The following is a 54,816-nucleotide window of genomic DNA, read 5'->3' as shown; positions in this document are numbered from 1 at the left end:
GCAGCCCCCAGCGCCGTCGATCCCCTCCACGCCGACCCCGCTGGGTACGACCGTTACGAGGCCGCCCCCATCGGGTCGGAGGAGATCGAGGCCCTGGAACGCTCCGTCGAGGTCTTCCGCGCCTGGGATGCCTCCCGCGGCGGCGGCCTGCAGCGCAAGGCGGTCGTGGGCCAGCTCAACGAGGTGGGCGGCATGCTCGCCTACCACCACCCCGACCACCTCCAGCGGCGCCTGTGGGGCGTCGCCGCGAACCTGGCCGTCCTGGCCGGCTGGATGTCCCATGACGTCGGGCTGGAACCCACCGCCCAGAAGTACTTCGTCATCGCCGCCCACGCTGCCCGTGAGGGCGGCGACCGGCCACGCGCCGGCGAGGCGCTCTCCCGCGCCGCCCGTCAGATGGTCCATCTGGGCCGGCCCGACGAGGCGCTCGATCTGATGAAGCTCGCCAAGTCCGGCGCCGGGGAGCGGCTGCTCCCGCGCACGCAGGCCATGTTCCAGACCATCGAGGCGTGGGCGCAGGCGTCGATGGGGCGCGGCCAGGCGATGCGCCGCACCCTCGGCGAGGCCGAGGACCTCTTCGTCTCCGACAAGGGCGGCGAGAAGCCGAGTTGGATGCAGAACTTCGACGAGGCCGACCTCCACGGCATGCAGGCGCTCGCCTATCGCACGCTCGCCGAGCACGATCCGGCCGCCGCGGTCCCGGCCCAGCGTCACGCCAAGCTCGCCCTGGAGCTCCGACGGCACGGCCACGACCGCTCCAAGCTCTTCGACCACATCTCGCTCGCCTCGGCCTGTTTCATCGCCGACGACCCGGAGCAGGCCGACCGCTACGCGCGACTCGCCCTCGTGTCCATGGGCGACACCTCCTCGCACCGGACCTGGGACCGCCTGCGCCAGATGTACCGGCTCACCGGCCAGTACGCGGGCTACAGCAAGATCGAGGATCTGCGGGAGGAGATCGAGACGGCGCTCCCGAAGGCGCCGGCGAACCGTCCCAGGACCGGAGAGGCGTGACGGGCGCCGGAACCGGGCCCCGGTGCCGTCCGGGTGCGCCGGGTGGGCGTCAACCGAGAGCCACGGGCGGCGGGAAGGGAGCGGACGGAGCGGACCGCATGGCTCGACGGGTCCGCCCCTGATGTCACGGCCCGCGAGCCGTGCCGGTCGCGTCGGGCGTGTCGCGAACGACCGGACTCGCCTCCCACGGCGTGTCGCTGCCATGGGCGCGGTGCGGTGTGGACCGGCGTGTGCCGCACCGAGCGTGGCGCGGTTACGGGTACGGCCGTGTGGGGTCCCGGGTGGGGACACCCCGTCGGCCGTGTCGATCGCGTGCGCGCCGCGACCGCGTGCGGGCCGTCCCGTCCGCGTGCCGCCCTGAGCCCGGGCCGGCCGTGACGGAGCCACCGTCGCAGCCGGAACGGTTTACGCGCCGACCCGGACCACCATCACGCAGGCGTCGTCCTCGCGCGGGCCCTCGCCGAACTCCTCCAGCACCGAACGGACCCCGTCCTGGGCGTCGCGGGCGGCGCACAGGCGCGGCGCGAGGGCGAGCAGCCGCTCCGTACCGCTGTCGTCCATGCAGTCGTCGGTCCTGGTCAGTCCGTCGGTGTGCAGCAGCAGCAGGTCGCCGGGGAGCAGGCGGGTCTCGGCCTCCTCGTACGCCGCGCCGGTCGTGGCGCCGAGCAGCACCCCCTCCGGACGGGACAGGGCGCGCCCCGTCCCGTCGCGGAACAGCAGCGGTGCGGGGTGGCCGGCCTGCGCCCAGCTGAGCGTCTGCGCCGCCGGGTCGTAGCGGCAGCACATGGCACTGCCCAGGGCAGGCTGGACGGAGGTCTCCAGGAGCTGGTTGAGGTGCCCCATCAGCGCGCCCGGCCTGATGCCGGCCACGGCCATGCCGCGCAGCGCGCCCAGCAGCATCGCCATGGACGACGTGGCCGACACGCCGTGCCCGGTCAGGTCGCCCACCGTCAGCAGCGCGTCCCCGTCCGGGAGCGCCAGCGCGTCGTACCAGTCGCCGCCGATGAGACCGGTCGTGGCGGCCGGCAGATAGTGCCCGGCCACGTCGAGCGGGGCGGGGCCGTCGTGCGCGAAGCGGAGGGAGCCGCGCCACGGCGGCAGTACGGCCTCCTGGAGTTCGACCGCGACGCGCCGCTCGGTGTGCTCGATGTGCTGGTGGCGCCGGAGGGTGTCCCGGCTCTCCCGGACCGCGCGCTCGCTGCGGCGCAACTCGCTGACGTCGCGCAGCACGGCCCACATGGACGCCGTGCAACCGTCGGGGTCGAGGACCGGCTCGCCCGTCATGTGGACGGTGCGGACCCGGCCGTCGGTGCGGACGATCCGGAACTCGCCGTCGATCGGCTTTCCGTCGATCAGGCAGTCCGTCACCATCGCCTGGAGAAGGGGCTGGTCCTCGGCGAAGACCATCGAGGGCAGCTCGTCGAGTGACATCGGGCCGCTCTCCTCGGGACGGCCGAAGATCTGGAACAGCTCGTCGGACCAGTGCACGTCGTCGGTGAGCAGGTCCCACTCGGCGCTGCCGACCCGGGAGAGCAGGGAACCGGTCAGCCGGGGCGCCGGCACGGTCTCGGCGGCGGACTCGGCGTAGGCGGCCGCCGAGTCGGGCTCGTACGGGGCGGGCAGTCCTTGCTTCAACTGGCCCAGGTGCTCGTCGAGATCGTCCAGCTGGTGCACGGCCAGATCGCACAGCGCGCGCTGCCACCGGTTGTGCGGGTCGTCCTCGTCCACGACGGCGTCCCGGCGCACCGCGTCCACGTCGCCGCGCAGCCGACGCGTCTGCGAGATCAGCGCGTCCACCGTGCAGGGCTCGGGAGGCTGGGCGGGACGGTCCGCGAAGAGATGGGACGGCATGTCGTACTCCGATGCAGGCGACGTGGCGCGGCCAAGTCTGGAAGGTGAAGCCCGGGTTCGACTTTGGCACAGCCCGGGACACCCTGTAAGGGATTTGGCAACACTCGATACGGTGGTGCTTATGGCATATGCCTAAGGCCCACCAGGGGACCAGTCGACATTCGGCCACACCGCCACGGGTTACGGTGCTGCTGTGGTGAGCGACTCGGAGAACACAATGGGTACAGCGCTGCTGCTGGCTGCGGCACCGGCCGGGCGGGGGCGGGCGATCGACGCGGCGTCCGTGCTGCCCGCGCTCGCGGCGGTCCAGGCCGGGGTGCTCGCGGGCACGGACATGGCGACGGTCGTCGAACTGGCGGACCCGCTCGACCCGCAGACCGTCCTCACCCGCCTGCGCTCGGCCGCGGCGAGCCCCGGCCCGCTCGCCCTCTACCTCGCCGGCCAGCTCCAACTCGACCGGCGCCAGCAACTGCCCCACCTGGCGCTCGCCCGGAGCACGCCGACGACCCTGCGCTACACCGGACTTCCCTGGCACTGGCTCGCCGCCGAGCTCGCGGCACGCCGCCCGGGCACGACCACGGTCGTCGCCGACCTCGCCGCGGACCCGGCCCTGTGGCAGCGCCTCGCCGCCGACCGCAACGTCCTGAGCCTCGGGCAGGCCGTCCCCCTCTACGCCCGCATCACCCCCTTCCCCCGCCGCGGCGACCTTTTCGCCCCCGACTACCTCCGGCACTTCGCGACCCTGTGGCGCACGGGCGCCCGCCCTCCGCTGCCCACGCTCCACGCGGAGGCGGCGGCAGCCGCGGCGGCGGCGAGCGAGACGGAGTCGCTTCTCCTCACCCCGTCGATCCCGGCGGACGCCGCGGCCACCCCGGGGCCCCTGCCCCAGCCCTTCGGTGCGGTGGCGCCCGTGGACTCCCCGCCGACCCGCCGCCTCGGCCGGGCGGGTCTCGCGCATCGGGCGGCGAGCCTGGGCGCCCAGCGCGCCGGTGCGGCCGGGGGCACGGCGTCGGTGACAGCGACGCCCGTACGCCCGGCGGGGGCCGTCGAGGCTCCGACCGGCGCGGAAGCGATGCCGCGTTCGGTGGCTGCCGCCGCTTCGGCGGTCATGGACCCTCACGACGACTGGAAACCGTCCGCCGTGCCGGCCCCGGTGGCCGAATCGGCCCGCGTGTCGCCGTCGCCAGTGCAGGACACGCCAACGGGTGACGTGTTTACGGACATTGCCGCGCTGGGTGCTGCTCCGGCCGATGGGACGTCGACCGAGGGGCGGCAAGGGACGGCGGACGTACCGGAGTCACCTCCGACGTCGGCCGGCCGGGAGACCGGGGACGAAGGGGCCCGTCGGCCCACCGAGGAGCCGCCCGCCTCGGCCGCGCCGGTCGGCGAGGGTTCCGTCGCCGAGTCCGAGCCCGTGCCCGTGCCCGTGCCCGTGCCCGAGTCCGTGCCCGCCGGGGCGCCGGCAGAGCCCGAGCCCGTGCCCGCCGCGGCGCCGGCAGAGTCCGAGTCCGTGCCCGCCGCGGCGCCGGCAGAGCCCGAGCCCGATTCCGAGTCCCGCCCCGAACCGGGGCCCGGGCCGGCCGCCGAGGCGGGACCGGAGCCGGCGCCCGAGCCGCGAGGCGCATCGACTCCCGAGGGGGCTCCCGAGAGAATCGCCGCACCGGCCCCCTCGGCCCGGCCCGAGCAGCACGTCGACCCGCAGCCGACCGCCGAGCCGCGCCTGCAGTCGGAGCCGGCCTCCGAGCCGCAGCCGCAGCCACAACCGACCGCCGTGCCGCAGCCGCAGCCGCAGTCGGAGCCACGGGCACAGCCGGAGCCGCACGCACCGTCGGATCCGCACGAAGGACCGGCGGCGTCCCCGGAACGGGCGGCGGGCATGCCGCAGTACGGCCCCGCGGCCGACGACGAGCCGAAGCCCACGCCCGCCCGGGTCCCCGGCCCCGCCCTCGTCACGCCCTCCCCGGCGGTCCGGGTGCCCCCGCGGCCCGCGTACGCCCCGGGGAGCGCGGCGGTGCCGGAGGGGCCGCGGCGGCCGGTGCCCGGCGCAGGGTCTGACGGGCCGCCGCGGCCCGGGAGCGAGGCGGATCCGCATCCGGCGATCCTCGCGGCGGCCATGGCCGGGCGGCACGGAGAGGCGGCGGCGATGGCAGCGGCCTGGGAGAGCGACGCCCTGCGGCGGTACGGGCCGCGGTCGGGGGAGGCGCTGCACTGGGTGGAGGTGCGGGCGGATCTGGCGCGCCTCGCGGGGGAGCCCGCGCGGAGCTGCGAGCTGTGGATCGCCGCCGCGCAGGCCCGGCTCGGGTTGCGGCAGGGGCCCGACGAGCCGGACGTCGAGGGCGCGGTGGACCGGGCGCACCACCAGTGGGAGCAGATCCGGGATCCGGCCCGCGCCCGCGCGCTCGGTCCGGCGCTCGTGGAACTGCGCCGTGCCGTGCCGGGCCGGCGCGCCGGGGCGCTGGCCGCGCTCCAGAAGCGGCTGGCGCAATGAACTCCCCGGCTACCGCGGGGTCGTGGCCCTGCGGGCCGCCTGGGGCGCGGTCCGTACCGTGATGGTTGATCAGATGGCGGACGCCCGCGCCGAACCGGCCTCGCAGGTCCTGTGGTGCGAGCTGTCGTCCCCCGCCGGTCTCGCGAGCCCGCACGCACGACCCCGCCGACGAGGACGCTCCCGTGTCTGCGTCGCCACCTCCCGCGGCTCCACGGACCCGCCACCGCCCGAGTCGCCCACCCACCGGCGGATCCCTCGGAGGGGACGAGGCGAGGGCCCTCCTCGACAAGGCCTGAGCCCCTCGGCCAGGACCCCACGCCCGTCCGCCACCACTCCACCGGAGCGCACGCCATGACCGCTCGGCAGCCCCTCACCTACGCCGCGTTCGTCGAACTCGCCTCCGCCGATCCGGCTGTCGTGGGGCTCGTCCTCAAGGGCTCCCAGGCCCACGAGGGCATGGCCACCACGCACTCGGACCACGACCTCTACGTCGTCCTCGCCGACGGCGTGGCAACGCCGCTCACCCGCCACGCCGGGCACCGCACCTCGGAGCTCGACCTGGTCATCCTGACCCTGGAGGAGTTCCGGGCCGTCGGAATGCCGGGCTTCGAACGTTACGCCCTGGCCCGCGCCCGGATCGTGCTCGACCGGCTCGACGGGGAGATCGCCCGGATCCTGGCGGCCAAGGCGCGGCTCGACGCGGGCGAAGCGTTCCGGGACGCCGGCGAGTGGCTTGACGCCTACGCCAACTCCCTCTACCGCTCGGTCAAGAACGCTCGGGACGGCCATGCGCTCGCTGCCCGACTCGATGCGGTCGACAGTGTGCGGTTCCTGTTGGAGCTGCTCTTCGCGCTCGACCGCCGCCCCCGTCCCTACAACAAGTACCTCGAGTGGGAGCTCGGCCGGCACCCCCTGCCCGGGTGGGACACCCGCGCGCTGTGCGACGCGCTCGACCGCATCTCCCGTACGGGCGACCCCTCCGCGCAGCGGGCGCTCTTCGCCCGGGTCGAGGGGCAGGCCCGCCGGGCCGGGCACGGCGCGGTGCTGGACGCGTGGGGAGCGGACCTGGAACTCATGCGCCCGGAGGCAGGCGGCGACGAGGGTCGGGACCGGGCACCCTGATCCGACCGGCAGGGAGGCGCCACGGGTCGCGCCTGCGGTTCGGCACGGCGATCCGCAGGTCGGTCCGTGGTGCGGGTCGCAGGTCGGTGCGGGCCGGGGCCACCCCGCCGTCCGGCGTCCGTCGTACGGCCCGGGGCCTGTCATCATCGACGTATGGCTCCTTCCCCGGCACCGGCCACTCCGGCCGAGCCCCTCGTCACCGAGCGGCTCGTGCTGCGGGCCGTGCGTGAACGGGACCTTCCCGCAGTGACGCGGCTGTGGACCGATCCCGAGGTGCGGCGGCATCTGGGCGGGCCTGTGGTCGAGTCCGTGATCCGCATCCGGCAGCGACGCATCGTCGGCGCGCCCGGCTTCCACGCGGTGGAGCGGGTCTCCGACGGAGTCGTTCTCGGCCTGGTGACCGTGGAGCGGGCGGGCCGGCACGGAGAGACCGAGGTGTCGTACCAGTTCCTCCCCGAGCACTGGGGGCACGGCTATGCCCGCGAGGCCGTCCTCGCGGTCGTCGAACGGGCCTTGGAGGACGTGCCGGCGGTCGTCGCCGTCACCCAGGAGGCCAACACGCGCTCCCGGCGCCTTCTGGAGGCCGTGGGCATGACCCACGCGGAGTCCTTCGTCGAGTGGGACGCCCATCAGGTGCTCTACCGGCGCGGGCGGAGCTGACACCCGGGGCGATCACGGCGCTTCCGGGGCGGCGGCGGACGACAGGGCCGCCACCGCCCGCTCCAGCCGCGCCGCCCGCGTCTTCGGCGTCCGGGCCTGCCACAGACTGAGGATGATCAGGTACCGGTCGGTCTTCCCGAGGGCCTCGAACGCGCCCGCCGCCCCCGGGGCGGCCGCCAGGGCCGCCGCCAGGTCGTCCGGGACGGTCGCGTCCTTCTGGGAGGGGTACGCGGCCGCCCAGCGTCCGTCCGCCTGCGCCGCCCGCACCTCCGCGAGGCCCGGCTCGCGCATCCGGCCGGCGGCGAGGAGCGCGTCGACCTGCCGCACGTTCACCTGCGACCAGAGGCTGCGCGGGCGGCGCGGGGTGATCTTCTGGACGTAGCTCCGCTCGTCGCGTGCCTTGCGCTTGCCGGTGATCCAGCCGAAGGCGAGCGTGGCGTCGAGGATGTCCTCGGCCGTGGGCGAGCTCAGGTCCGATCCGCTCCTGCCCAGGAGCAGCCAGATGCCCGGCGTGTCCGCGTGGTGCCGCTCCAGCCAGGTCTCCAGCTCCGGTCCGTCGACGAACGCGATCACCGCGAGCCCCTCGACCGATTCGCTCGTCTCCATTGGACGCTCCCTCCCTGGCCGGCTGAGATCCCTCCCTGGCCGGCCGAGATCGCGACCAGGATAGAGCTACCGCCGGGCACCGGGCGGGACGAACCGGCATTGTCGCGCGCCGCGTTCGGGCGGGGAGCAGCCGCAGAACCCGAACGCGGCGCCCGCGGCGCCACTGAGCGCGGGCTCCACGCAGGTCGGCATGCGTCGACACCGTCGAGGCGGCGCCACCGCCCGCTATGAGGCTCCAGCCGCCCGCCGATCCCGCGCGCCGAGTCCCGCGCGGCGCCCCGCGGTGTCCCCCCGAGGCGAGGAAGCCTCGCAACCTGAGGGCACGGACGGCCCGGAGACCTCGGCCCCTTCGGGGCGGGGAGCGGACGGGTCAGAACCGCGCGTGCGTGGTGATGTCCGACGCGAACTGCTCGATCATCTCCGAGGTCACGGTCGGCCTGCACTGGCCGATCGCGTCCAGGTAGTCCGCCGTGGTCGCGCCGGGCGCCGGCGCGCCGACGACGCCCTGGCCGCCGACCGTCCCCAGATCCCGCTCGAAGGAGTTCTGCGCCGCGATCCGCGCCGCGTGCTCGATGTCGGCCGGGGTGAGGAGATCGCTCGCGGCGACCAGCGCGTCCACGTCGACGTCCGGGCGGGCGCCGGTGTAGCGCGCCCAGATGGCCGACCGCGCCGCCTTGTCCGGCGTACCGATCGGGATGAGGTAGTCGAAGCGGCCGGGGCGCAGGAAGGCCGGGTCGAGGGAGCGGATGGAGTTCGTGGCACAGACCAGCAGTCGTTCGTCGCGCTCCCTGAACCCCGGGATGAGCTTGAGCAGTTCGTTCGTCACCCCGTGCATCCCGCCCGGTTGCACGGGTTCGGTGCGTACGGGGGCGATCTCCTCGACCTCGTCGATGAAGACCAGCACCTGGTCGAGTTCGGCGATACGGGCGAAGGCGGTGCGCAGAGCCGCCGCCAGATTGCCCTCGTCGGCGAGGCGGGAGGGCAGGATCTCCACGAACGGCCAGCCGAGCCGCGAGGCGATGGCCCGGGCGAAGGTGGTCTTGCCGGTGCCGGGCGGCCCGAAGAGCCCGATGGCGCGCGGCGGGCGCACGCCGTGGCGCGCGGCCCGCTCGGGTTCGGCGAGCGGCAGCACGACCCGCCGTTCGATCAGGTCCTTCTCGCGTTCCATGCCGGCCACCCTGGCCCACAGGTCGGTGGGCAGAACGCGGCCACCGAGGTCGTCGAGGAGGCTCGCGGCCGGGCCGTGGAGCGGTTCGACCTTCTCGAAGTAGGCGACGGCCGGCTGGCGGGTGTATCCGGCGTTGAGCAGTCCCTCGCCGAGGAGTTCCTCCTCGGGCAGCACGTAGGCGATCCGTGCCACCCGGGCGGCGACCAGGCGTCGTTCCAGCTCGACCAGCAGGGCGCTGGCCAGGCCTCGGCCGCGCCACGCCGAGGAGATGGCGATGCGCATCACCCAGGCCCGTTCGCCCGCGACGCAGGCGAGCGCGGCGCCGATCGGGACGCCCTGGTGGACGGCGACGACGGCCGGCTGGCGGGTGGTGAGGGCGCCGATGCATTCGGCGAGCGAGAACACGGACTCCTGGCCGAGTTCGGCCGTCGTGTCGATCAGATGGACGACCGCGGCGAGATCGCTCTCGCGGTAGTCGTGGATGAGCCAGTTCACGGGTGGTACCGCCCCTCGTACGTACTGTCGCGCCTGGTGTCGGCGAGGCTAGGCGCGGCGGTCGGGGCGGGTCCTCCGCCACCGTGCACAAGGCAAGGGCGTCGATTGCGCCGGAGCGGCTCTATGCGGACGGTCCGGAAAGGGCGAAGCCCCCGGAAGGAGGACCTTCCGGGGGCTTCGGGGAAAGCTGCGCCGAGCGGCTTGGGTAGGGCGGCTCGGTCGGGGCGGGTGCCTTTAGTAGGCGCCGGCCAGCTTCGGGTTCGTGCCGTGCTCGTTCGGGGCCTGGTCGCCCTCGGTGCAGTAGAAGACCAGGAGCACGATGGCGCCCACGAGCGGGATCAGGCCGATGAGCAGCCACCAGCCGGAGCGGCCCGTGTCGTGCAGACGGCGCACCGCGATCGCGAGGCTCGGGACGAGCACCGCGAGCAGGTAGATGAGGCTGAGGAGCTGAATGCCCAGGGCGCCGTCGATGACGGACGCGATGATCGACGCGAGGAGGTTGAACAGCTGGAACATCCAGAATTCCTTGCGGCGCGCCCGGCCGCTGAACACCGCGTACTTCTTGAAGGCTTCGAGGTACCAGTTCACTTTGTCCCCCCAAGGACTGGGTTGAGAGCGGGAGCCTGTCCCTGTGGAGCTAGGCTTACGCAGAACTTATGTGGCCGAAACGGCGTGGGTCAATTCGTTACCTGGCAGTGGCCGTTCACAGACACCGGCGGGACAGAAGTGAACGGCGTCGTCCCCTCTTGTGCGAGGGGGCGACGCCGTCCGAGAGTGGTTCCGCTGTCACGTCCTTCTCTTGCTCATGAGCAGTCCGCCCGCCGTGAGGGCGAAGAGGCAGACACAGGCACCCGTGATGACGTTGCTGAGGATCGCGCCGGTGCCGGCGTCCCGGGAGACCACCCACGGAGAGACGATCAGCCACACACCCATCAGCAGCACCACGAGGTTCAGGTCCTGGGACCGTTCCGGAGCCATCGACATGCACAGCCCCAGGCCGGCGAGCGCGAGGCCGACGATGAGGTTGCTGATCGCGAGCTCCGGCTTCGCGGCGGCGAAGTGGACCGTCCATGCGGACACGGCGGCGTAGATTCCGGCGATGATCACCAGTTCCTCTACGGCCGCGACACCTCGGGTCTGGAGCATGCGGGCATAACGCTCACGCATTTCTCCCGCGTCCGGGTGTCCCGAGATATCGCCGGGACGGTGAGAGACGTCGGCCATACGACTCGCCTCCTTCTGGCGTCTTGCTGCGTCTGACCGCGCTTGCGGCATCGTGCCGCGGTTTCATTGTGCTCTTATCTGGCCTTTATGTGTAGATGTGTCCGATAAGGGATGTGTACAGAAAAACAGCCCGCGATATGCCCGGAATCGCCAACTCCGCGAAGCGTTCGGCAAAACGTCAGGGAAAGGGAAACCGCGGCCCCGCATCGATATGCGCGGGGCCGCGGAGGGACGGGACCGTCAGGGCGCCGCGGCCGGGCGCGGCGCCCGCGTGTAAGGCCTGGTGATGATCTCCATGTTGTGGCCCGAAGGATCGTCGAAGTAGGCGCCGCGGCCGCCGAACAGGCGGTTGATCCGGCCCGGGTCGGAGTGCTGCGGGTCCGCGAAGTACGGAACGCGCATCCGCTCCAGGCGGTCGATCATCGCGTCGAACTCCTCGTCGGGCACGAGGAACGCGTAGTGGGTGGGGGTGAACGCGGTGTCCTCCGCGTCGTAGTAGTCCAGGGTGACGCCGTTGCCGGTGTCGACGGGCAGGAACGGTCCGAAGGGCGCACCGACCTCCAGGCCGAGCACCTCGGCCAGGAACTCGGCGGAGACCCGCTTGTCACGGGCGAGGACGACGGTGTGATTGAGCTCGACGGCCACAGGGGGTCCTTTCGCAGGGCAGGCGCTGATGTCTTCTCCTCCCGTACGCGAGGTACGGGACGGAGGACCGCGGCGGACCCCGCGCCCACCGGCCGGGGGCGCTCACGCCACGGCCGGGCGCCTCTCTCGATCACGGCCCATGGCCGACCCGGCAGTCATACGGTCACGCTAACCCGTGCCGATCTTCGTGTGCAACGGTGTTGAACGGCCAGGTGCGTCTGGGGCTTGCGGCGTAGCCTGGTAGTGGACTCGGGTTCGCACGTTCCCACCGCCGGGAGGCGGACGATGACCGGAATCGTTTCCAGGAGCTTCGACTCCGCGGACGAGGTCCGTCCCTTCGAGGAGGGCAAGGGCCGACTCGATCTCATCACCACGGGCAGCGGCGCCGTGGGCCGCGCCGTGTTCGAACCGGGCTGGAAGTGGTCGCAGCACGTGAAGCCGCTCGCCGGCACCGACTCGTGCATGGCGCACCATGTCGGCTACGTCGTCAGCGGCCGGATGAAGGTGGTCATGGACGACGGCGAGTCCGCGGACCTGACCCCCGGTCAGTTCTACGAGGTCCAGCCGGGACACGACGCCTGGGTGGAGGGCGACGAAGCCTGCGTGGCGCTGGACTGGGTCGGATTCGTCGACTACGCGAAGTAGCCGGCACATCGTCGGCACGCGAAGGAGCCGAGCCGCCCCGGCTCCCCGGGGGGTACGGCGCTGCCTGCTCGGGAGGCCTGTCCACCGGCCTGAATCGTCACGCGTGGGGCGCGCCCTGCGGCACGATGCGGCACCGGTCCGGTGCGGCAGGGCGCCGAGGTCGAGCGGGGTGGTTCCGCAACGTGGTCAACGGCGAGCGGAGCCGCAGCCCCCGGACCCCGGCCGGCTCCACGGACCGTGCCGACTTCGACGTGGATGACGTCGACGTCTGCGAGGGCTTCGCCGTCTGGCGGGACGAGTGCACCCGTGCCCGCACGATCGTGGACGCCGCACCCTCACCCGACGTCACGAGGACCGTCGGCGAGGAGACGTACGCGCTGCGCCACGTGCTTGCCCACCTGATCGAGGAATACGCGCGCCACAACGAGCATGCCGACCTGCTCCGCGAGCGGATCGACGGCAGCACCGGGGAGTGAGCGGACACCGGCGCGCGCCGACGGGCGACAGGGCGCGCGCCGCCGGGTGACAGTCGGCGCCCAGGCACCGGACGCAGGCGCGAGGCGCTGTTATCGTCGCCGCATGCCGCAGCTGATCACCCCCACCGAGCGACTTCGCACCTCCTGGCTGGAGGCCCACGCCGAGTGGCCCCCCGGCAGCGGTCAGGACGGAGTCGGCCTGTGGCTCGCCCCCCAGAACGCCTTCGCCGTCCCCGAGGTCTTCGCCTCCTGGGTCGGGCGCCTGCGTGAACAGTCCGACCGGACCCGGCCCGTGCCCGAGGGCCGGGTCCACGCCACGCACTGGTGGATCGTCGAGGACGACACGTATCTCGGCGCCATCGACCTGCGCCACGAGCTCAACGACTTCCTGCTGCGCGCGGGCGGCAACATCGGCTACAGCGTCCGCCCCTCCGCCCGCCGCCGTGGCCTCGCCACTTGGGCGCTCGGCGCCGTCCTGCCGGAGGCCCGCGCACTCGGACTCGACCGCGTCCTGCTGACCTGCGACGACACCAACACCGCCTCGGCGCGCACCATCGAGCGCAACGGGGGAGTCCTGGAGGACATCCGCCAGACCGAGATCGGACTCAAGCGGCGCTACTGGATCGCGCTGTAGGCGTCCGTCACGGTGTCGGCAGCGCACCCGCCGCGCTCGTAGGCGTTGCGGAGCGCGGCGGCGGCGTGGTCGCGGACGACCTCCTCGTAACCGAACCGGACGTGCGCGAGCCGTACGACGTCCTCCACGGTCACGATCGCCGGCTCGCCGTGGCCCGCCGCGTCCCGCGCCGAGGCGATCGCCAGCTCGGCGGAACGGGTCAGCGCGCGCAGATACGCCTGCCAGGCGAGGGCCCGCGCCCGCCGGGGGGCCGGCGGACGCACCGCGCGCCCTTTCCAGAGCACGCCGGCCGCCATGAGCACGGCGCCGGTCACGACCACCAGGACACCGAGGGTCGCGTCGGGAGTCAGCTTCACACCGCCTCCCTTCCCCGCCGGTGACGTGGCGAACCGGCATCGGCGCATCCACGCCCGACGGCGTCCCGTCCCCCACCACCCCGACCCGCCCCCTGCGGTGCCTCCGCGCCCGGGTGACTCTGGTGGAGGCGGGCGGGTCGGGAGGGTGAGGTGACATGGTTGGGTTACACGTGTCACTCTGCTCCGAGCACCGCACGCCGCCGCACCGGCCAGGCCAGGAAGGCACGCCCATGCCCCCGGAGAACCCCCTCGTCAGCACCACCCGCGGCCCGGTCCGCGGGGAACGGCGGACCGACGGAAGCTGCCGCTTCCTCGGCATCCCGTACGCCGAGCCGCCGGTCGGTCCCCTCCGGTTCGCCTCCCCCGCACCGCCGGAGCCGTGGACCGAGCCCCTGGACGCCACCGCGTACGGACCCACGGCCCAGCGCCGCCCGTTCGCCGACGTCACCACGATCCCCGAGCCCTGCGTACCGGGCGAGGGGGTGCTGAACCTGAACGTCTTCACCCCGGAGCCGGACCCGGAGGCCGGCCTGCCGGTCCTCGTCTGGATCCACGGCGGCGGCTATGTCGCCGGATCCGCCGCCAGCCCCTGGTACGACGGTGCCGCGTTCAACCGCGACGGCGTGGTGCTGGTCTCGCTGGGCTACCGGCTCGGCATCGAGGGCTTCCTCCACCTCGACGACGCACCCGACAACCGGGGCGTCCGGGACTGGGTCGCCGCACTGGAGTGGGTCAGGGACAACATCGCCCGCTTCGGCGGCGACCCCGCCAAGGTCACCGTCGCCGGCCAGTCGGCGGGTGGCGGCGCCGTCCAGACCCTGCTGGCCGTACCGTCCGCGCGCGGGCTGTTCCGAGGCGCCCTGTCCGTCTCGGGCGCCGTGACGCGGCCCGACGGGCCCGAGGTCGCCCGCGCCGTCTCGCGCCTCTTCACGGCCCGCACCGGCCTGCCCGCCACCGCCGCCGCCCTCCGGGACCTCAGCGACGACGAACTCCTCGACCTGCAGGACCGCCTCGGGCGGCCGGGCCCGGACCGCGAGGGGCTGCCGCCGATGCTGTCCCTCGCGCCCTTCGCCGACGGAGACCTGGTCCCCGAGCCGGTGCTGGACGCGCTCACGACGGGTGGGGCGGGCGCCGGGGTCCCGCTGATGCTGGGCTTCACCGCCCAGGAGTCCAACATGATCCCCTCTCCCGCCGCCGCTCCGGACGGCCCGCCGCTGCCGGTCCTGCTCGGCGGACTCGGACTGGCCGGTGACCGCGCCGCCGCCTTCACGGAGACGTACGCGGACACCGACCCCTCGGGCCTCTTCGGGCAGGCGCTCACCGACCTGACCTTCCGCGCCCCGTCGCTGGCCGTCGCCGATGCCCGGGCCGAGCGCGGACAGCCCACGTGGCTCTACCAGTTCGAGTGGGCCTCGGCCGTCAACGGCCAGGCCCACCACTGCCTCGACCTGCCCTTCGCCTTCGACCTGCTGGACGCCGAAGGCGTCGAGGCCGCCGCCGGGGACACCCCGCCCCAGGCCCTGGCCGACGCGGTGCACCGCGCCTGGGTGGCCTTCGTCACCGACCAGGATCCGGGCGCGGAATGGCCCGCGTACACCTCCGCGACGCGGACGACCATGATCTGGGACGAGACGCCGCACACCGCGCAGGACCCGCTGGCCGCGGTCCGCACCGTCTGGCTCGGCTGAGCCACGGGCCCGCACGCCCCTCGGCACCCGGTCACGGCCCCTGGCGGACCGGCGCCGCCGACGCGGGCTCGGGCGGATGCCGGCGCGGGCTCGGGCGGATGTCGGCGCCGACGTGCGCGGATGCAGACCCGGCCCCGGCGGATGCGGGCCCGGTCCCGGCGGATGCAGACCCGGTCCCTGCGGATGCCGGCCGCGGCCCCGTGGGCGTGCGGTGCGGCCCCGTTCCGCCTGGCGGCGGCTCCGTCGGCGTGTGGTGGGGCCCCGGGCTCAGGCGGCCGGCACGCTGCGGTAATGGGTCGTCAGGCGCCCGTCGTCCGAGAGGAGGTGGAAGGCGAGCGCCGGTGCCATCTCGTCGCGGTAGACGTAGTCGCCCGCGTCCCCGCTTCGCTCCCACGGCAGCTTCGACGTCGACACCACGCCCGGCGCCACGAGGAGCGGACGGCCCGCGAAGGTCGTGGCGGCGGCGGTGTGGGCGTGCCCGCAGAGGAGGGCGGCAACCGACGGGTGACGGCGGACCAGGGCCGCGAGCCTGTCCTCGCCGAACTGGCGGATGCCGTCTACGAAGGGGATTCCCAGGGACGCCGGCGGGTGGTGGAAGCCGACGAGCACCGGAGTGCCCTCCGCCGTCCGCGCCAGTTCCGCCTCCAGCCAGTCGAGCGTCTCGTCCTCCAGGAAGCCCTCGTCCTTCCCCGGAACCGAGGAGTCGCACAGCGCGACGACGAACCCGTCCCCGCGCAGCACCTGGTTCACCGGGGCCTCCGGGGAGGGCGGCGTCGCGTCGAGCAGCACGCGCCGGAAGGCGTCCCTGCGGTCGTGGTTGCCCGGACAGGCGAGGACCGGGTGGCGGGAGCCGAGGACGTTCTCCTTGACCCAGGTGTACTCCGACTCCTCGCCGTTGTCGGCGACGTCACCGGTGACGATCACCGCGTCGAGGTCGTAAGCGAGGGAGTCCAGGTAGTCCACGGCGGCCCGGGCCCGCCGCCTACTGCGTGGTGCGGGGCCGATGTGGAGGTCACTGAGGTGCGCGATCACTTTCACGGTCTGGCTCCCCTTCGCGGTCTGCGCCGGGTCCGGCTGCTTCGCTTCTCCGAGCGGAACGTACCGCGTGTCCCGAGGCGGTGGCGCGGGCCAACTGCCGTGGATTGGACCTTTTCTGACGTTCCGGCCCGGATAGCATCCGGACCGCCTCAGTCCGTTCGAAGGGAGCAGTCATGCTCAAGCGGTTCACCGAGCTCTCCACCCCGCTGATCGCCGACGCCTGCGTGAGGCTCGGGGAACCGTTGCGGGCCGCGCCTGCCGGCATCCTGCCGGTGCTCCCCGGGCGGCGCCTCGCCGGGCGGGTGCTCCCGGTGCGCCACTACGGAAGCGTCGACGTGTTCCTGGAGGCGTTCACCACCCACGCCGGGGCGGGTGACGTGCTCGTCATCGACAACGGGGGGCGCCGGGACGAGGCCTGCGTCGGCGACCTGGCGGTTCTCGAGGCCGGGGCAGCGGGCCTCGCGGGCGTCGTGATCTGGGGGCTCCACCGCGACACGCCCGAGCTGGTCGAGATCGGGCTGCCGGTCTTCTCGTACGGGGCCCTTGCGCCCGGTCCCGTACGCCTGGATCCGCGCGGGCCCGAGGCGTTGCGCACGGCACGGTTCGGCGAGCACCTCGTCTCTGCCGTCGACGCGGTGTTCGCCGACGACGACGGTGTGCTGTTCGTGGCCGCCGACCGTGTGGACGCCGTCCTCGAGACCGCCGAGGGGATCTCCCGCACCGAGCGGGACCAGGCCCGGCGGATCAGGGCGGGGGAGACCCTGCGCGACCAGACGCGCTTCGAGGAGTACCTGGAGCTGCGGGGGCGGGACCCGGAGTACACCTTCCGGCGGCATCTGCGCCGGATCGGCGGCGCCATCGAGGAGTAGGCCGGGCCGGCGGCCGCTCACCCGTGGGACGGGGGTCCACCGGTGGGACACGGCGTCACTGGGGCAGGGGTCCGCCGGTGGGACGCGGGTCCATCCGTCGCCTCGGTGAAGCAGGCACGCGCGGCAGCGGCCGGGTGGCCGGGTGGCCCGGCGCGGCGGGCCCGGCGCCCGTCACGGCCCTTGGGGGCCGGGGCGCAGGCGCCGGGAGGAGCGCACGCCCGGGAGGGACGGGCGCCGGCATGGACGGACGCCGAGGCCGGGGCGTAGCCGCCCGGAGAGGAGAGACGGCGCCGGGAGGATCCGGCCGGGCGGGTCAGCCGCCGGCCCGGAAGCCGATCGACCCGTCGGGCAGCACCGCCTCGACCTCCGCGCCGTGCTCGACGGTGCGGCTCACCGTGCAGTACTTCTCGTGCGTCAGCCGTACCCCGCGGGCGAACACGTCGGCCGCTCGCGGATTGCTGTCGGGCAGCTCGAACTCGTAACTGACCCTGATCCGCCCGATCCGGCCGTCGTCCTCCGGGCCCGCGACGCTCTCGACGACGATCCGCAGGTCGTCATGGTCGACGGCGCGTGCCGTGCGGTCGATCACCAGGCCGCCGCAGCCGCCCATCGCCGCGAGCAGCAGCTCGACGGGCGTGAAGGACGGCTGCGCGTCCGCGTCGTCGGCGGCGGCGATCCGCACCTCCGCGCCGCGGTCGTTGCGGGCGGTCCAGGTGCGGTAACCGGTGCGGACGGTCTCGATCCGGTAGTCGGCCATGACGGCACTGCTCCTCAAGGGGACGGCGTGCGCACGCGAGCGCGTACGCACCCTCATCCCATCACTCCCGTGCGGCGGGCGTGCGCACGGGCACGCTCTCCCGGACGACGTCGGCCCACGCCTCCGTCACGTCTCCCCACAGCGTCCGCAGCAGCGGTTCCGCCGCCCGTACGGACTCGACGGCGGCCTCCGGGTCGCCGCCCTCGGCCCGGATCCGGGCGCCGTCCGCCGCCGCCCAGTCCGCGATCGTGCCCGTCAGGGCCTCGGGATGGAACTGAACGCCCCAGGCCCGCGCGCCCACGCGGAAGGCCTGGTGCGCACAGTGGTCACCCGTCAGCAGCGGCACCGCGCCGGGCGGCAGCAGTGCGATGTCGTCCCAGTGCCACTGTGCCGCCGGGGCCCCGTCGGGCACCGCGCCGAGCACCCGGTCGCCGTCGGCCGCGGGCAGCCGGCGCAGCGGTACGGCGCCGAGCTCCGGCGCCCGGACGCGCGGCGCGACCTCGCCGCCGAGCGCGTGGGCCATGAGCTGGGCGCCGAGGCAGATGCCGAGGAGCGGGAGCCGGGCGTCGACGGCCTCGCGGATCAGCGCCCTGACCCGGGGCAGCCACGGCGCGGCGGTGTCGTCCTCGCAGTTGGGCGAGCCGCCGAGGACGATCAGGCCGGCCCAGCCCTCCAGCGACGCGGGCAGCGGCTCGCCCTGCCACGGGTGGCACACCCGAGGGTCGACGCCGGCCTTGCGGAGGCGTTCGGCGACGAGTCCGGGCCCTGCGTCGGCCTCGTGCTGGATCACCAGGACGGGGAGTGCGGAGTGCGTGGTCACGGGCGTAGGGCCTCCCGGTCTGCGGGGAACAGGGTCGTGGGGCGGTGGCCGCCTTCCCGAGGGTGACCGAAGAATCGTTTCAGCGGAACCCGTCGGAGGGTCCGGCCCGGCCGGCCGGCTTGGTGATCCCCCGGAGAGAGACTCACTCGGACGCACCGAGAGCACTCGGTGCACTGAGTACCCCGGCCGCGGGAGACTGAGTACGGCGTCCGATACCCGTGCCCCCGGCCCGCTGATGAACTGTCGTCATGAGCGACGACACCACGCGCCCCCGCCCCCTCCGGCTCGTCACGACGACCGCCACCGCCACCGGTTCGGCGCTCGCCGTGGCGCTGCTGCCGGTCGTGGTCGGCGCGCTGCTCGCCCGCTCGGTGGGCGGAGACCCGACGGCGTCCGTCAACGCGCTGATCGCCGGTGGCGGCCAGCGGGCCAGGCTCTCCCGCACCCAGCTTCGCGACTGCGGCGGCCGCGCCGTCGCCCGGGCCCGCGGGGCCTGGGGTCAGTCCGCGCTGCGTGCTGTCAGAAAGCCCTGCGCGGTCGCCTCCGACGGACCGGGCTCGCGCACCAGGCGCGCGGTCACCACGAAGCCGGCCTCGGTCAGCAGCGTGGCGACCCGCTCCGCCGGGTAGCGGTAGACGTCCAGATCGACCTCGTGGCCGTAGGCCCGACCCAGGCGCACCCGCTCGTCCCCCACCTTGAAGGCGACGAGCAGCGGGCGGCCCGGCGCGAGGACCCGGTGGCATTCGGCGAACACGGCCGTGAGCTCCTCCGGGGGCATGTGGACGGTGGAGTACCAGGACAGCGCCCCGCCGAGGGAGCGGTCGGGCAGGTCGAGCGCCGTCATCGAACCGACCTCGAAGCGCACCTGCGGATACGCCTCCCGGGCCACGGCGACCATCCCGGGCGACAGGTCGATCCCGAACACGTCGACCCCGAGCTCCCGCAGATGCCCCGCCACCCGCCCCGTCCCGCATCCCAGATCCCCCACCGGCCCGCCCTCACCGTCCCGCGCCTCCTCGGCGAAGGCGGCCAGCACCGCCCGGTCGAGCGGCTCCGCCGCCAACTGGGCGGCGAGCAGACGTTCGTAGGAGATCGCGACGGTGTCGTAGGAACGACGGGTGGAGGTGAGGCGTGCGGACTCGGTCATGGCGTGGCACGGTACCGGCGTCCGTCGTGGAGCCTCCAGGGGCGGGCAGGGAACGGGCCGTCCCTCATGTGAGCGACGCGTTCCCGCCCGGCGCCGAGAGCGTGCACGCTCCGTACCGCACCGGGTGAGCCGGTTCCGGCGCCGGCGCCCTCGCCCGGCCCGCGTCCTCGGCGTCCCCGCGAGGGGAGGGGTGCGGGGAGGTCGCCCGAGGCCCCCCGGCGGGCCGGCCCGGCCGCGGGCGCCGGCATGACGCACCCCGCGTCTCCGGCCCTCCCGCACGGACGCGACGTCGACGGGTTCGCCGTGCGCCTCCGTCGGCCCGACCAGCTGCCTCCCGCACGGACGCGATGCCGACGCGTCAGCGGGGGGGGGGCGTGCCGCGGGTCCGCGGCTGTCAGCCGCGGAAGGCGGCGGGGCGCTCCGGGGAGGCCGCCGCCAGGGCCGCGGTGACGGCCTCCACGCCGGCCCGCAGGCCGTAGACCGGGGTGTCCGGCTGCTGGCGCCAGGACTCGTCGAGGCCGCCCGCGTCGACGGTGTCGAAGCCGAGTTCGTCGATGAGGGCGCGGACCGTCGCCTTCGCCGCCTCGTCGTCGCCCGCGACCGGGAGGGCGATCCGCTCGGGGTCCCCCGCCGGCAGGGGGCGTTCCAGGATGTCGGCGGCGTACGTGCCGTTGAAGGCCTTCACGACCGGGTGACCGAGGTGACGCTCGGTCCAGCGGCTCTCCGGCAGACCCTCGTCCTCGATGCCCGCGATCCGCCCGTCTCGCTCGCGCGGATAGTAGTTGTTGGTGTCGATGACGGCGAAGCCCTCCGCGGCACCGTCGAAGAGCCCGGCCGGCAGTTCGGGGACGGCCTTCAGGGGGACCGCCACGATCACGACCTCCGCGCCCCGCGCGGCCTCCGTGACCGGGACCGGGGTCGCTCCGGTCTCCTTCGCGAGTCCGGTGAGCGTCTGGGGGCCACGTGAGTTGGCGACGGACACCTCGTGTCCGAGCGCGGTGAGCCGACGGGTGAGATTGCCGCCGATGTTGCCTGCCCCGATGATGCCGATCTTCATCGTCGTTCCTTCCGAGCCGAGCGAGCGGCGGCGCGTATCGCCGTCACGGCACTGGCCAACCGGGCCGGACGGGGCGCTATTCCCCCTCAGTGGGGGTTCGGCGGGTCCGCAGGGGAAGACGGGGGCCTTCACTCCGTGCTCCGTGCGGGTCAAGGACCTCGCCGCCGCCCGACGAGGTGACCACAGCCGAGGGCTGTCCGCCGCCGTCGGCAGGGAGCTGCACCCGGTGCAGGAGGCGTGGCCGGACATCGGCGTCGCCCCGTGCAGCTCCTGCGGGCCCGGCCGGAGCATGACCGCCGAGGCCGCCGCACGGCGCGCTGACGCGGCCGGGCGGGAGATCGACGGGGCCGACGCCGCCCGGATCCGCAACATCCGCCGTTGCGGGACCTATAACCGTATCCGTGAGGCCAGCAGGGAGGGCGCCGGCCGGGTCGGGTGAGCGGGCCCGCCGGGCGGTCTCCGGTCGACGAGAGGGAGCGCCGCCCATGCCCGGAAAGATCGTCCTCTTCACGTCCGTCTCTCTCGACGGCTACATCGAGGGAGAGGAGCACGACATCGGCTGGCACCGGGTCGACGAGGAGCTGCACCGGCATTTCAACGAGGAACTCGCCGCCATGGGCGGCTTCGTCAGCGGCCGGCGCACCCACATGCTGATGGCGGACTTCTGGCCCACCGCAGACGCCGATCCGGAGAGCACCCCCGCCATGCGGGAGTTCGCCGAGATCTGGCGGTCCACCCCGAAGGTCATGTACTCCACGACCGTGGACCGGGCCGACTGGAACACCACCGTCGTGCCCCGCGTGGACCCCGCAGAGGTCCGCGCCCTCGCGGCCGCCGCCGACGGCGACCTCGCCCTCAGCGGCGCGTCGCTCGCCGCCGCGTTCCGCGAGCGGGACCTGATCGACGCCTACCAGCTCTACGTCCACCCGGTCCTCGTCGGACGCGGCATCCCGCTCTTCACGCCGACCGACACACCGGCCGGCCTCCGCCTCGACCGCACCCGCAACTTCCCCAACGGGGTGGTGCTGCTGCGGTACGAGCGCGAGGACCGCACCTGACCGCCGGCAGGGCCGCGCGCCGGGCGAGCACGCGGGGTGGTGTGGGGGAGGCCCGCACGGCCGGAGGCTGCCGGACGTATGACCGTTGGCCCCGGGCGTACCACCGCAGGCTCCCGGACGGACCGCCGCGGGTGCGTGGCCGAGGGGACTCCCCGTGTCAGGCGGCCGGAACGGGCCGGCCGGCCCGCGGGTGTGGGTAGCCTGCGGGGCGTGGACGACTTCTCCCGTTCGTGGACCGCACTGCGCGCGGCCGTCGCCGGCCTCGCCGACGAGGACTTCGCCCGGCCCTCGGGTTGCGCCGGCTGGCTCGTGCGCGATCTGGTGTGCCACCTCGTCATCGACGCCCAGGACGTCCTGATCACCCTCGCGACGCCCGCCGAGACCGCTCCCACGCGCGACGCCGCGACCTATTGGGAGGTCGCCGACACGCCGCCGACCGGGGAGGACCCGCTCGACGCGCTGACCGTACGGCTCGCCGCCGCGTACGGGGACCCGGCACTGCTGACGTTCCACCTCGACGACGTCGGCGCCGCCGCAGGGCGCGCGGCCGTCCTCGCCGAACCGGGCGGACGGGTCGGCACGCGCGGCGAGGTGCTCACGGTCGCCGACTACCTGTCCGCCTACGTCGTCGAGTGGACGCTGCACCACCTGGACCTCGTGGCCCACCTGCCGCACGCACCGCGACCGCCCGCGGAGGGCCTGGCAGCCGCGCGCGGGCTGCTCGAGCGGATCGCCGGCGCACCGTTCCCGGCCCCGATGTCCGACACGGACGCCCTGCTCGTGGGCACCGGCCGCCGTGCGCCGAGCCCCGCGGAGCGGGCAGCCCTCACCGAGGCGGGCGTGCGGATTCCCCTCTCGCTCGGCTGACGGGCGCCGGCCCGGGGGATCGGGCGGGGCTCGCCGGGCGCGATCGTTCCGGCGCGGATCCCGGGCCGGATGTCGGCTCCTGAGCCGGGTGGGGGCGGTGCCACCACCCGGGGGACCGGGGCCGCACACGAGGCGGAGGCCGCGGACCGGGGGTGAGCCGGAAGGTGCGCAGGCAGCGCGTGACGACCCGACGCCCTTCGGACCATGCGGGAGAGACCATGAGCACGCTCACCCCCGCCGACCGACACCCGCACCGGCCCTCACCCTCGACCCGCGCCGACGGCCGTGGGAAGCGTCGTTGCGGAGCGGACGGGCCGCGGGGGACACGGGAAGCGTCCGGATCGCGCGGGGCGATCGAATCCCTAGGGAGGAGTCCGTCCCCGCGTAACGACGGCCGCGTCGCGGCGCGTTCTGCGACCGACTACCCGTCATACCTGGGAGCTACCCGCGAGGTTGGCCCCTGCGCGTGACGCCGACTACACGGCTCGCTTCCTACCTTCCGTAACGGAACGAACTCCGTATCGGAAGGACCCCCATGGCCCTCGCGCGCGGTGACCGCCGCACCCCCGCCCCCGTCCGCCGCCGACCGCGGCGCGCCGGCAGGCTCCGCCGTACCGTGCTCGCCGCGCTCGTCGCCGCCGCCGTCGCGGTGCCCGTCGCGGGAGCCGCCCGGCCGGCGGGAGTCCCCGCGCCCGCGCCCGCCGGCATCGCGCGGCTGACCGCCGCCGAGCCCACGGCGCTGGCCGGGGAGCTCGCCGCGCGGTACGCGGCCGGGCGGGAGGAGCTGCGGGCGGCCGAGCGGCTCGCCGACGCCTACGGGGCGCACCGCCGGGCCGCCTCGTTGCGCACGATGGCGGCACCGGGCCGCCGGTTCCTCTTCTTCGACGGGCGGGACGGCGGCCGCAGCGCCGAGGTCGTCGGGGACCTGGCGCACGCCGAGCGGATCGCGGTGCTCGTCCCCGGCGCCGACACCGGGCTCGACAGCTACGGCCGGTTCCGCGCCGGTGCGGTCGCCCTCCAGGAGACCCTGCGGGAGTCGGGGGCCCGCACCGCCGTCGTCGCCTGGCTCGGCTACCGCACCCCCGCCACGGGCAGCGCCGCCTCCCTCACGCCCGGCCGCGCCGAACAGGCCGCCCGCGCGCTCCGCTCCTTCGTCCAGGAGCTGCGCGCGGTCCGCCCCGGGGCGCGGATCACCCTGCTCGGACACTCCTACGGCTCCGTGGTGTGCGCCCGGGCGGCGGCCCGCCTGCCCGTGGCCGCCGTCGTCCTCTACGGCAGCCCCGGCACCGGCTTCGACACCGCCGCCGACCTGGGCGCCCGGACCACCGTCTGGGCCGGGCGGGCCTCCGGGGACTGGGTGGGCGCGGTGCCCCACGTGCGCGTCCCCCTGCTGCCCGGCACCGAACTCGGCTTCGGCGCCGACCCGGTGGACCCGGAGTTCGGTGCCCGCCGCTTCGCCGCGGGCGACGGCGGCCACAGCGACTACCTGGCCCGCGGTTCCGTGTCCCTGCGCAACCTCGCCCGCATCGTCGACGGACAGGAGCCGGACCGTGCGTGACCTCGCCGACCGCATGGTCGCCGCCACCCCGCCCGGCCGCGACCGAGCCCTCGACGCGCTGCGGGCCTTCGCCATCCTCGGCGTGGTCCTCGGCCACTGGCTGGTCACCGCCCTCGTCGTCGACAGCGGCACCCTGAACGTCGAGAGCCCTCTCGGCCACCTGCCCGAATTCACCCCGGTCTCCTGGGTGTTCCAGACCCTCGCGGTCTTCTTCCTCGTCGGCGGGCACGTCGCCGCCCGGGGCCACGCAGCCGCCCGCGCCCGAGGCGAGGGCCACGGCCGGTGGGTCGCCGCCCGCCTGGCCCGGCTGTTCCGGCCGGTCCTCCCGCTGCTCGGGGTGTGGCTCCTCGCGTCCGCCGTGATGCTCGGCTGCGGGGTCCCCTGGCAGAGCCTCTACACGCTCGGCAGACTCGTCCTGTCCCCGCTCTGGTTCCTGCTCGTCCTCGCCGCGCTCACCGCCGCCACCCCGCTCGTCGCCCGCGTCCATCCGCTGTGGCCGCTCGCCGTCGTCCTCCACGTCGACCTGATCCGTTTCGGCCTCGACGGACCCGAGTGGCTGGGCTGGCTCAACCTGCCGGCCGGCTGGCTGGTGCCGTACTGCCTCGGCGCCCTCCTCGCCCGCCGCGGCCCGCTCGCCCCGGCCGCCGCCTGGACCCTGCTCCTCGGCGGCGCCGCCGCGACCGGCCTGCTCGTGGCGTTCGCCGGCTACCCCGGCTCCATGGTCGGCGTCCCCGGCGCGCCCGTCTCCAACCTCAACCCGCCCACGCTCGCCGCCGTCACCTTCGGCCTGGCCCAGTCCGGAGGAGCGGTCCTGCTGCTCGGGCCGCTCCGCCGCGCCCTGCGCCGGCCTCTCGCCTGGGCGGCGGTGGCCCTGCTCAACCTGTGCGCGATGACCGTCTTCCTCTGGCACCAGACCGCGATGATCGCCGTGACCGCCGGCGGACTCCTCACCGCCGGCCTCCTCGGCCACGCCCCGCTGACCGGACTGCACACCGTCCCCGACGGCTCCGCCTGGGTCCTCGCCCGGCTCGGCTGGCTGCCCCTGTTCGCCGGTGCGCTGCTGATCTGCGGTGCCGCCTTCCACGCCTACGAACGCACCGCCTACGAACGCACCGGCCACGAACGCACCGCGACGGCCCACGCGCCGAAGCCCGGGCCGAGCCGCAAGCCGGGGCCCGACGGAAGGACGGAGGCCCGACGTGCCTAGGCTGAGCCAGAACGATCACCTGAGCGGGGGGAGCACGGTGACGGACACCGCACGGTGGGAGGCGGCCCTGCGCGCGGCCCCGGGCGTCCTGCGCGCCGACCTGGGGCCGGGGCGCCGCGACCCGCTGCCGCGCAACCGCTGGCTCAGCTGGCTGCCGCACGCCCATCTCGTGCTGCTCTCCGTGCTCCTGGGCATGTGGGACATGGCCCTCTACGAGAACGTCATGGACCCGGCCCCCGCCGACCTGACGCTGCTCGTCATCTGCCAGGGGGCCGCCCCCGTTCTCGCCCTCTCCCGGCCGGCCGCCGCCCTCTGGCTGTCCGTCGGCGCCCTGCTCGGCTCCGCCGCCCTCACCGCCTCGGTCCTCGGGGCCCACTGGCCGTGGTCCGGCGCGGGCATCGCCCTGCACACCCTGGTGCTGCTGTTGCTCTCCCTGCGGGTGCGGCCCGCCGCCGCCGTGGCCGCCCTCGTCCTCACCTTGCTCACCGGCGCCGGCGCCACCGTCCCGCGGGCGGTGCCGCACCTGGCGACCCTGCCCCAGGGCTCCGTCGCCTTCGTCACCGCGGTGGTCGTCGGCTGCTCCCTGCGCGCCAGCCGCGTCTCGCGCACCCGCCTCGTCGAACAGGAGGAGCTGACCGCCGAGGAACGCGCCCGGCGCGCCCTCCTGGAGGAGCGTGGCCGGATCGCCCGGGAGCTCCACGACGTCGTCGCCCACCACATGTCCGTGATCTCGATCCAGGCCCAGGTCGCCCCGCATCTGGTCGCCGACCCCTCCCCGGAGCTGCGGGAGAACCTGGCCGGCATCCGGCAGAACGCCGTCGACGCGCTCACCGAACTCCGGCGGGTCCTCGGTGTGCTGCGCGGCGACGGCTCCGCGGACGACGCCGCGGCGGGGGTACGACATGCGCCCCAGCCCACCCTGGACCGGCTCGACGAGCTCCTCGCCAACGTCCGCGCCGCCGGTCTCGACGTGACCGCCGAGACCGAGGGCACGCCCCGGCCGCTCTCCCCGGGCACCGAACTCTCGGCGTACCGCATCGTGCAGGAGGGCCTGAGCAACGCCATGCGCCACGCGCCCGGCGCGCGCGCCGGTGTGCGGACCCACTACCACCGCGGCGGACTGACCGTACGCATCACCAACACCGCCGGCACCCGGCCGGCGCAGGTGCCCACCGGTCCCGCGAGGGAGCCCGGGCACGGCCTGCTCGGCATGCGCGAGCGCGCGGCCATGCTCGGCGGTGAACTCGCCGCGGGACCGACCCCCGACGGCGGCTGGGAGGTCACCGCCACCCTGCCCGCCCCTCTCCCCACCCAGCCCCACCCCGAGGACGGTTCATGAGCGACGGAAGCACCGGCGACGACATCAGGGTTCTCATCGCGGACGACCAGGTCATGGTCCGGCAGGGCTTCACGGTCCTGCTCAACGCCGAGCCCGGCATCCGGGTCGTCGGACAGGCCGTCGACGGCGCCGACGCGATCGCCAAGGCCGCCGAACTCGCCCCCGACGTCGTCCTGATGGACATCCGCATGCCCGGCACCGGCGGCATCGAGGCCACCCGCGTCCTCACCGCGCCCGCCGACGCCACCGTCAAGGTGCTCGTCCTCACGACCTTCGACCTGGACGAGTACGTGTACGAGGCGCTGCGCGCGGGCGCCGCCGGATTCCTGCTCAAGGACGCGTCCGCCGAGGAACTCGCCCAGGCGGTACGGGTGGTGGCCCGCGGCGACGCGCTCCTCGCGCCCAACGTCACCAAGCGTCTGATCGCCGAGTTCTCCCGGCTCAGCGTCGCGCCCCGCGCCCCGCTCATGGACCGGCTCGGCGCCCTGACCGAGCGGGAGACCGAGGTGCTCACCCTCATCGCGCACGGCCTGTCGAACGCGGAGATAGCCGAGCGCCTCGTGGTCGCCGAGCAGACCGTGAAGACGTATGTGAGCCGCCTCCTCGCCAAGCTGTCCCTGCGCGACCGCACGCAGGCCGCCGTCCACGCGTACGAGACGGGGCTGGTACGGCCCGGCGCGCCGTGAGGATCCGGCCGGACACGGCACCGGCCCCCGCCGTGGGTACGGCGGGGGCCGGTGCGTCCGGACAGCCGGTCAGGCGTCAGACGGCGGGCGGGACGCGCGAGGGGCGGCCCGAACCGCGCGTCAGGACGTAACCGCCGACGCCGGCGAGGGCGGCCAGCACCCCTCCCGCGGCGGTCCACAGCCAGCGGTCGGACCACCAGCCCGAGGACCAGCCGTCCTCGGGCGCGCGGGCCTCCACCGTCTCCGGCGTCGTGGCACCGGGCACCAGCGGGACGGAGAGCGCGCCGTCCGTCGCGTACGCCCCGCCCGTGTCGCGCGACGTCGCGCCCACGCGCGCCGAGAACGGCTGGCCCGAGTCCTCCTCGGGCAGTCCGGTCACGGTCAGCCGGACGAAGTAGCTGCCCGGCAGCGGGTCGTTGGACCAGGCGTCCGCGGCGGCCCGCACCGGGCGCAGCGTGCACGCCAGCTCGACGGTCGCCGCCTCCTTGGCCGCGGGGCGCGACTGCATGCCGTACATGCACGGCTGCCGGCGGCGCAGACCGTCGTAGACGTCCATCCGCCACGTGGACGAGCCGTGCCGCTGTGCCGCCTCGGGGAGCGTGACGGTCGCCGTGACGGTCGGCCGCTCGCCGGTGTCGGCGGGGAACACCCAGTACAGGTAGTCACCCGTGGAAGCCTGCGCGGTGGCCTGCTGACCCTGCTTGAAGAACGCGGCGGTGCGGAAGGACGTGCCGGCCTCGGTCGGCCCGGCCTCCGACGCGGCGCCGCTCGCGCTGCCGCTCGGGGTGGGGGTCGCCGAGTCGGCGAGTCCGGCCGGGGCGGCCGGCCCGAGCAGGGCGGCGCCGGCGAGCGCGGCGGCGGCGAGCATGCTGCGTACGGTACGCATCAGTGGGTCCTCCAGACAGCGAAGCGCCAGCGGGACAGCCAGCCCCAGATCAGGCCGGCCAGGAACCCGGCGAGCACCAGGACGCCGAGCAGCCACCAGCCGCGGCCGAGGCCGAAGGAGGCGACGTCGGAGGCGGAGTCGGGACCGTCGACGACGTCGATAGCGAGCTCGACCGGCATGCCCGGGGTGGTCTTCACCGACGGGGGAGCCGAGAACGAGTTGCTGATCTGGAGACAGACGGTCTCGGCGGCGCTCTTCGTGTCGTCGTCGAGGGCGTCCTCGTCGTCCTTCTTCGGGTAGCGCAGCCCCGTGGAGATCACGTCGGTGCGTCCGTCCCCGGCCTCCGAGCCGCGGACGATCTCCCGGCCGTGCGTGGTGACGGCGCGCAGCAGCACCCCGTAGTCCTCGTTGACGGCACGGTCGGCGGAGACGCTCACCGAGGCGCGAAGCTCCTGGCCGGGCAGGACGTCGACGCGGTACCAGCGGTGCTGCCCGAAGACCTGGCGGTCGGTGTAGAGGCCCGGCTTGAGCTGCGGGGCGCCGGCGCAGCGCGCGGCGCCCTCGGTGGCGATCGGCGTGACGACCGGGTCCGCGGCGCGGTCGACCAGCTGTCGTACGCGGCCGGAGAGCTCCTCGGTGCGGTGCACGGAGGTGTAGGTGCCGCCGGTGGCCTCGGCGATGCACATCAGCTGACGGCGGGTCTTGACGTCCGGGACGAGCCCGAGGGTGTCGATGACCAGATGTATTCCCTGGGCGGCGATGTCACGCGCCACCTCGCACGGGTCGAGCGGGGCGCAGGTGTCCTCGCCGTCCGTGATGAGCACGATCCGCTTGGTGGCCTCGCCGCCCTTGAGGTCCTCGGCCGCGCCCAGCAGGGCCGGGCCGATCGGGGTCCAGCCGGTGGGGGCGAGGGTGGCGACGGCGGTCTTGGCCTCGGTGCGGTCCAGCGGACCGACCGGGTAGAGCGCCCGGGTGTCCTTGCAGCCGCGCTTGCGGTCCTGGCCGGGGTAGTCGGCGCCGAGGGTGCGGATGCCGAGCCGCACCTCCTGGGGGACGGCGTCCAGGACCTCGTTGAAGGCCTGCTTGGCGGCCGCCATGCGGGACTGTCCGTCGATGTCGCGGGCGCGCATCGAGCCGCTGACGTCGAGCACCAGCTCGACCTTGGGGGATTCCCTGGGGGAGTCCGGGGCCGCCGGTCCGTCGTCGGCGGCGGCGCTGGTCGGGAGGAGCCCGACGGCCAGGGCGGCGAGCAGCGCGCAGGCCCCGGTCGCCAGCCGTTTTCTCGTGATCATCGGAGGATCGTAGGGATGATCGTCCGAAAACCAAAACCAGGTCCACCGGGGGCTCCTGAGCGGGCGTCCGCTCCGGGCCCGTCCGGTCAGCTCTGGCTGTTGAGGAAGCCGATGACGGTCGCGCCCCACCAGCCGACCTGGCTCACCGTGGCGGCGGCTCCCGACCGGACGAGCAGCCGGCGGGGCACGCCGCCGTCCTCCCGGTAGCGTCCGAGCAGCTGGCCGAGGCGATGGGCGTAGAGGCCGTTGACGGTGACGGCGAGGACGAGGCCGAGCTTGACCAGGGTGAGCGGGGAATGGAGGTCGGGGCGCAGGAAGAGGCCCGAGACCGTCAGTCCGCCGAGACCCGCCCAGATCGGGGTCTGCAGGGCGCACGCCGTGTCCAGGACGCCCGCGAGCGGCCGGCGGCCGGTGAGCCAGAGCACCGCGAACCAGTCGACGGCGAGGACGGATCCGAGTCCCGCGACCATGCTCGCCACGTGCAGGAAGCGGGCCGTGGTCTGCAGCGTGACGTCCGCGTGCACATGCCCGGCGGTCCAGCAGGAGGCCGCGAGGACTCCCGCGGCGAGCACGCCGGCGAGGGTGAGGTGCCAGCCGGGCGTGAGCTCCCGCAGCGGCTCCTCGCGCACCGTCGCGTCCGCCGTGACGGCGGTGGCGCGGGACGGACGCGGCAGGGTTCTCGGCATGTCTCGATTCTTTCGACTGGCGTGAAAGTGGAGGTTAGGTAAGGCGAAGCTAAGTGTCTCCTGTGTTGGCGTCAAGTGGATCGTGACGGGCGTCGCACGGCCGGGGACGCGGCGCATCGGCCCAGGGGGGAACACCGCGAGACCACCGACACCGGAAGGGACTCCCGCGGGCCGGGCCGAAAATGTCGTGCCGGTGTCGGACCGGACGCGTAGAGTCCGCCCGTTCACAGGGGAGGAACCGGGGTTCGATGAAGACGATGATGAGCAGAACGGTCCGTGCCGCCGTCGCGGTCGGCCTGATGGGTGGCGTGGCGGGGTGCGCGGCCGAGTCGGGGGCGGGGGAGGCCCTGCCGGCCGCGCCGGTCGGTTACGCGTCCGCCGAGATGCTGCCGGAGCGGCTGGCGGCGGACGGGACGACGATCTGGGTCGGCAATCCTGCGGCCCGTTCGACGGTGGAGATGTTCGAGGACCCGCGCTGTCCCGTCGTGGAGGAGTACGAGCGCACCGGCGCCCGGGAACTCGAGGAACTCCTCCTCGAGGGAGAGATCAAGGCCCAGTACACCCTCGCCTCCTTCAAGGACATCCGTCTCGGCGGTGACGGCTCGAAGCGGGCCGTCAACGCGCTGCGCGCCGCGCTGGAGAAGGGGAAGTTCGTCGAATACCACGCCGTGCTCTGGAAGTTCCAGACGGAGGTCGAAGCCGGCGGCGGCTTCACCACCGAGCGGCTGCTGGAGCTCGCGCAGCAGGTGCCGGGACTTCGCGACGCGGCATTCGACCGGGCTGTCCGGACGATGAGGTACCAGGCCTTCGTCACCGCCTCCGAGCAGGCCTACGAGAACACCGGGGACGATCCGAAGGGCCCGGGCACGCCCACGATCATCGTCAACAGTCACCCCATCGACGGCGGTCTCTACGGGATCAACTTCGACCGGAAGCTCTTCCGCCGGATGGTGAAGGACCTGCATGACTTCCCGTACACCTGGGAGAGCGTGTACGAACCCGTCCAGCAGCAGGTCGAGGCAGAGGACGCCGAGTCCTAGAAGGTGTCCGGAACGGGATCGCGGGGAGTTCCGCACCGCGCGAGGGGGCGGAGCGGAGGACCGGCTGACCTCCGACCGTTCCGGCCCGTGCTCAGCGGTGCTCGGGGTTCTCGAAGTCGAACCGGCAGCCGGCGTCCCACTCGGAGCGCTGGTTTCCGTGGGCGGGGATGCCGCCGGCGTCCTTGAGCATCCTCGCCAGGTGGAGCTGGTTCCAGGTCATGAAGGTCGTGTTGCGGTTTGTGAAGTCGTTGTCCGGACCGCCGGAACCGGGGTCGAGGTACGACGGGCCCGGGCCGGCCTCGCCGACCCAGCCGGCGTCCGCCTGCGGCGGAATGACGTATCCGAGGTGCTGGAGGCTGTAGAGGACGTTCATCGCGCAGTGCTTGGCGCCGTCCTCGTTGCCGGTGATCAGGCAGCCGCCCACCCGCCCGTAGTAGGCGTACTGGCCCTGCTCGTTGAGGATCGACGAGCAGGCGTACAGGCGCTCGATCACCTGCTTCATGACGGAGGAGTTGTCTCCCAGCCATACCGGGCCGGCCAGGGTGAGGATGTCCGCGGCCATCACCTTCGAGTAGATGACGGGCCACTCGTCGGTCTCCCACCCGTGCTCCGTCATGTCAGGCCAGACACCGGTCGCGATGTCGATGTCCACCGCCCTGAGCACCTCGACCTGCACACCCTGGCGCTCCATGATCCCGGTGCTGATGTCGATCAGCCCTTGTGTGTGGCTGCGCTCCGGTGAACGTTTCAAGGTGCAGTTGATCACCAGGGCGCGCAGGTCGGCGTACGACGTCGTCGAGTCCGGCACGGAATCCTCCTCATACGCTCCGGGGTCCGGGCGTGAAGGCACCGGAGTTCTCCCCGTACAGCCCACCAGGCCTTCGCCCCGGGCGCTCGCGGAGCTGGGCCGGTTGCCTGACGGTCCGCCCTCCGGTCCGCCGGCCGGGCCGTCTCCCGGGCGGGGCGACACTCGCGGCGGCCCGGCGGCGGTGAGGGGATCGCGTGCATCGCGGGCGTAGGGAGAATGGCATACGCCACCGCAACATCCCTCCCTGCTCCCCCTCGCCGAACGGCGCGAACGGAACGGGCGCGGACCGACGGGCATGCCGGCCTCGGCCTCGCCCTCGTGCACGGCATCGTCCGCGCGCACGACGGCACGCCCGGCCTGGCGCCCCGCCCCGGCGGCGGACCGTCCGTCACGGTGCGGCTTCCGGTCGAGCCGTCGTAGCGTCCGGGGGCGATGCGGCACGGTGCGTGCGTCGGCCGGTGCGGCGTAGTACTCATGGGAGCCTCAACGCCGATCCGTTTCCCCCGGGAGTTGCCGATGGCCGTCCGCCGTGTCGTACCCAATGTCCAGTCGGAGGCTGCCCGGGAGAGCCGGGAGTTCTACGGCCTGCTCGGCTTCGAGGAGGTCATGAACCACGGCTGGATCATGACGCTCGCGTCCCCGTCCAGCCCGACGGCGCAGATCAGTTTCATGGCCGGTGACAGGACCGCCCCGGTCACTCCCGACATGAGCGTCGAGGTGGACGACGTGGACGCGGCCTACGCGGCGGTCCGGGAGAGCGGCGCGGAGATCGTGCACCCCCTGCAGGACGAGGAGTGGGGAGTACGGCGGTTCTTCGTCCGTGATCCCAACGGGCGGGTGGTCAACGTGCTGGGCCACCGCTGACGGTCCTCCCCGCCTCACCTGCCGCATCCCGGGGCCGGCCACCGGGACCCCGGCGGCCCGGGCTCCCCGCGGGTGCGGGAAGCCCGGGCGGCCCTCACGCCCGGGTCACCAGATCGCCTCGACCCACTCCGGGTGGTCGATGAACGGGTTGCGGTTGCCCTGGTACGAGTTGTAGATGACGTCGTTGCGGCGCTCCTCGAAGGCGCTCGGCGGGTCCTGCTCGTTCCACTGCTTCAGGACCGAGAGGCGGCCGTGCAGGGGCACGCTGCCGTTGATGGAGTCGTTCGCCTCCAGGTCCGGCCAGGCGTCGTCACCTTCGTACCGGACGGCCATGTAGAGGATCATCCGGGCCACGTCGCCCTTGTCGGCGTCGCGCGGCTCGAAGGAGTTGGAGTCCGTGTAGCTGCCGGGGGCGCCGCTGACGGCGCTGCCGCCGTTGTCGAAGTCCTTGTTGCCCCGTGTGCTGTTGACCTGGACGTCGGCGGCGCGCAGGTGGTGCAGGTCGGTTCCGGGGCCGGCCGAGGTGCCGAAGTCGCCGTGCGACTGGGCCCACACGTGCTCGCGGTTCCAGTTGCCGACGGCGCCGCCGTTGAGGTTCTTGCTGCGCGAGACACCGCTGTAGAGGAGGAGCACGTTGGCGGTGTTGCCGGGATCCTGGTCGGTGACCTTGAGCGCGTTCCAGACCGCGTCGTACGAGATCTTGCTCTGGCTGCTGATGATGGTGTGCAGCGAGGACTTGAGGCTCGTGCCGGACTTGCCCACCGCGTTCTTGTAGTACGTGCTGTCGTACGCGGTGGTCGTGGCGTCCGCGGGGGAGGCGGCGACGGTGGGGAGGACGAGGCCGGTGAGGGCGGCGGATATCGCGGCCCAGGTCTTCCAGCCGCGTCTGTGCGCTACGGACATGGGTGTCCCTTCTGAGGTGGGGGGAGCGGGTTCAGCCGACGGTGAGCGAGGTGTCGTCGATCACGAAGGAGGTCTGGAGGGTGGCGCCCTCCGTGCCGGTGAGCTTGAGCGTCACGGTCTGCCCGGCGTAGGCGGACAGGTCGAAGGAGCGCTGGACGTAGCTCCCGGACGCGTTGAGGTTCGAGTACGTGGCCAGGGTGGACAGGACGGTGCCGCCGCTGTTCAGGACCTGGACCCTGAGCGTGTCGTACGCGGTGGTCGTGGTGGTCTCGGCCGTGTCGATGCGCGTCCAGAAGGACAGGGCGGCGGTGGTGCAGCCCGCCGGGATCGTGACCGTCTGGGAGAGCGTGTCGGTGTGGGCGGAGCCGTAGCCGCTCAGCCAGGCCTTGTACGAGCCGGTGCGGGCCGGACGGCCGGTGTCGTTGGTGATCACGCCGGACGAGGCGCTCCAGGCCGTGGTGCCGGACTCGAAGCCGGGGTTGGCCAGCAGCTGGCCGGCGGTGCAGGTGCCGCCGCCGCTCCCGCCGCTCGTCGCCTTGGACAGCCAGTCGGTGGCGTTGAGGGCCAGCGCCGCGTTGCTGCCCGCGGGGTCGTTCCAGCCGTCGTACAGTGTGTTGCCTGACTGGCCGGTGCCGTCGTCGATCGGGGAGCTGTCGCCCCAGACGGCGACGCGGCCGCTGCCGAAGGTGCTGGTCGCGAAGAAGGCGCCGGTCGTGCCGGAGGAGCCCGTGCGGTAGACCAGGCCCTTCGCCGCCGGGTTGTCGGCGGGCTTGAGGGTGACGGTGGTGCCGCTGCGGATGATGCTGCCGGTCACCTTGCCGAAGGAGCCGTTGAGCACGGGGTCGGTGGTGTCGGCGACGGCGCGCGGGTCGTCCGTCTGGACGGTGCCGGTGTCGACGCTGAAGCCGAACGGGTCGGTGTCGTCCACGCCGTTGTCGGCCATCAGGTCGTTGATGACCTCGACCGCGTCCCAGCCGTCGTTGTCGCGGTCGGCGCCGCTGTGGTCCGAGATCAGGAACAGCCCGCCGCCGTTCTGGACGAACCTCATGATCGCGGTCTTCTCGGCGGCGCCGAGCCGCACGTTGGGCTCGGGCAGCACGAAGGTGTCGAAGTTCTGCAGGTCGGTCGCGGACGTGGTGCCGTAGGTGATCGTGCCGCCCGAGGGGACCGTCTTCAGCGCGTACCGGCCGGTCCTCTGCAGGGCCACACCCCAGGCCGAGAGGGCGCCGGTCCAGTCCGTCTCGACGGAGGGCGTGGGGTCCTGGGTGAGGGGGTCGGGCTGGCCGGTGCCGATGATCCAGTCGGCGTTCCCGGCGGTCTCCGCCTTGGAGTTGTCGAAGAGCACGCGCAGGGGCGTGGCGGCGGTGCCCTCCGGTGCGGCGGCCGCGGGCGAGCCGAGGGCGGTGGAGGCCGCCGCGGCGACCAGGGCTCCGCAGGCGGTCAGGGTGGCGAAACGGCGGGTGGACCTTCTGAGTCCGAGCATCCGTCAGACCTCCGTGGGGGATGGGGCGGAAGGGCGGAAAGGCGGTGCGGTGCGGGCGCCCACTCTGCGCGCGTAGAACGTCGGGGATCGGACGCTCACGTCACGCGCGGTTGAACCGTACATGACCAAAACCCACCCATGGAATGCCTCAATCCGCGCGGAAGCAGGCTTTCCCGTGAACGATCAGCGGTCCACCGGCAGGCCGCGCGGCTCCTTGACCCGCTTCATGATGATCTGCGAGTTCACCTCGGTGACCCCCGCCAGCGTCGTCAGGCGCTCGATCCACAGGCGCTCGTACGCCGCCAGGTCCGCGACCGCGATCCGCAGGAGGCAGCCGGGGCTGCCGAAGAGGCGGTAGGCCTCGATCACGTCCGGGATGTCCTGGAGGGCCTCCTCGAAGGCCTCCACCGTCTCCCGGTCCCGCTTCACCTCCACCGAGACCAGGACCTCGAAGCCCCGCCCGACCGCCCCGGGGTCGATCACCGCGCGATAGCCCTGGATCACGCCGTCCTGTTCCAGCTGGCGCACCCGGCGCATGCAGGGAGAGGGGCTCAGTCCGACGCGCTGGGCGAGCTCCTGGTTGCTCAGACGGCCATCCTGCTGAAGCTCACGCAAGATCTGAAGATCGATACGGTCCATGACGCAATCATCCACCACGGAATTCATGATTCCGGGCTGATTTCGCAATCGCGTTGCGTGTCTGCTGACCTATCGTTGCCGTGCACCCCGAGGAAGGACAGCATCATCATGAAGTGGACGCGCGACGCCCGGCCGCGCCGCATCGTGGTCATCAGCACCGGCGGCACCATAGCCAGCCGGTGGACCGGCAGCGGATACGCCGCGGACGCGTCGGGCGACGACGTCGTCGCGACGGCCGCGGTCCCCGACAACGTGCACGTCGAGGTCGTCGACCTCTTCAACGTGAACAGCTCCCGGATGACCACCGGCCGTCAGCTCACCCTGCTGCGCACCGTCCACGAGACCCTCGCCGACCCGGGCGTCGACGGCATCGTCGTCACCCACGGGACCGACACCCTCGAGGAGTCGGCCTTCTTCCTGGACCTGCACCACTCCGACCCGCGCCCGGTGGTCTTCACCGGCGCCCAGCGCCCCTTCGGCACGGGCGACGGCGACGGTCCCGGCAACCTCTACGACGCCCTCCAGGTCGCGGCCACCGTCCACGGCCTCGGCGTGCTCGTCGTCTTCGACGGCCTCGTCCACGCGGCCCGTGGCACCGTGAAGACCAAGACGCTCGCCTCCGACCCCTTCGCCGACCCGTCCGGCGAGCGGCTCGGCCGCCTCGGCTTCGGCCAGGTCGACGTCGAGCGCGAGCCCGAGCGGTCCGTCCCGCTCCCGCTGCCCGGTGACGGGCGGCCCGTGCCCCGCGTCGACATCGTGATGCACCACTCCGACGCCGACCCGGTCCTCTTCGACGCGTCCCTCGCCGCCGGCGCCCGGGGCATCGTGCTGGTCGGCACCGGCGCCGGCAACGCCACCCCCGAGATGGCCGCGGCCGTGGCCCGCGCCGTCGAGCAGGGTGTCCACGTCGTGCTGTCCACCCGTGTCGCCTCCGGCCCCGTCGCCGAGGTCTACACGGGCGGCGGCGCCGTCGACCTGGCCGCCGCCGGTGCCGTCCTGGCCGGGACCCTGCGTCCCGGGCAGGCCCGGATCGCGCTGCTGGCCGCGCTCCTCGCCGACCACACGTCGCCGGAGCGTCGCACCGCGCTGCTGCGCGACCTCCTCCAGGGCCCGGTGCGACCCGAACCCACCCTGGCCCTCGCCCACTGACCCACCGGCGCTGCGTTCTCCGGGTGCGGGCCCGTTCCGCCCCGCCCGGGGGGAACGACCGCCCACCCCTGGCAGGGCTTCGGCGTGCAGGCCCGTTCCGCCCCGCCCGCGGGACGACCGCCCATCCGTGGCAGGTGGCGCGGACGTCACCCCTGCCCGGCCCCGGCTCGCGGGTCCGCCCCGGGGCCGCTCGCGCCAGGACGTCGTCCACCCCGTGGGGTGCGCTGCGCGTCACGGCGCCCGCCCGCCGCGGGCCCGACCCCAGTCCCGCGCCGCGGGTCCGGGGCCTCCGCGTGGGGTCCGCACCCACGCGTTCCCCCTCGCCCGGAAAGGCCGCTGCCCCGGCCCGGCACCACCACGGCCGCTCCGGGCACCGGACTCCTCCCCGATGCCGGCCTGGTCGTCGTCCCCGAGGGCTCGGGGCCGTCCGTCCGGGGCGGCCCCGGATCCTCCTCCGTCTCCCCTCCCCCCTCCCTCCCCACGCGTAAGGCACCCTCACCGTGATCCCCGCACAACAGAAGAACGTCCGCCGCGAGCACGACCTGCTCGGTGACCGGGACGTCCCCGCCGAGGCGTACTGGGGCGTGCACACCCTGCGCGCCACCGAGAACTTCGCCATCACCGGCACCCCGATCTCCGTCTACCCGCAGCTCATCGAGGCCCTCGCCGCCGTGAAGGAGGCCGCCGCCCTCGCCAATGAGGAGCTCGGCCTGCTGCCCGCGGAGAAGGCCGGCGCGATCGTGGCCGCCTGCCGGGAGATCCGGGGCGGCGCGCTGCACGGCGAGTTCGTCGTGGACGTCGTCCAGGGCGGCGCCGGCACCTCCACCAACATGAACGCCAACGAGGTCGTCGCCAACCGCGCCCTCGAACTCCTCGGCCACGCCAAGGGCGACTACGCGCGGCTCCACCCCAACGAGGACGTCAACCTCGGCCAGTCCACCAACGACGTCTACCCGACCGCCATCCGCATCGCCGCCATCGGCGCCGCCCGTGAGCTGCTGCGTGCGATGGCCGTGCTCCAGGACGCGTTCGCCGAGAAGGCCGTCGAGTTCGGCGCGGTCGTCAAGATGGGGCGCACCCAGCTCCAGGACGCCGTGCCCATGACGCTGGGCCAGGAGTTCTCCACCTACGCCGTGATGCTGGAGGAGGACCGAGGGCGTCTCGCCGAGGCCGTCGAGCTGATCCACGAGATCAACCTCGGTGCCACCGCCATCGGCACCGGTCTCAACGCCGCCCCCGGCTACGCCGAGACCGCCCGCCGCCGGCTCGCGGACATCACGGGCCTGCCGCTGGTCACCTCCGTCAACCTGGTCGAGGCCACCCAGGACTGCGGGGCCTTCGTGCAGCTGTCCGGCGTCCTCAAGCGGATCGCCGTGAAGCTCTCCAAGACCTGCAACGACCTGCGACTGCTCTCGTCCGGTCCGCGCGCCGGCTTCGGCGAGATCAACCTCCCGCCCGTGCAGGCCGGTTCGAGCATCATGCCGGGCAAGGTCAACCCGGTCATCCCCGAGGTCGTCAACCAGGTCGCCTTCGAGGTGATCGGCAACGACATGACGATCACGATGGCGGCCGAGGGCGGCCAGCTCCAGCTCAACGCCTTCGAGCCGGTCATCTTCCACGCCCTGTCGAAGAGCCTGACGTCCCTGAAGGCGGCCTGTCTCACGCTCGCGGAGCGCTGCGTCACCGGCATCACCGCCAACGTCGACACGCTGCGCGCGAGCGTCGAGAACTCCATCGGCCTGGCCACCGCGCTCAACCCGCACCTCGGGTACACGGCGGCCACCGCCATCGCGCAGGAGGCCCTCGCCACCGGCCGCTCGGTCGCCGAACTCACCCTGGAGAAGGGGCTGCTCCCGCCCGAGCGGCTCGCCGAGCTGCTCACGCCCGAGCACCTGACGGGCACGTCGGGCGGTGTGCTGAAGGTCTGATCCGGGTCAGGCCCTCGGCAGCGCGAAGTTGAAGTCCGCGGTGCCGAAGGTCCCGAACAGGCGCAGCCACAGCGGCAGCACCAGTTCGGTGGCCCGGGCCCCCGTCAGGTCGCCGAGGTCGAGGATCCGCTCGTCCGGCCAGCCGAAGGACCGCAGCAGGCCGGTCACGGCGGACTTGGCCTCGGCGTCGTCGCCGCAGACGAAGACGACGTGGTCGCCCGGGACGCGGGAGGGGTCGACCATGACGGTGTTCGTCATGGTGTTGAGCGTCTTCACCACCCGCGCGTCCGGGAACGCGCGCTGGATCTGCTCGGCGAGGCTGCCGCCGTCCGGCGTCAGGACCTTCGGCGGCATGCCCTCCGAGAAGTCCAGCGGGTTCGACACGTCGACGAGGACCTTGCCCTTGAGGTTCTCCGCGCCGGCCGCCTCGAGCGCGGCCAGCGACACCAGACCGCCGGTCGCGTTCACCACCAGCTCGGCGCCGGACGCGGCCGCGGCGAAGGTGCCGTGCGCGGCGCGGTGCTCCGCGGCCCACGCCGTCGCGCCCGCGTGATCCGCGGACCTGGATCCGAGCGTCACCTCGTGGCCGAGCGAGACCAGCTTGCCCGCGAGCCGGCGGCCGACCTCTCCCGTGCCGAGTACCGCGATTCTCATGCGCGTTGCGCTCCTTCGTGACGAGGGGGTCCGGAGGCGACCGTACGCCCTGACGTGCCGTCGAAAGGGCCTACGACTCAAGTTCCTGCACGACAAAGCCGACATTCCTACGAAAGCAGGAAGAATCGAGTCGTGGAGTCGCCCGCATGACCACCGCAGCCACCACCCCCGACGGGCTCGACCACGAGGCAGCCGCCCTGCTCGACAGCGAGGCCTGGCAGGAGATCGTGGCGGCGTGGACCGACGCCCCGCCGGCGGGGGAGGACGAGGCCGACTGGCGGACGCTGCTGTCCGTCCCGGTGGACCGGCTCGTCTCCGACGCGCTCGCCTCGCTCGCCCCCCGCACCGAGGAGCGGGCGCTCCCGGGGCGGATCGGCGCGATGCTGCCGGACCGGCTGCACGTCTGGCGCCGTATCGGGCAGCCCGATGTGCGCCCTTCGGTGCACCTCGCGCACGCCCGGCGCGTCCTGACCGAATGGGGCTGGCAGAACACCCCGTACAGACTCCGCGACGCCCGGGGCGCGCGCTGTGTCTGCGGGGCGATGCTCGCCGCCCACCGCCTCGGCTACGGCAGCGCCGGCACCATGAACGAGGCCGGCGCGTGGATGCTCGAAGAACTCCGCTCGCGCGGCTGGTACCAGCTCATCGGCCCCTGGAACCGGGCCCCGGGCCGGACCGCGGCGGAGGCGCTCGCCCTCGTGGACGCCACCATCCGCCGCGCGGCACGGGCCGACCGCTAAAGGACCCGGCCCCTGCCTAATGCCCGGTCGGCAGCCGGTCGACCAGCGGCGGGAGGTCCGCCGCCGGCAGCGGGGCCGCGGAACGCGGGCCCCGGACGGCCGCCGGTGCACCCCCGCGCAGGGCGCCGTCCACGAAGGCGTAGAGCGCCGGGGTGATCGCCTCCGGCAGGGGCTGCCCCTGCTCGTCGAGGCGCTGGTACTTCATCAGATTGTAGGCGACGGAGACCTGCCGGCGTCCGTCCTCCGTGGCGAGGGACCAGGTGCCCGCGCCGAACACCGCGCCGTCGTGCCCCCAGTACCAGCCGCTCGGCATCCTCAGGGTGTAGAGACCGAGGCCGTAGCGCATCACCAACTCGCCGTCCGGGGTCACGGCCGCCGGGACCGTCGTCTTCATCGCGCGCAGCGCGGCGGGGCCGAGGAGCTTGCCGCCGAGCAGCTTGCGGTAGAAGGCGTCCAGGTCGCTGGTCGTCGACACCAGCGCGCCCGCCGTGCTCGCCCACGACATGTCGTACGCGCTGTAGTCGCGCGGCGGGTCGATGAAGCCGAAGAACGACTCGTACATCCCCGGGTGCGGGCCCTTCAGGGCCGCCGAGGCCGGGAAGTAGGTGTGGCGCAGGCCGGCGCGGCGGATGACGTTGCGGGTGATGTACGCCTCCGCGTCCTGGCCGGTGGCCCGCTCCAGGATCAGCCCCGCGAGGACGAAGTTGGTGTTGGCGTAGCTGAACTCGCCGCGCTGCGCGACCGGCGGGGCGGCGAGGCCGAGGCGCACCAGTTCCTCCGGCTCGATGTGCCGCAGCCGGTTCTCGTCCAGGGTCTTCCCCGGGTCCTGCAGCAGGCCGGGGAAGGCGGGCAGGACGTAGTCGGCGATGCCGCTGGTGTGGTTGAGCAGCATCCGGACCGTCACCTGCTCGCCGCGCTCGCCCGGTACGAGGTCGGGCACGTAGCGGGCGACCGGCGCGTCCAGGTCGATCCGGTGGCGCTCGACCTGCTGGAGGATCGCGACGGCCGTGAAGCTCTTGGTGATGCTGCCGACCCGGTGCTCGAAGTCCGGGGCCATGGGCCGTCCGGTGGCCGGATCGGCGAGGCCGGTGGCGCCCCGCCACTGCTCGGAGCCGTCGCGGACCGCCGCGAACGCTCCGTACATGCCGGCGGTGTGGAAGGCGTCGAGCGAGGCGCGCAGGGCCGCGCGGTCGAGCGCGGGCAGGTGGCGGGCCGCCGTCGGGCCGGCCGGCGCCCCCGCGGCGCCGGCGGCCTGGGCCGGCAGCACGCCCAGGGACAGGGCGAGCAGGGCGGTCGAGAGCACGGCCGTCGTACGGGCCGGTCGGCCGAGGCCTAAGCGGCTGGAGCGTGCGGTGCGCGTCGTGCGCATCAAAGGAGGTCCTCTCCGTGGTCCGGTCCGCGCACCGTCCGTGCGCGGACCGTCCATCCTGGCCGGACCGGCCCGCGTCGCGCGTCCTTCGCCGGAACGATCACGATCATCGGAACGCATGACGTCCGCGGGACTACCCTGGGTGTATGGGCGGCGGTGGTCTGACCGGTCTGTTCCTCTGCGGCGACGTGATGCTCGGCCGGGGAATCGACCAGATCCTTCCCCATCCCCTCGATCCCGCCCTGCCCGAGCGATGGGTGCGGGACGCCCGTGACTACGTGGCCCTCGCCGAAGCCGTCTCCGGACCGGTGCCCCGGGCCGTGGCGCCCGCCTACCCGTGGGGCGAGGCCCTCGAACTGGTCGACGACGCGCGGCCGGACGCCCGCGTGGTCAATCTGGAGACCGCGGTCACCCGCCGGGGCGAGCCCGACCCCGGCAAGGCCGTCCACTACCGCATGGATCCGGCCAACCTGCCCGCGCTCGCCGCCGTACGCCCCGATGTCGTCGTCCTCGCCAACAACCACGTCCTCGACTACGGGCGGGGCGGCCTCGACGACACGCTCGACGCCCTCGGGGCAGCGGGCCTGCGTACCGCGGGCGCCGGGCGCGACGCCGCGGAGGCCCGCCGCCCGGCGACGGTCCCCCTGCCCGGCGGCGGCCGGCTCCTCGTCCACGCTCTCGGCCTGGCGTCCAGCGGGGTGCCGCGCCACTGGGCGGCCACGGCGCGGCGCGGCGGGATCCACTACGCCGCCGGGCCAGGCGACCGGGCCGCCACCCGGCTCACCGCCCGGCTGCGCGAAGGCCGCCGTCCGGGCGACCTCGTCGTGGTCTCGGTGCACTGGGGGTCCAACTGGGGCTACGCGCCCGGACGCGCCGAGGTCTCCCTCGGTCACGCCCTCGTCGACGCGGGGGCGGACATCGTGCACGGGCACTCCTCGCACCATCCGCGGCCCCTGGAGGTGTACCGGGGCAGGCTCGTCCTGCACGGCTGCGGCGACCTCGTCAACGACTACGAGGGGATCACCGGGCAGGAGCGTTACCGCGACGACCTGCGTCTCCTCCACTTCGTCACCGTCCACGACGAGGACGGCAGCCTGGCGGAGGTGCGGCTCGTGCCGCTGCGCAGCCGGCGCCTGCGCCTCGAACGAGCCCCGGAGCAGGACCTGCGGTGGCTCCACGACGTGCTCGGCCGGATCAGCCGCCCCTACGGGATGCGGATCGCCACCGCTCCCGTGGGGGACGACGGCGGGCCGGCCCTGACCGCCCGGCCGGTGTGACGGCCCACCGGGGCCGGCGCGCGCGGACGGGCAGGAAGGCGAGCAGGACATGTACTTCACCGACCGCACCGACGCGGGCAGGCAGCTCGCCGCCCGGCTCGAAGGGCTGAAGGGCCAGGACGTGACCGTTCTCGGGCTGCCCCGCGGGGGAGTGCCCGTCGCCGCCGAGGTCGCCGACGCGCTCGGCGCGCCGCTCGACATCTGTCTCGTAAGGAAGCTGGGCGTGCCCTCTCAGCCCGAGCTGGCGATGGGTGCCATCGGCGAGGGCGGCGTGCGCGTCCTCAACGACGACGTCATCGTCCGGACCGGCGTCTCGGAGCGGGACCTCGCCCGGGTCGAACTCCGCGAACGGGCCGTCCTGGAGGAACGCGCCCGGCGCTACCGCGGCGCCCGTGAGCCCGCCGACATCGGCGGCCGCACCGCGGTCGTCGTGGACGACGGCTTCGCCACCGGGGCCACCGCGCTCGCCGCGTGCCAGGTCGTCCGGGCCCGCGGCGCCGCCCGGATCGTCCTCGCGGTGCCGGTCGCGCCGCAGGGCTGGACGGCGCGGATCGGTGCGTCCGCGGACGAGACGTACTGCGTGCACGACCCCGCGGCCTTCTACGCCATCGGGCAGTTCTACCAGGACTTCTCGCAGACGCCCGACGAGGAGGTCGTCGCCCTGCTGCGACCGCGGCGCGGCGCACGCGGGGAGGACACCGAGGTCCGCATACCGCTCCGGGAACTCGCCGTCGGTGGACGGCTCACCGTGCCCGAGGGGGCCACCGGCGTCGTGCTGTTCGCGCACGGCAGCGGCAGCAGCCGGCACAGCCCGCGCAACCGCGCCGTCGCCGGGACCCTGAACCGCGCGGGACTCGGCACACTGCTCTTCGACCTGCTCACCGAGGACGAGGCCGCCGACCGGGCGAACGTCTTCGACACCCCGCTGCTGGCCGGGCGCCTGGGCCAGGCCGCCGCCTGGCTCGCCGGCCGGCCCGGCACGGACGGGCTGCGCACCGGCTACTTCGGGGCCAGTACGGGAGCGGCGGCCGCGCTGTGGGCCGCGGCGGAACCCGGCAGCGGTGTCGGCGCCCTCGTCTCCCGGGGCGGCCGGCCCGACCTCGCGGACGAGCGTCTGCCCGAGGTCACCGCCCCGACCCTGCTGATCGTCGGCGGTGCGGACGCCCCGGTCCTCGACCTCAACCACCGGGCCGGGCAGCGCCTGCGCTGTGAGCACCGGCTCGTCACCGTCCCCGGCGCCGGCCACCTCTTCGAGGAGCCGGGAGCCCTGGAGGAGGTGGGCACGCTCGCGGCGGCCTGGTTCGCCCAGTGGCTGTGACGACACGGACCGCGGTCACCGGAGCGACGGCGGCGGGAGCCCGGCACCGGAGGCGGACTACGTCTGGGCGCCGCCGACGACGCGGTCCACGGCGGCCTCGATCAGGGCGTTCCGCTCCTCCTCCGAGAACACGCCCGGCAGCGTGAGCTGCTCCGTGATCAGCCAGTTGAAGGCGAGGATCAGCAGCTTGACGGCGGTCGCGTCACCGGGCAGGCCGGAGGCCTCGTGGTACGTGACGTTGGCATCGACGTCGGCGCGCACCCGCTCGGTGAGGACCGCGCGCAGCTCGGGTCGCCGGGTGGCCTCCAGGCGCAGTTCGAGGAGGGCGAGATGGCCCGTGCGGAAGGAGCTGACCCGGCCGACGACCTCCTTCATCAGCTCCTTGTACGTCTCCCGGTCCGGAGGTGCGGCCTGCTGGCGGGAGATCTCCTCCTCGCCGGGCTGCAGACGCTCGTAGACGCGGGCGCCGGCCTGGGTGAGCAGGTCGTCGCGGTTGGCGAAGTAGTTCGACGCGGTGCCGGGCGGCACGGCCGCCTCGGTGTCCACGGCCCGGAAGGTGAGGCCCCGCGCCCCCTCCCGGGCGAGCACCTCGATCGCGGCGTCGACGAGCGCCGCCCTGCGCTCCGGGTTCCTGCGCGCCACCCTCTTCACTCCCGTCCTCGGCCGTCACGAGTACTCCGGGGAGAGTACTACGGGCGCAGTGGAGCGGGGTTTCCGGCGCCGGGTGCGGTCAGGGCCGGGGCCGGCGCCGGTTGCGGCTCGGGGCCGGGGTCGCGCGCATGGTCGGCGTCTTCACCCGGGAGATGTCCGGCGACGCCGCCGTGCACCCTCACGACCGCCCCGCGCACGGCCTCGGCCGAGCCGGCCGGTCACCACTCCGACGCGACCAGCTCGAGCTCGAAACCGTCCGCGTTCTCCAGATAGGCGGCACAGCTCCGTTCCCCGCCCGCGTGCGGATGACGGTCGGGGAACAGCAGCCGCCAGCCGCCGCGCACGGCCTCCTCGACCAGACGGTCCATCTCCGCACGCGTCGCCACATGGAACGCCAGGTGGTTGAGGCCCGGACGCAGCCGGTCGTGCGCGTCCGCGCTCAGTGCCGACGACTCCTCGAACACCAGATACGTGGCCCCCCGCCGCCAGCTCCGGCCCCGCTCCCACTCCTGGAACGGCTCGTGGCCGAGCCCTTCGAGCAGCGGACCGAACGAGGCCGTGGCCCGCCCGATGTCGGGCACCCAGATCTCCACGTGGTGCAGGGCACCGGTGACGGCCTGGCTGGTCATGGGCTCCTCCGGGGTCGCTCGCTCGCGTCGACCCTAACCCGCCGCCCTCACCAGGCCAGATCCTCCAGGGCGTCCAGGTCCGGCACCGGCCCCGCACCGTTGCCGCTCGCCTGGTCCGGGGCGATCGGCAGCTCGGCCCAGATCGTCTTGCCGCGACGCGCGTACCGGGTGCCCCATCGCTGCGCGAACTGCGCCACCAGGAAGAGCCCGCGGCCGCCCTCGTCGGTGTCCGTCGCATGCCGCAGATGCGGCGAGGTGCTGCTGCCGTCCGACACCTCGCAGATCAGCACCCGGTCGTACACGAGCCGCACCCGCACCGGCGGGCGCCCGTAACGGATCGCGTTGGTGATCAGCTCACTGAGCACCAGTTCGGCCGTGAACCCGGCCTCCTCCAGCCCCCACGCCGCGATCCGCGCCGCCGCCGCCGAGCGCACCGGTGAGACGGCGGACGGATCGCTCGGCACCTCCCACTCCGCGATCCGGTCCGGCGGGATCCGGTCGGCGCCCGCCACCAGCAGGGCGATGTCGTCGTTCGGCATCGGCTGCAGCAGCGTCGCGATGACGTCCGCGCAGGCCTGCTCGGGCGACCGGCCCGGACGCGCCAGCGCCTTGCGCAGCAGTTCGAGGCCGGTGTCGAAGTCCCGGTGCCGGTCCTCCAGGAGCCCGTCGGTGAACATCACCAGCTTGCTGCCCGGCTCCAGCTTCAGGCGCGCGGACGCGAACGGGCGGTCGCCGAGGCCGAGGCCCAGCGGCAGCCCGGCCGGCACCGCGGGGAACTCCACGCTCCCGTCCGGGCGGACCAGTGCGGGCCCCGGATGTCCGGCGCTCGCCATCGTGCAGGAACCCGTGGTCGGGTCGTAGATGGCGTAGAGACAGGTGGCGCCCGTGGTGCCCTCGGCCCCGCCGTCCCCACCGCCCCCGCCGTCCCCGGCGCCGCCCGGCTCGTGCTCCTCGCCGAGCCGGTCGATCAACTCGTCCAGGTGGCTCAGGAGCTCGTCCGGCTGCAGGTCGAGCGTCGAGAAGTTCGCCACCGCCGTCCGCAGCCGGCCCATGGTCGCCGCCGCGTGCAGCCCGTGCCCCACCACGTCCCCGACGACCAGCGCCACCCGTGCCCCCGGCAGCGGGATCACGTCGAACCAGTCGCCGCCGACCCCCGCCTTCGCCGGCAGATAGCGGAACGCGACCTGCATCGCGCTCTGTTCCGGCAGCACCCGGGGCAGCAGGCTGCGCTGCAGCGCCACCGCCATCGAGTGCTCCCGGGTGAAGCGCCGCGCGTTGTCGATCGCCAGCGCGGCACGCGCCGCCAGCTCCTCCGCGAAGGACAGGTCCTCCTCGCCGAACGGCTCCGGGGTCTCCCGGCCGCGCCAGAAGTTCGCCATGCCGAGCACCACGCCGCGGGCCAGCAGCGGCACCGTGAGCAGCGAGTGCAGCCCGTACGCGAGTGCCTGCGCCGCTCCCTCGGGGTCCTGCGCCCGCCAGCCGTCCGCCGCCGCCAGATCCGCCTGGAGCACCGCGCGCCCCTCGTCCAGTGCCGAGGCCATCGGCGTGCTCGGCACCACGAACCGGATCAGATCGCCCACCGGCTGCAGGGGCGTCTCCTGCTTCACCCCGCTGAGGGCCGTCCGCCGCATCTCCGTGAACGCGCCCGAGGGTTCGTCGCCGCGCACCACCGGATCGAGCAGCTCCACGGTCACGACGTCGGCGAACCGCGGCACGGCGACCTCCGACAGCTCCTCCGCCGTCCGTACGACGTCCAGCGTCGTGCCGATCCGCGTGCCCGCCTCGTACAGCAGCCGCAGCCTGCCCCGGGCCACCTCGGCCCTGCCGGTCAGCGCGGCCAGCTCGGTCGTGTCGCGCATGGTCATCACGCAGCCGCCGTCGGCGGCGCCGTCGCCCGTCGCCCGCACGTTCAGCGCGAGCAGCCGGTCGCCGGCCGGGTGCACCTCGTCCGTCGCGGCCCGCCCGGACAGCAGCAGGGCGGCCGTGCGCGGCTCCAGCCCGAGCTCGCGCACATGCCGTTGCTCCGCGTCCTCGGGCAGCTTGAGCAGTCGCCGTGCCTCGTCGTTGGCGAGCAGCAGACGTCCGTCACCCCCGATGATCACCACGCCCTCCTTGACCGAGTGGAGGACGGCCTCGTGGTGCTCCTTGAGGCGGGTCATCTCGGCCGGGCCCAGACCGTGGGTCTGGCGCCGCAGCCTGCCGCTCACCAGCGCGGCGCCGCCCACGGCGATCGCGAGCCCTATCCCCGCCGCGCCGAGGAGCAGCGGCAGCCGGCCCTGCACGGCGTGTCCGACGGTCGCCACTTCGACGCCGCTGGACACCATGCCGATGACGGCCCCCTTCTCGTCCCGGACCGGAACGACCGCCCGTACGGCGTCGTTCGGCGCCCCGTGGAAGATCTCGGTGAACGACTCGCCGGCCCGGGCCCGGGCGATGTCGCCCTGGGCCCGCTGGCCGATCAGCGAGGGGTCGGAGTCCGTGTAGCGGGCCCCGTCCGGCGCGAGCACCGCGACGAAGTCGACCCCGGAGCGCCGGCGCGCCGCCTCGGCCTTGGACTGCAGCACCGAGGACGGATCGGGGGAACGCAGGGCCTCCTCGATCCCCGGCGCGTGGGCGAGGGTCTCGGCGACGGCCAGGGAGCGGTTGCGGGCGTCCCGCTCACTGTCGTACTGGCCCTGCAGCACGAGGGCGAGCGCGGCGGCGGCCACGATCAGCAGCGCGATGACCGCCTGCAGGGCGAAGACCTGGCTCGCGACGCTCCGTAGTCCGGTGGGCCGCCCGTGGGTGCCACCGGGGGACCCGTCCGCGCCTCGCGTCACGGTGCGCTCCTTCCCGCCCTGCTAGCCGGGGCTTCCTTCCATGCTGCCCCCGTCGCCACCGGCAGGGGAAACGGGAGGCCGCCACGGAGCGCGACCGACGTGCTCAGCCGGCCGGAGCGGCCGCGCGCGCGAGGCGCGCGAGCGTGGTGCGCATCCCGTGCCGGTTCACGGCGATCCGCCGCTCCGGGGAGGTGCCCGCGAAGACCGTACCGAGCAGGTCGGCGAAGCCCGAGCCTGTTCCCGTACGCAGATCCTGCCAGGTCTCCGTCACCCGCGTCCCCGTCCCCTCGTCCTCGAAGCGGTATCCCCAGCGTGCGATCGGCAGCCCGAGGACGCCCACGTCGAAGACGAACTCCTCGCCCGGGCGGGCCGCCGTGATCCGGCCGGTGGTGAACCAGACGAACGGGCCGCGCCGGTTGAGCCCGACGAAGCGGCTCCCGGCCCGCACCGGCGCCCGCCCCGTGAGGACCCGACGGCACTCGGGACTCCAGCGCCCCATGTTCCGCAGGTCCGACACCAGGCCGTACAAGGTGCCGCGATCCGCCTCCACCAGTACCGATTCCTCGAGATTCCGCTGCCGTGCCATGCCCGCTCCCCTCGGTCCACTGTGTTACCCGCGGGTACGGTAGCGGACTGAGGGCCTGTGCGGGCGCGGTCCCGGCAGCTACGGTGGACGGAAGATCGTTTCGTTGCAGGGACAGCCCGGACCCCCGGTCCGGCACGCCGGAAGGAAGAAGGCAGCATGTCGGTACCCACCGGCCTCCCCGAGCCGGAGGTCCTCGTCCACACGGCGGGACGCGCCGGCTTCCTCACCCTGAACCGGCCCCGGGCCATCAACGCCCTCACCCACGGCATGGTGCGCCGGATCGACGAGGCGCTGACCGCGTGGGAGCACGACCCGGCCGTCACGACCGTCGTCCTCCGCGGCGCGGGGGAGAGGGGTCTGTGCGCGGGAGGCGACATCCGCGCCATCCACGACGACGCCCGCGCCGGCGGCACCGCGTCCGTGGAGTTCTGGCGCGACGAGTACCGGCTCAACGCCCGTATCGCCCGGTATCCCAAGCCCTACGTGGCCTTCATGGACGGCATCGTGATGGGCGGCGGCGTCGGCGTCTCCGGACACGGCTCCGTCCGCATCGTCACCGAGCGCTCGCGCGTCGCCATGCCCGAGACCGGCATCGGCTTCGTCCCCGACGTCGGCGGCACCCACCTGCTGAGCCGCGCCCCCGGCGAACTCGGCACCCACCTCGCCCTCACCGGCACGCCGGCCGCGGCGGCCGACGCGATCCTCGCCGGCCTCGCGGACCACTTCGTCCCCGCCGCCGACCTGCCCGCGCTCGCCGCCGCCCTCACCACCGAGCCGGCCGCCGACGCGGTCGCCCGATTCGCCCGGCCGGCGCCCGACGGCGCACTCGCCGCGCGGCGCGCCTGGATCGACGCCTGCTACGCGGCAGACACGGTCGAGGACATCGTGGACCGTCTCACCGACTCCGGCGTGCCCGAGGCCAAGGAGACCGCGACCGTCCTGCTCACCCGCTCGCCCACCGCCCTCAAGGCCGCCCTCGCCGCGGTGCGCCGCGCCCGGGCCCTGGACTCGCTCGAAGAGACGCTGAACATGGAGTTCCGCCTCTCCTGCGCGGCCCTCGCCTCCTCGGATCTGGTCGAGGGCATCCGCGCCCAGGTCGTCGACAAGGACCGGAACCCGCGCTGGACCCCGCCGACCCTCGCCCAGGTGACGGAGCAGGCCACCGAGAGCTGGTTCGCCCCGCGCCCCGCCGGCGAGCTGGGGCTCACCCCTCCCGGCCGCCCGGCGGAGTGATCCCGGCCGCCGCGAGCGCGGCCCGCGGGTCGTACTCGGCGATCTCCCGCCCCGGACCCGCAGGCGGGAAGCGGCCGCCGTTCGGCAGCCGCCGGGTCCCCGGGCTGGACGTCTCCGGGACGGACGCCCCGGGCACGGCCGGGCGAGTGCCGGACGCGGCGGCCGACACACAGCCGGGAGCCCCGGACCGAGAAGGTCAGGCCGGGTCGTCCGCCGTTGCCTCGTCGAGCGTGAACAGGCCGCCCTGCGGATCGCGCACCGTCACCCGCCGGCCCGCCACGGCGCGCCAGCCGTGGTCCGCCTCGGGCACCAGCGCGCCGCCCAGGGACAGCACCGCGGCGGTCGCCCGCTCCAGGTCGGGCACCCGGAAGTGGATCAGCCAGCGGGGGCGCAGCTGCGGCTGCGTCGAGGCGGCCTCGGCGGGGCCGCTGTTCAGCCGCGCGACGGCCTCCCCCTGGCTGCGCAGGACCACCTGCTCGTCCTCGTAGGCGACCTCGATGCGTTCCGTGCCCCCGTCGACCCACTGCAGCACGCCCCCGTAGAAGAACGCGGCGTCGAACGCGTTGCGGGTGTGCAGCTCCAGCCAGGCGGGGGCGTGGTGCTCGCCGAGCCGCCAGCGGGAGGAGATGCGGCCTTCCCAGATCCCGAATGCGGCGCCCTCCAGGTCGGTGGCGAGCGCCGCCCGGCCGCGCGGCGGGAAGGGCACCGGACCCACGCCGACCGTCCCGCCGCGTTCCCGGATGCGCGCGACCGCCGCGTCCGCGTCGGCCACCGCGAAGTACACCGTCCAGGCGACCGGTACGCCCATCCGGACGACCACCTCGCCGATCCCGGCCACCGGAACCCCGTCCCGCTCGCCGATGGAGAAGCCGTCACCCAGGGGGCCGCGCCGGAAGGTCCAGCCGAGCACGGCCCCGTAGAACTCCTCCGCCGCGTCGAGATCGCGCGCCGCCAGATTCATCCAGCAGGGCGCTCCCGGCTCATCCGCGGTCAACGGCACCCGGCTCACCTCACTCCCGTTCGGCCTCGCCCCCGGTTCTGCCCCCAGGACACCCTCACCCGGACGACCCGGCGGCGCCACTCGTCACGCCCGTGACCTCCGGAGCATCTGGTCGGGGCGGCTCTCCCGCCGTGATCCCACCGGCCCCGTGTGTGCGCGGGCGCAAGAGAAGGGGGTGCCGACAGCGCCTTGGAACCGCCCGACGCATGATGTGCGCATGCTGTTGACGTTCGAACCCGTTCTGGACCGCATCGCCGAGGAGATCGCCGACCTCGTCGAACGCGGCCGGCCCGCCGATTACATCCCCGCGCTCGCCACCGCCGATCCCCGGCGCTTCGGGATGGCCGTCGCCGAGCTCGACGGCACGGTGTACGGGGTGGGGGACTGGCAGCAGCCCTTCTCCACCCAGTCGGTCACCAAGGTGTTCAGCCTGGCCCTGGCCCTCGCCCGCAAGGGCGAACCGCTGTGGGACCACGTCGGCCGCGAACCCTCCGGCAACCCGTTCAACTCGCTCGTCCAGCTGGAGTACGAGAACGGGATCCCGCGCAACCCCTTCATCAACGCCGGCGCCCTCGTCGTCACCGACCAGCTGCACCGCATCACCGGCGACGCCTCCGGAGTCCTTCTCGACTTCCTGCGTGCCGAGAGCGGCAACCCGGATCTCGACTTCGACCGTGACGTCGCCGCCTCCGAGACGGCGCACGGCGACCGCAACGCGGCCCTCGCCCACTTCATGGCGAGCTACGACAACATCGTCAACCCCGTACCCACCCTGCTGCGCGAGTACTTCCGGCAGTGCTCCGTCGAGGCCTCCTGCGCCGACCTCGCCCTCGCCACCGGCTTCCTCGCCCGGCACGGCATCCGCGCCGACGGCTCCCGGCTGCTCACCCGCAGCCAGGCCAAGCAGGTCAACGCGGTCATGCTCACCTGCGGCACGTACGACGCCGCCGGCGACTTCGCCTACCGGGTGGGACTGCCCGGCAAGAGCGGGGTGGGCGGCGGCATCATCGCCGTCGTCCCGGGCCGCTGCACGCTGTGCGTGTGGAGCCCAGGTCTGGACGAGCGCGGGAACTCGGTCGCGGGCGTCGCCGCCCTCGACCGCTTCACCACGATCACGGGCCTGTCCGTCTTCTGACCGGCGGGCCCGGATGCCTGCACGCCTCCCGAGCCCCGCGTCCCGCAAGCCCGGCTGTCGCGCGAGCCCGCCCGTCGTGCACGTACCGACCCGCCGGACCGGATCCGTCAGCCCGCCGGGTCGAAGGCCAGGACGTACGCCCCCCGCAGCTCCTCGCCGTCCGGGAGGTGCCAGCCGGTGACCACGTGACCCCGCGGTCCCGTGGCCTTCGCGTCGAGCACCCGGGCCAGCCGCAGCAGCGGCGCGCCCGCGCCGAGCCGCAGGTCGGTGCCGTGCGCCCCGTCCTCCACGACCGCCGCGGTCGCCGCGTCCCACGTGCCCGGCCCGTCGGAACGCGCCTCGACCGCCGGGTCCGGGGTGTCCGACACGCTCTGTGCCTGCGGCACCGCCCGGCCTTCGAGCAGTGCCGTCAACTGGGTCACCAGCACCGGGTCGTGGGCCCCGTCGTAGAGCCATCGGGTGCCGAGCACCCCGTGCTCCGAGGTGCCGATCAGGGCGTGCTCGGCGCCCTCCAGCGGCGCCGCGCGGTAGGTCATCGGCACCAGGTAGGCGTGGACCTCGTCACCGGAGGAGTCCGCGACCGCCATGAACTCGATGCCCACCTCCCCCTCCGGGTCGTCGAGCCGGAAACCGCCCGCCTTGGCGAGCTCGGGCACGGCCCGCGCACCGCCCCGGTACCAGGGGCGCGTCGGCAGCCAGGCCGCCAGCAGCTCCAGCTTGGTCGGCGTCATGGTGGTCCTGTGGATCTCGGCCATGTCTCCTGCACTCCTCCGTGACGACGCGGTTCCCGGTCGGCGGACCGCCCGGGAACCGTACCTCCCCCGGACGGACCGTCAGGCGTCCGCCCCGGGGGCGTGCAGCTCGCCCGACCGGGCCACCCGGGCGTACCAGCGGGCGCTCGACTTCGGCGTGCGGCGCAGCGTGTCGTAGTCGACGTGCACGGCACCGAACCGCTTCGCGTAGCCGTACGCCCACTCGAAGTTGTCCAGCAGCGACCACAGGAAGTAGCCGTGCAGCAAGGCCCCTTCCTCCACGGCCCGGTGGGCCGCCTCCAGGTGCGCGTGGACGTAGGCGGCCCGCTCGGGATCGTGCACCGAACCGTCGGCGCCGACCTCGTCCTCGTACGCCGCGCCGTTCTCGCTGACCACCAGCGGGAGGCCGGGGTACCGCGCCGAGACCCGGGTCAGCAGGTCCGTGAGGCCCGACGGGTCCACCGGCCAGCCCATCGCCGTGCGCGGTCCGTCCGCCTGGTGGAAGGCGACGTCGTCGGCACCGGGCCAGGGGGAGAACGCGCTGTTGCCGTGGCCGTCGTCCTGCGGCTTCTCCTCGCCCTCCGTGACCCGCGAGACGACCGTGGGCGTGTAGTAGTTGATGCCCAGCCAGTCCAGCGGCTGTCCGGCCGTCGCCTCGTCCCCGGGCCGTACGAAGCTCCAGTCGGTCAGGTGCGCGGTGTCCGCGAACAGTTCCTGCGGATAGCGCCCGTCCAGCATCGGCCCCAGCCACACCTCGTTGCCGACCGTGTCGATCCGCCGGGCGGCCTCCCGGTCCTCCGCCGAGCCGGTCAGCGGCCGCACCTCGTGCAGATTCAGCGACACCGCCAGCTTCGCCCCGGCCGGCAGCGTCGACCGCAGTGCCTGCACGGCGAGCCCGTGGCCGAGGTTGAGGTGGTGCGCGGCGCGCAGCGCGGCCACCGGGTCGGTGCGGCCGGGGGCGTGCACCCCGGAGCCGTACCCCAGGAAGGCGCTGCACCAGGGCTCGTTGAGGGTGGTCCACCGGCTCACCCGGTCGCCCAGGGCGTCGGCGACCAGCCCCGCGTACGCGGCGAAACGCTCCGCCGTCGCGCGCTCCGGCCAGCCGCCCGCGTCCTCCAGCTCCTGCGGCAGGTCCCAGTGGTACAGCGTGAGGGCCGGTTCGATGCCGGCCTCCAGGAGTTCGTCGACGAGGCGCCGGTAGAAGTCCAGGCCCTGCTGCACGGCCGGACCCCGGCCGGTCGGCTGCACCCGGGACCAGGACACCGAGAACCGGTAGGCGTTCAGGCCGAGTTCGGACATCAGCCGGACGTCCTCGCGGAAACGGTGGTAGTGGTCGACGGCGATGTCGCCCGTGTGGCCCTGGAACACCTTGCCCGGGGTGTGCGAGAAGGTGTCCCAGATGGACGGTGTGCGCCCGTCCTCCGCCGCCGCCCCCTCGATCTGGTACGCGGCGGTGGCCGCGCCCCACAGGAAGCCGGACGGAAAGCGGCGGACGGCGGT

General features: G+C 74.0%; 54 protein-coding genes (2 of these 54 cut by a window edge). 26 read left to right on the top strand and 28 right to left on the bottom strand.

The window, feature by feature from the left end:
• Positions 1-1,014: the 3' portion of a hypothetical protein gene (locus ACGF1Z_RS13140; protein WP_393003120.1), read on the top strand. Its footprint begins 477 nt before the window's first position; only the last 1,014 of its 1,491 coding nucleotides appear in the window; the start codon falls outside the window, past its left edge; it ends in the stop codon at positions 1,012-1,014.
• A 405-nt stretch (positions 1,015-1,419) separates the two neighbouring features.
• Here ACGF1Z_RS13140 and ACGF1Z_RS13135 read toward each other — a convergent pair whose 3' ends face one another.
• Positions 1,420-2,865 (bottom strand): PP2C family protein-serine/threonine phosphatase, encoded by a 1,446-nt coding sequence (locus tag ACGF1Z_RS13135; RefSeq protein ID WP_393003118.1) that lies wholly within the window; start codon positions 2,863-2,865, stop codon positions 1,420-1,422.
• Between the two features lie 217 nt (positions 2,866-3,082).
• Between ACGF1Z_RS13135 and ACGF1Z_RS13130 the strand changes: the two genes are divergently transcribed.
• The 3 genes from ACGF1Z_RS13130 to ACGF1Z_RS13120 all read left to right on the top strand — a co-directional run bounded on the left by ACGF1Z_RS13130 (position 3,083) and on the right by ACGF1Z_RS13120 (position 7,135).
• Positions 3,083-5,353: a hypothetical protein gene (locus ACGF1Z_RS13130; protein WP_393003116.1), complete on the top strand. Its 2,271-nt coding sequence runs from the start codon at positions 3,083-3,085 to the stop codon at positions 5,351-5,353.
• 351 nt (positions 5,354-5,704) lie between these two features.
• On the top strand, positions 5,705-6,475 hold the full coding sequence (locus ACGF1Z_RS13125) for a hypothetical protein (protein WP_393003114.1): 771 nt from the start codon (positions 5,705-5,707) through the stop codon (positions 6,473-6,475).
• 153 nt (positions 6,476-6,628) lie between these two features.
• Positions 6,629-7,135, top strand: a complete 507-nt coding sequence (locus ACGF1Z_RS13120) for a GNAT family N-acetyltransferase (protein WP_393003112.1) — start codon at positions 6,629-6,631, stop codon at positions 7,133-7,135.
• Positions 7,136-7,147: 12 nt separating this feature from the next.
• Here the strand turns inward: ACGF1Z_RS13120 and ACGF1Z_RS13115 are convergent, their stop codons facing one another.
• The 5 genes from ACGF1Z_RS13115 to ACGF1Z_RS13095 all read right to left on the bottom strand — a co-directional run bounded on the left by ACGF1Z_RS13115 (position 7,148) and on the right by ACGF1Z_RS13095 (position 11,303).
• Complete coding sequence (locus tag ACGF1Z_RS13115) at positions 7,148-7,741, bottom strand: YdeI family protein (RefSeq protein ID WP_393003110.1); 594 nt, start codon at positions 7,739-7,741, stop codon at positions 7,148-7,150.
• A 370-nt stretch (positions 7,742-8,111) separates the two neighbouring features.
• Positions 8,112-9,404, bottom strand: coding sequence for an ATP-binding protein (locus tag ACGF1Z_RS13110; protein ID WP_393003108.1), 1,293 nt, complete (start codon positions 9,402-9,404; stop codon positions 8,112-8,114).
• A 234-nt stretch (positions 9,405-9,638) separates the two neighbouring features.
• Positions 9,639-9,992 carry a DUF805 domain-containing protein gene (locus ACGF1Z_RS13105; protein ID WP_393003106.1) on the bottom strand — a complete coding sequence of 118 codons (354 nt, stop codon included), beginning with the start codon at positions 9,990-9,992 and terminating at the stop codon, positions 9,639-9,641.
• 198 nt (positions 9,993-10,190) lie between these two features.
• Positions 10,191-10,550 (bottom strand): SPW repeat protein, encoded by a 360-nt coding sequence (locus ACGF1Z_RS13100; protein WP_393003104.1) that lies wholly within the window; start codon positions 10,548-10,550, stop codon positions 10,191-10,193.
• A gap of 318 nt (positions 10,551-10,868) precedes the next feature.
• A complete protein-coding gene (locus tag ACGF1Z_RS13095) occupies positions 10,869-11,303 on the bottom strand; it encodes a VOC family protein (RefSeq protein WP_393004161.1) in 435 nt (144 codons plus the stop codon).
• A gap of 255 nt (positions 11,304-11,558) precedes the next feature.
• Between ACGF1Z_RS13095 and ACGF1Z_RS13090 the strand changes: the two genes are divergently transcribed.
• From ACGF1Z_RS13090 to ACGF1Z_RS13080, 3 genes are all read left to right on the top strand, one after another.
• Positions 11,559-11,918 carry a cupin domain-containing protein gene (locus ACGF1Z_RS13090; RefSeq protein ID WP_393003102.1) on the top strand — a complete coding sequence of 120 codons (360 nt, stop codon included), beginning with the start codon at positions 11,559-11,561 and terminating at the stop codon, positions 11,916-11,918.
• 125 nt (positions 11,919-12,043) lie between these two features.
• On the top strand, positions 12,044-12,394 hold the full coding sequence (locus ACGF1Z_RS13085) for a DUF664 domain-containing protein (protein WP_393003100.1): 351 nt from the start codon (positions 12,044-12,046) through the stop codon (positions 12,392-12,394).
• A gap of 103 nt (positions 12,395-12,497) precedes the next feature.
• On the top strand, positions 12,498-13,028 hold the full coding sequence (locus ACGF1Z_RS13080) for a GNAT family N-acetyltransferase (protein WP_393003098.1): 531 nt from the start codon (positions 12,498-12,500) through the stop codon (positions 13,026-13,028).
• Here the strand turns inward: ACGF1Z_RS13080 and ACGF1Z_RS13075 are convergent.
• The gene (locus ACGF1Z_RS13075) at positions 13,010-13,384 is read right to left on the bottom strand and encodes a hypothetical protein (protein ID WP_393003096.1); all 375 of its coding nucleotides are present in this window, start codon (positions 13,382-13,384) and stop codon (positions 13,010-13,012) included. The genes ACGF1Z_RS13080 and ACGF1Z_RS13075 overlap by 19 nt on opposite strands.
• A 230-nt stretch (positions 13,385-13,614) precedes the next feature.
• Between ACGF1Z_RS13075 and ACGF1Z_RS13070 the strand changes: the two genes are divergently transcribed.
• Complete coding sequence (locus ACGF1Z_RS13070; protein ID WP_393003094.1) at positions 13,615-15,072, top strand: carboxylesterase/lipase family protein; 1,458 nt, start codon at positions 13,615-13,617, stop codon at positions 15,070-15,072.
• Between the two features lie 267 nt (positions 15,073-15,339).
• Here the strand turns inward: ACGF1Z_RS13070 and ACGF1Z_RS13065 are convergent, their stop codons facing one another.
• Entirely contained in the window at positions 15,340-16,110 is a 771-nt protein-coding gene (locus ACGF1Z_RS13065; protein ID WP_393003092.1) for a metallophosphoesterase, read from the bottom strand.
• Positions 16,111-16,283: 173 nt separating this feature from the next.
• Between ACGF1Z_RS13065 and ACGF1Z_RS13060 the strand changes: the two genes are divergently transcribed.
• Positions 16,284-16,979, top strand: coding sequence for an RraA family protein (locus ACGF1Z_RS13060; protein ID WP_393003090.1), 696 nt, complete (start codon positions 16,284-16,286; stop codon positions 16,977-16,979).
• A 313-nt stretch (positions 16,980-17,292) separates the two neighbouring features.
• Here ACGF1Z_RS13060 and ACGF1Z_RS13055 read toward each other — a convergent pair whose 3' ends face one another.
• From ACGF1Z_RS13055 to ACGF1Z_RS13040, 4 genes are all read right to left on the bottom strand, one after another.
• Complete coding sequence (locus ACGF1Z_RS13055) at positions 17,293-17,736, bottom strand: OsmC family protein (RefSeq protein ID WP_393003088.1); 444 nt, start codon at positions 17,734-17,736, stop codon at positions 17,293-17,295.
• A 61-nt stretch (positions 17,737-17,797) separates the two neighbouring features.
• Entirely contained in the window at positions 17,798-18,556 is a 759-nt protein-coding gene (locus ACGF1Z_RS13050) for a type 1 glutamine amidotransferase (RefSeq protein ID WP_393003086.1), read from the bottom strand.
• Positions 18,557-19,055: 499 nt separating this feature from the next.
• Positions 19,056-19,703 carry a class I SAM-dependent methyltransferase gene (locus ACGF1Z_RS13045; protein ID WP_393003084.1) on the bottom strand — a complete coding sequence of 216 codons (648 nt, stop codon included), beginning with the start codon at positions 19,701-19,703 and terminating at the stop codon, positions 19,056-19,058.
• A gap of 394 nt (positions 19,704-20,097) precedes the next feature.
• On the bottom strand, positions 20,098-21,009 hold the full coding sequence (locus ACGF1Z_RS13040; protein WP_393003082.1) for an NADPH-dependent F420 reductase: 912 nt from the start codon (positions 21,007-21,009) through the stop codon (positions 20,098-20,100).
• Between ACGF1Z_RS13040 and ACGF1Z_RS13035 the strand changes: the two genes are divergently transcribed.
• The 7 genes from ACGF1Z_RS13035 (at position 20,903) to ACGF1Z_RS13005 (ending at position 27,475) form a co-directional block, all read left to right on the top strand.
• Entirely contained in the window at positions 20,903-21,199 is a 297-nt protein-coding gene (locus ACGF1Z_RS13035; protein WP_393003080.1) for a 2Fe-2S iron-sulfur cluster-binding protein, read from the top strand. The genes ACGF1Z_RS13040 and ACGF1Z_RS13035 overlap by 107 nt on opposite strands.
• Before the next feature lie 46 nt (positions 21,200-21,245).
• Positions 21,246-21,818, top strand: coding sequence for a dihydrofolate reductase family protein (locus tag ACGF1Z_RS13030; RefSeq protein WP_393003078.1), 573 nt, complete (start codon positions 21,246-21,248; stop codon positions 21,816-21,818).
• Positions 21,819-22,028: 210 nt separating this feature from the next.
• A complete protein-coding gene (locus ACGF1Z_RS13025) occupies positions 22,029-22,685 on the top strand; it encodes a maleylpyruvate isomerase N-terminal domain-containing protein (protein ID WP_393003076.1) in 657 nt (218 codons plus the stop codon).
• A 535-nt stretch (positions 22,686-23,220) separates the two neighbouring features.
• Entirely contained in the window at positions 23,221-24,243 is a 1,023-nt protein-coding gene (locus ACGF1Z_RS13020) for an alpha/beta hydrolase (protein WP_393003074.1), read from the top strand.
• A 13-nt stretch (positions 24,244-24,256) separates the two neighbouring features.
• Positions 24,257-25,450: an acyltransferase gene (locus tag ACGF1Z_RS13015; protein WP_393004159.1), complete on the top strand. Its 1,194-nt coding sequence runs from the start codon at positions 24,257-24,259 to the stop codon at positions 25,448-25,450.
• Between the two features lie 37 nt (positions 25,451-25,487).
• Positions 25,488-26,789, top strand: coding sequence for a sensor histidine kinase (locus ACGF1Z_RS13010; protein WP_393003072.1), 1,302 nt, complete (start codon positions 25,488-25,490; stop codon positions 26,787-26,789).
• The gene (locus tag ACGF1Z_RS13005) at positions 26,786-27,475 is read left to right on the top strand and encodes a response regulator (RefSeq protein WP_393003070.1); all 690 of its coding nucleotides are present in this window, start codon (positions 26,786-26,788) and stop codon (positions 27,473-27,475) included. The genes ACGF1Z_RS13010 and ACGF1Z_RS13005 overlap by 4 nt, the downstream gene beginning before the upstream one ends.
• Before the next feature lie 76 nt (positions 27,476-27,551).
• Here the strand turns inward: ACGF1Z_RS13005 and ACGF1Z_RS13000 are convergent, their stop codons facing one another.
• The 3 genes from ACGF1Z_RS13000 to ACGF1Z_RS12990 all read right to left on the bottom strand — a co-directional run bounded on the left by ACGF1Z_RS13000 (position 27,552) and on the right by ACGF1Z_RS12990 (position 30,339).
• Complete coding sequence (locus ACGF1Z_RS13000; RefSeq protein ID WP_393003068.1) at positions 27,552-28,361, bottom strand: hypothetical protein; 810 nt, start codon at positions 28,359-28,361, stop codon at positions 27,552-27,554.
• Positions 28,361-29,653 carry a VWA domain-containing protein gene (locus ACGF1Z_RS12995; protein WP_393003066.1) on the bottom strand — a complete coding sequence of 431 codons (1,293 nt, stop codon included), beginning with the start codon at positions 29,651-29,653 and terminating at the stop codon, positions 28,361-28,363. The genes ACGF1Z_RS13000 and ACGF1Z_RS12995 overlap by 1 nt, the downstream gene beginning before the upstream one ends.
• A gap of 86 nt (positions 29,654-29,739) precedes the next feature.
• On the bottom strand, positions 29,740-30,339 hold the full coding sequence (locus tag ACGF1Z_RS12990; RefSeq protein WP_393003064.1) for a hypothetical protein: 600 nt from the start codon (positions 30,337-30,339) through the stop codon (positions 29,740-29,742).
• Between the two features lie 248 nt (positions 30,340-30,587).
• On the opposite strand from ACGF1Z_RS12990, the gene ACGF1Z_RS12985 reads away from it, so the two are divergent.
• On the top strand, positions 30,588-31,379 hold the full coding sequence (locus tag ACGF1Z_RS12985) for a DsbA family protein (RefSeq protein WP_393003062.1): 792 nt from the start codon (positions 30,588-30,590) through the stop codon (positions 31,377-31,379).
• Between the two features lie 91 nt (positions 31,380-31,470).
• Here the strand turns inward: ACGF1Z_RS12985 and ACGF1Z_RS12980 are convergent, their stop codons facing one another.
• On the bottom strand, positions 31,471-32,187 hold the full coding sequence (locus ACGF1Z_RS12980) for a flavodoxin family protein (RefSeq protein ID WP_393003060.1): 717 nt from the start codon (positions 32,185-32,187) through the stop codon (positions 31,471-31,473).
• Positions 32,188-32,403: 216 nt separating this feature from the next.
• Here ACGF1Z_RS12980 and ACGF1Z_RS12975 point away from each other — a divergent pair, with 216 nt between their 5' ends.
• Together ACGF1Z_RS12975 and ACGF1Z_RS12970 are read left to right on the top strand one after the other, a co-directional pair.
• Entirely contained in the window at positions 32,404-32,607 is a 204-nt protein-coding gene (locus tag ACGF1Z_RS12975) for an ATP-binding protein (protein ID WP_393003058.1), read from the top strand.
• Positions 32,608-32,703: 96 nt separating this feature from the next.
• The gene (locus tag ACGF1Z_RS12970) at positions 32,704-33,051 is read left to right on the top strand and encodes a VOC family protein (RefSeq protein WP_393003056.1); all 348 of its coding nucleotides are present in this window, start codon (positions 32,704-32,706) and stop codon (positions 33,049-33,051) included.
• 105 nt (positions 33,052-33,156) lie between these two features.
• Here the strand turns inward: ACGF1Z_RS12970 and ACGF1Z_RS12965 are convergent, their stop codons facing one another.
• The 3 genes from ACGF1Z_RS12965 to ACGF1Z_RS12955 form a co-directional block, all read right to left on the bottom strand.
• Positions 33,157-33,954 carry an endonuclease I family protein gene (locus tag ACGF1Z_RS12965; protein ID WP_393003054.1) on the bottom strand — a complete coding sequence of 266 codons (798 nt, stop codon included), beginning with the start codon at positions 33,952-33,954 and terminating at the stop codon, positions 33,157-33,159.
• A 31-nt stretch (positions 33,955-33,985) separates the two neighbouring features.
• The gene (locus ACGF1Z_RS12960; protein ID WP_393003052.1) at positions 33,986-35,437 is read right to left on the bottom strand and encodes a hydrolase; all 1,452 of its coding nucleotides are present in this window, start codon (positions 35,435-35,437) and stop codon (positions 33,986-33,988) included.
• Between the two features lie 183 nt (positions 35,438-35,620).
• Entirely contained in the window at positions 35,621-36,076 is a 456-nt protein-coding gene (locus tag ACGF1Z_RS12955) for an Lrp/AsnC family transcriptional regulator (protein ID WP_393003050.1), read from the bottom strand.
• 108 nt (positions 36,077-36,184) lie between these two features.
• On the opposite strand from ACGF1Z_RS12955, the gene ACGF1Z_RS12950 reads away from it, so the two are divergent.
• Together ACGF1Z_RS12950 and ACGF1Z_RS12945 are read left to right on the top strand one after the other, a co-directional pair.
• A complete protein-coding gene (locus ACGF1Z_RS12950) occupies positions 36,185-37,225 on the top strand; it encodes an asparaginase (protein WP_393003048.1) in 1,041 nt (346 codons plus the stop codon).
• Between the two features lie 500 nt (positions 37,226-37,725).
• Positions 37,726-39,153 carry an aspartate ammonia-lyase gene (locus ACGF1Z_RS12945; RefSeq protein ID WP_393003046.1) on the top strand — a complete coding sequence of 476 codons (1,428 nt, stop codon included), beginning with the start codon at positions 37,726-37,728 and terminating at the stop codon, positions 39,151-39,153.
• Positions 39,154-39,159: 6 nt separating this feature from the next.
• Here ACGF1Z_RS12945 and ACGF1Z_RS12940 read toward each other — a convergent pair whose 3' ends face one another.
• Positions 39,160-39,807, bottom strand: a complete 648-nt coding sequence (locus ACGF1Z_RS12940) for an NADPH-dependent F420 reductase (RefSeq protein ID WP_393003044.1) — start codon at positions 39,805-39,807, stop codon at positions 39,160-39,162.
• A gap of 146 nt (positions 39,808-39,953) precedes the next feature.
• Here ACGF1Z_RS12940 and ACGF1Z_RS12935 point away from each other — a divergent pair, with 146 nt between their 5' ends.
• Positions 39,954-40,547 carry a hypothetical protein gene (locus ACGF1Z_RS12935; RefSeq protein WP_393003042.1) on the top strand — a complete coding sequence of 198 codons (594 nt, stop codon included), beginning with the start codon at positions 39,954-39,956 and terminating at the stop codon, positions 40,545-40,547.
• 16 nt (positions 40,548-40,563) lie between these two features.
• Here the strand turns inward: ACGF1Z_RS12935 and ACGF1Z_RS12930 are convergent, their stop codons facing one another.
• Positions 40,564-41,916, bottom strand: coding sequence for a serine hydrolase domain-containing protein (locus ACGF1Z_RS12930; RefSeq protein WP_393003040.1), 1,353 nt, complete (start codon positions 41,914-41,916; stop codon positions 40,564-40,566).
• A gap of 146 nt (positions 41,917-42,062) precedes the next feature.
• Between ACGF1Z_RS12930 and ACGF1Z_RS12925 the strand changes: the two genes are divergently transcribed.
• Positions 42,063-43,193 (top strand): CapA family protein, encoded by a 1,131-nt coding sequence (locus ACGF1Z_RS12925; RefSeq protein ID WP_393003038.1) that lies wholly within the window; start codon positions 42,063-42,065, stop codon positions 43,191-43,193.
• Positions 43,194-43,242: 49 nt separating this feature from the next.
• The gene (locus ACGF1Z_RS12920) at positions 43,243-44,511 is read left to right on the top strand and encodes a phosphoribosyltransferase family protein (RefSeq protein ID WP_393003036.1); all 1,269 of its coding nucleotides are present in this window, start codon (positions 43,243-43,245) and stop codon (positions 44,509-44,511) included.
• Between the two features lie 57 nt (positions 44,512-44,568).
• Here ACGF1Z_RS12920 and ACGF1Z_RS12915 read toward each other — a convergent pair whose 3' ends face one another.
• The 4 genes from ACGF1Z_RS12915 to ACGF1Z_RS12900 all read right to left on the bottom strand — a co-directional run bounded on the left by ACGF1Z_RS12915 (position 44,569) and on the right by ACGF1Z_RS12900 (position 49,196).
• Positions 44,569-45,153: a TetR/AcrR family transcriptional regulator gene (locus ACGF1Z_RS12915; RefSeq protein WP_393003034.1), complete on the bottom strand. Its 585-nt coding sequence runs from the start codon at positions 45,151-45,153 to the stop codon at positions 44,569-44,571.
• Positions 45,154-45,380: 227 nt separating this feature from the next.
• Positions 45,381-45,791 (bottom strand): VOC family protein, encoded by a 411-nt coding sequence (locus tag ACGF1Z_RS12910; protein WP_393003032.1) that lies wholly within the window; start codon positions 45,789-45,791, stop codon positions 45,381-45,383.
• A gap of 47 nt (positions 45,792-45,838) precedes the next feature.
• Positions 45,839-48,610 carry a SpoIIE family protein phosphatase gene (locus ACGF1Z_RS12905; RefSeq protein WP_393003030.1) on the bottom strand — a complete coding sequence of 924 codons (2,772 nt, stop codon included), beginning with the start codon at positions 48,608-48,610 and terminating at the stop codon, positions 45,839-45,841.
• 103 nt (positions 48,611-48,713) lie between these two features.
• On the bottom strand, positions 48,714-49,196 hold the full coding sequence (locus ACGF1Z_RS12900; RefSeq protein WP_393003028.1) for an SRPBCC family protein: 483 nt from the start codon (positions 49,194-49,196) through the stop codon (positions 48,714-48,716).
• Positions 49,197-49,352: 156 nt separating this feature from the next.
• On the opposite strand from ACGF1Z_RS12900, the gene ACGF1Z_RS12895 reads away from it, so the two are divergent.
• Positions 49,353-50,429, top strand: coding sequence for an enoyl-CoA hydratase/isomerase family protein (locus ACGF1Z_RS12895; RefSeq protein WP_393003026.1), 1,077 nt, complete (start codon positions 49,353-49,355; stop codon positions 50,427-50,429).
• Between the two features lie 196 nt (positions 50,430-50,625).
• On the opposite strand, the gene ACGF1Z_RS12890 is transcribed toward ACGF1Z_RS12895, so the two are convergent.
• Complete coding sequence (locus ACGF1Z_RS12890) at positions 50,626-51,390, bottom strand: VOC family protein (protein ID WP_393003024.1); 765 nt, start codon at positions 51,388-51,390, stop codon at positions 50,626-50,628.
• Between the two features lie 256 nt (positions 51,391-51,646).
• On the opposite strand from ACGF1Z_RS12890, the gene ACGF1Z_RS12885 reads away from it, so the two are divergent.
• The gene (locus ACGF1Z_RS12885; protein ID WP_393003022.1) at positions 51,647-52,564 is read left to right on the top strand and encodes a glutaminase; all 918 of its coding nucleotides are present in this window, start codon (positions 51,647-51,649) and stop codon (positions 52,562-52,564) included.
• A gap of 107 nt (positions 52,565-52,671) precedes the next feature.
• Here ACGF1Z_RS12885 and ACGF1Z_RS12880 read toward each other — a convergent pair whose 3' ends face one another.
• Both ACGF1Z_RS12880 and ACGF1Z_RS12875 read right to left on the bottom strand, forming a co-directional pair.
• Positions 52,672-53,319 carry a 1,4-alpha-glucan branching protein gene (locus ACGF1Z_RS12880; RefSeq protein WP_393003020.1) on the bottom strand — a complete coding sequence of 216 codons (648 nt, stop codon included), beginning with the start codon at positions 53,317-53,319 and terminating at the stop codon, positions 52,672-52,674.
• Between the two features lie 78 nt (positions 53,320-53,397).
• A protein-coding gene (locus ACGF1Z_RS12875; protein WP_393003018.1) for a GH1 family beta-glucosidase crosses the window boundary here: on the bottom strand, positions 53,398-54,816 show its 3' portion. 27 nt of this gene lie beyond the right edge of the window; 1,419 of the gene's 1,446 nt are visible here — the last part of the coding sequence; the start codon falls outside the window, past its right edge; it ends in the stop codon at positions 53,398-53,400.

It is taken from the genome of Streptomyces sp. NPDC048018, assembly GCF_043202995.1.
Lineage (GTDB): Bacteria > Actinomycetota > Actinomycetes > Streptomycetales > Streptomycetaceae > Streptomyces.
The sequence above is the reverse complement of the archived record's forward strand: the minus strand, read 5'-3'. Positions and strand labels throughout refer to the sequence as shown.

Excerpts from the sequence above, each read along its gene's own strand:
- ACGF1Z_RS13135 (WP_393003118.1), bottom strand. The coding sequence starts at position 2,865 with ATGCCGTCCCATCTCTTCGCGGACCGTCCCGCCCAGCCTCCCGAGCCC.
- ACGF1Z_RS13130 (WP_393003116.1), top strand. The coding sequence starts at position 3,083 with ATGGGTACAGCGCTGCTGCTGGCTGCGGCACCGGCCGGGCGGGGGCGG.
- ACGF1Z_RS13125 (WP_393003114.1), top strand. The coding sequence starts at position 5,705 with ATGACCGCTCGGCAGCCCCTCACCTACGCCGCGTTCGTCGAACTCGCC.
- ACGF1Z_RS13120 (WP_393003112.1), top strand. The coding sequence starts at position 6,629 with ATGGCTCCTTCCCCGGCACCGGCCACTCCGGCCGAGCCCCTCGTCACC.
- ACGF1Z_RS13115 (WP_393003110.1), bottom strand. The coding sequence starts at position 7,741 with ATGGAGACGAGCGAATCGGTCGAGGGGCTCGCGGTGATCGCGTTCGTC.
- ACGF1Z_RS13100 (WP_393003104.1), bottom strand. The coding sequence starts at position 10,550 with ATGCTCCAGACCCGAGGTGTCGCGGCCGTAGAGGAACTGGTGATCATC.
- ACGF1Z_RS13090 (WP_393003102.1), top strand. The coding sequence starts at position 11,559 with ATGACCGGAATCGTTTCCAGGAGCTTCGACTCCGCGGACGAGGTCCGT.
- ACGF1Z_RS13085 (WP_393003100.1), top strand. The coding sequence starts at position 12,044 with ATGCGGCACCGGTCCGGTGCGGCAGGGCGCCGAGGTCGAGCGGGGTGG.
- ACGF1Z_RS13080 (WP_393003098.1), top strand. The coding sequence starts at position 12,498 with ATGCCGCAGCTGATCACCCCCACCGAGCGACTTCGCACCTCCTGGCTG.
- ACGF1Z_RS13070 (WP_393003094.1), top strand. The coding sequence starts at position 13,615 with ATGCCCCCGGAGAACCCCCTCGTCAGCACCACCCGCGGCCCGGTCCGC.
- ACGF1Z_RS13060 (WP_393003090.1), top strand. The coding sequence starts at position 16,284 with ATGCTCAAGCGGTTCACCGAGCTCTCCACCCCGCTGATCGCCGACGCC.
- ACGF1Z_RS13055 (WP_393003088.1), bottom strand. The coding sequence starts at position 17,736 with ATGGCCGACTACCGGATCGAGACCGTCCGCACCGGTTACCGCACCTGG.
- ACGF1Z_RS13045 (WP_393003084.1), bottom strand. The coding sequence starts at position 19,703 with ATGACCGAGTCCGCACGCCTCACCTCCACCCGTCGTTCCTACGACACC.
- ACGF1Z_RS13040 (WP_393003082.1), bottom strand. The coding sequence starts at position 21,009 with ATGTCCGGCCACGCCTCCTGCACCGGGTGCAGCTCCCTGCCGACGGCG.
- ACGF1Z_RS13030 (WP_393003078.1), top strand. The coding sequence starts at position 21,246 with ATGCCCGGAAAGATCGTCCTCTTCACGTCCGTCTCTCTCGACGGCTAC.
- ACGF1Z_RS13020 (WP_393003074.1), top strand. The coding sequence starts at position 23,221 with ATGGCCCTCGCGCGCGGTGACCGCCGCACCCCCGCCCCCGTCCGCCGC.
- ACGF1Z_RS13015 (WP_393004159.1), top strand. The coding sequence starts at position 24,257 with ATGGTCGCCGCCACCCCGCCCGGCCGCGACCGAGCCCTCGACGCGCTG.
- ACGF1Z_RS13005 (WP_393003070.1), top strand. The coding sequence starts at position 26,786 with ATGAGCGACGGAAGCACCGGCGACGACATCAGGGTTCTCATCGCGGAC.
- ACGF1Z_RS13000 (WP_393003068.1), bottom strand. The coding sequence starts at position 28,361 with ATGCGTACCGTACGCAGCATGCTCGCCGCCGCCGCGCTCGCCGGCGCC.
- ACGF1Z_RS12995 (WP_393003066.1), bottom strand. The coding sequence starts at position 29,653 with ATGATCACGAGAAAACGGCTGGCGACCGGGGCCTGCGCGCTGCTCGCC.
- ACGF1Z_RS12990 (WP_393003064.1), bottom strand. The coding sequence starts at position 30,339 with ATGCCGAGAACCCTGCCGCGTCCGTCCCGCGCCACCGCCGTCACGGCG.
- ACGF1Z_RS12985 (WP_393003062.1), top strand. The coding sequence starts at position 30,588 with ATGAAGACGATGATGAGCAGAACGGTCCGTGCCGCCGTCGCGGTCGGC.
- ACGF1Z_RS12975 (WP_393003058.1), top strand. The coding sequence starts at position 32,404 with ATGGCATACGCCACCGCAACATCCCTCCCTGCTCCCCCTCGCCGAACG.
- ACGF1Z_RS12970 (WP_393003056.1), top strand. The coding sequence starts at position 32,704 with ATGGCCGTCCGCCGTGTCGTACCCAATGTCCAGTCGGAGGCTGCCCGG.
- ACGF1Z_RS12965 (WP_393003054.1), bottom strand. The coding sequence starts at position 33,954 with ATGTCCGTAGCGCACAGACGCGGCTGGAAGACCTGGGCCGCGATATCC.
- ACGF1Z_RS12960 (WP_393003052.1), bottom strand. The coding sequence starts at position 35,437 with ATGCTCGGACTCAGAAGGTCCACCCGCCGTTTCGCCACCCTGACCGCC.
- ACGF1Z_RS12955 (WP_393003050.1), bottom strand. The coding sequence starts at position 36,076 with ATGGACCGTATCGATCTTCAGATCTTGCGTGAGCTTCAGCAGGATGGC.
- ACGF1Z_RS12950 (WP_393003048.1), top strand. The coding sequence starts at position 36,185 with ATGAAGTGGACGCGCGACGCCCGGCCGCGCCGCATCGTGGTCATCAGC.
- ACGF1Z_RS12940 (WP_393003044.1), bottom strand. The coding sequence starts at position 39,807 with ATGAGAATCGCGGTACTCGGCACGGGAGAGGTCGGCCGCCGGCTCGCG.
- ACGF1Z_RS12935 (WP_393003042.1), top strand. The coding sequence starts at position 39,954 with ATGACCACCGCAGCCACCACCCCCGACGGGCTCGACCACGAGGCAGCC.
- ACGF1Z_RS12930 (WP_393003040.1), bottom strand. The coding sequence starts at position 41,916 with ATGCGCACGACGCGCACCGCACGCTCCAGCCGCTTAGGCCTCGGCCGA.
- ACGF1Z_RS12925 (WP_393003038.1), top strand. The coding sequence starts at position 42,063 with ATGGGCGGCGGTGGTCTGACCGGTCTGTTCCTCTGCGGCGACGTGATG.
- ACGF1Z_RS12920 (WP_393003036.1), top strand. The coding sequence starts at position 43,243 with ATGTACTTCACCGACCGCACCGACGCGGGCAGGCAGCTCGCCGCCCGG.
- ACGF1Z_RS12910 (WP_393003032.1), bottom strand. The coding sequence starts at position 45,791 with ATGACCAGCCAGGCCGTCACCGGTGCCCTGCACCACGTGGAGATCTGG.
- ACGF1Z_RS12900 (WP_393003028.1), bottom strand. The coding sequence starts at position 49,196 with ATGGCACGGCAGCGGAATCTCGAGGAATCGGTACTGGTGGAGGCGGAT.
- ACGF1Z_RS12895 (WP_393003026.1), top strand. The coding sequence starts at position 49,353 with ATGTCGGTACCCACCGGCCTCCCCGAGCCGGAGGTCCTCGTCCACACG.
- ACGF1Z_RS12890 (WP_393003024.1), bottom strand. The coding sequence starts at position 51,390 with ATGAATCTGGCGGCGCGCGATCTCGACGCGGCGGAGGAGTTCTACGGG.
- ACGF1Z_RS12885 (WP_393003022.1), top strand. The coding sequence starts at position 51,647 with ATGCTGTTGACGTTCGAACCCGTTCTGGACCGCATCGCCGAGGAGATC.
- ACGF1Z_RS12880 (WP_393003020.1), bottom strand. The coding sequence starts at position 53,319 with ATGGCCGAGATCCACAGGACCACCATGACGCCGACCAAGCTGGAGCTG.